The organism is Pseudomonas sp. B10(2017), from assembly GCF_002113295.1.
Lineage (GTDB): Bacteria > Pseudomonadota > Gammaproteobacteria > Pseudomonadales > Pseudomonadaceae > Aquipseudomonas > Aquipseudomonas pudica.
The window spans coordinates 1-56,264 of record NZ_NEJU01000005.1 but is presented as its reverse complement, the minus strand read 5'-3'; the positions used below and the strand labels follow the sequence as shown (position 1 = coordinate 56,264).

Sequence of the window (56,264 nt, the reverse complement as noted above, 5' to 3'; positions counted from 1 at the left end):
TGCTACCAGCAGGGCGGCCAGGGACAGGCTACGGGTGACGGCAGGAAAGCGCGGCAACATCCGGTAAATCCTTCGAAAGGTGGGTCAAGAGAATCGATTGTACACCTGCGCCGATGCAAGCGGGAGGCATTGGCGCCATGCAAGCGTTCCAGATGATGAAAGGTGCGGTGTTCAGCCGCCCTGCAGCTCCGGCCACACCGGGCGCATGCCGCGCCGCTGGGCATCGAGGATCGCGCGGCACAGGTCGCACAGGCGGCCGTCGCGGTAGATCGAGCGCGGTACCCCCGACCAGCGCGGTTGCGCAGGCAGCAGGCCACCGCACAGAGTGCGGTCGGCCGGTACGCCCAGCTCGAGCTGTCGGGCCACGAGGTGGACGCGGATTTCCTGGCAGGCGAACAGGTCGAGCTGCTCATCAGGCTCGATCAGTTGGTAGGCATAAAGGGACCAGGCAGGGCGCGGCATTGGTGGCACTCGAAACGGGGGGCGCAACATTAGCCGAAAGACGGCGCCGTTTAAAGCATCAGAGCAAGGGTTTTATCGCCGGCCAGGCATTTTCCAGCAGGCGCTGCTGGGCGGCCTGAGCCGGGTGAATGCCATCCGCCTGCATCAACTCAGGCACGCCCCCTACCCCCTCGAGGAAAAATGGCACCAGCGGAACCTGTTTTTCGGCAGCCAGCTGTTCATAGACCTGGGCGAAGGCGGTGGTGTAGCGCACGCCATAATTGGGCGGCAGGCGCATGCCCAGCAGCACCACCTTGGCACCGGCCTTGCGCGCACTCTCGATCATTGAGGCAAGATTTTGTTGCAATTGCGCTGGCGACTGCCCGCGCAAGCCATCATTGCCGCCCAGCTCCAGCACCACCAGGCTCGGCTTGTGCGCTGCAAGCAGCGCCGGCAGCCGCGCCTGGCCACCTGCACTGGTGTCGCCGCTGATCGACGCATTGACCACCTTGTCGTCGAAACCTTCTTCCAGCAGGCGGGTCTGCAACAGGGAAACCCAGCCCTGGCGGGTATCCAGGCCAAAACCGGCGCTGATACTATCGCCGACAATCAGCAGTGTTCCCGCCGCCGCGCTCTGGGCCAGGCAATACAGGGCCAGACCGGCACTCAACCACCACACTCGCATCGGATTCTCCATGGGCCCCAGCATTCTCGTTGCGCAGAACCTTAGCAAAGTGGTCCCCAGCGCGGAAGGTGACCTGACCATCCTGCACGCGCTGTCCCTCGACCTGGCCCAGGGCGACAGCCTGGCCATCGTCGGCGCCTCGGGCTCGGGCAAGTCTACCCTGCTCGGCCTGCTCGCCGGCCTCGACCAGCCCAGTGCCGGCAAGGTCATCCTCGCTGGCCACGACCTGGGGCCGCTGGATGAAGACCAACGCGCGCGGGTGCGCGCCGAGCATGTAGGCTTTGTGTTCCAGTCGTTCCAGCTGCTCGACAGCCTCAACGCCCTGGAAAACGTCATGCTGCCGCTGGAGCTGGACGGCCGTCGCGATGCCCGCGAACACGCGCGCACCCTCCTCGAACGGGTCGGCCTGGGCAAGCGCCTGAGCCACACCCCGCGCCAGCTTTCGGGTGGCGAACAGCAACGGGTGGCCATTGCCCGTGCCTTTGCCGCGCAACCGGCGGTGCTGTTCGCCGACGAACCCACCGGCAACCTAGACAGCCACACCGGCGAACGCATCAGCGACCTGCTGTTCGAACTGAACAAGGAACGCGGTACCACTCTGGTGCTGGTTACCCATGATGAACGCCTGGCCCGGCGCTGCCGCCGCCAGATCCGCCTGGATGCAGGCCGCCTGGTGGCGCCGGTGGAGGCCTGATGAACCACATGCCGCTGTCCCGCCTGTGCGGCCTGGCCCTGCGCCAGCTGCTGCGCGACATTCGCGCCAGCGAAGTGCGCGTGCTGTTCTTCGCCCTGCTGGTGGCGGTGGCGGCCAGCACTGCCATCGGCTATTTCGGTGCCCGCCTCAACGGCGCCATGCAACTGCGCGCCAGCGAGTTCCTGGGTGCCGACCTGGTGCTGCAGGGCAGTGCACCGGCCCGCGATCAGCAGATCGAGGCCGGCAAGGCGCTTGGCTTGCGCCACGCTCAGGTGGTCGAGTTCACCAGCGTGGTCGGCGGCGACAACGGCATCCAGCTGTCCAGCGTCAAGGCTGCCGATGGTGCCTATCCGTTGCGCGGGCAAGTGCGCAGTGCCGCGGAGCCCTATGCAGCAGAAACCCCGGGCGGTGGCCCGGCACCTGGCGAAGCATGGGTCGAGCCACGCTTGCTGGCGGCACTGGGGCTTAAGGTTGGCGACAGCATCGATGTGGGCATGAAGACGCTGCGCATGACCCGCGTACTCACCTACGAACCGGACCGCGCCAACAACTTCTACAGCCTTACCCCACGGGTAATGATGAACCTGGCCGATCTGCAGGCCACCGGCGTGATTCAACCGGGCAGCCGGGTCACCTACCGCGACCTGTGGCGCGGCGATGCCGAAGCGTTGGCGCAGTACCGCGGTGCGCTGAAAAAGGACCTGGCCGCCAACCAGCGCCTGCGCGACACCCGCGATGGCAACCAGCAGGTCGGCGGCGCCCTGGGCAAGGCCGAGCGCTACCTGAACATGGCCAGCCTGGTGGCGGTGCTGCTGGCAGGCGTCGCCGTTGCCCTGTCTGCCAGCCGCTATGCCGCACGCCGCCTGGACGCCAGCGCCCTGCTGCGCTGCCTGGGCCTTTCGCGCCGCCAGGCACTGGGCCTGTACTGCCTGCAATTGGCCATGCTTGGCCTGGTCGCCGCGCTGGTCGGCGCCCTGCTCGGCTGGCTGGCCCAGCTGGGCCTGTTCCGCCTGCTGCATGGCCTGCTGCCAAGCGTGGTGCCTGCAGGTGGCATCGTCCCGGCCCTGGCCGGCATCGCTACGGGGCTGGTGGCCCTGGCCGGCTTCGCCCTGCCGCCAATTGCCGCGCTGGGTCAGGTGCCGCCGTTGCGCGTGCTACGCCGCGACCTGCTGCCGATACCGCCCAGCAGCTGGCTGGTGTACGGCGCGGCCCTGTTCGCCCTGGGCCTGATCATGTGGCGCCTGAGCCTGGACCTGCTGCTCACCTTCGCACTGCTCGGAGGCGGCCTGGTCGCCGCACTGCTGCTCGGCGGCCTGCTGCTGCTCGGTTTGCGCAGCCTGCGCCAATTGCTGGCCGGGGCTCCACTGACCTGGCGCCTGGGGCTGGGCCAACTGCTGCGCCACCCCATGGCCGCTGCCGGCCAGGCCCTGGCCTTCGGCCTGATCCTGCTGGCCATGGCCCTGGTCGCGCTGCTGCGCGCGGAACTGCTCGACACCTGGCAAGCGCAGCTGCCCAAGGATGCACCCAACCATTTTGCCCTGAACATCCTGCCGGATGATCGCGAGCCCTTCGCCCAACACTTGCAGCAGGTCAATGCCACCTCGGCACCGCTGTACCCGGTGACACCCGGCCGCCTGGTGCGAATCAACGACCAACCGGTGCAGCAGGTGGTCAGCAAGGATTCGGCAGGCGAGCGCGCCGTGCAGCGCGACCTCAGCCTGACCTGGGCAGCCGAACTGCCCCAAGGCAACGCACTGACGGGTGGCAACTGGTGGCAGGCGTTGCCCGCCGAAGATGAAATCCCCGGTGTGTCGGTGGAGGCGGAACTGGCCAGCAGCCTGAAGCTGCAACCGGGCGACCTGCTGACCTTCGACATCGGCGGCCAGCAGCGCCAGGCCCGGGTCAGCAGCCTGCGCAGCGTGCACTGGGACAGCTTCCAGCCGAACTTCTACATGATCTTCCAGCCCGGCACGTTGCAGGGGCTGCCGACCACCTACCTGACCAGCTTCTATCTGGCACCGGGCCATGACCTGGATGTGGTGGCACTGTCACGGGCATTCCCGGCGGTGACCATCCTGCAGGTGGACGCCTTGCTCGATCAGCTGCGCAGCATCCTCGCCCAGGTGACCCTGGCGGTGGAATATGTGTTGCTGTTCGTGCTGGCAGCCGGGTTGGCGGTGCTGTTCGCTGGCTTGCAGGCGACGCTGGACGAGCGCATCCGCCAGGGCGCCTTGCTACGTGCGCTGGGCGCGGCGCGGCCATTGCTGGTCAAGGCGCGGCGGATCGAGTTCGGCTTGCTGGGTGCGGCCAGCGGCTTGCTGGCGGCGGTCGGGTGCGAGCTGATTACCCTGGTGCTGTACCGCTATGCCTTCGACCTGCAATGGTGCCCGCATGTGTGGTTGCTGCTGTTGCCGCTGGCAGGGGCGTTGCTGGTGGGCGGTGCGGGGGTGCTGGGGACGCGGCGGGCGTTGAATGCCAGCCCGTTGGCGGTTTTACGCGAGAGTTGAGGACAGCCTGTGCCGGCCTCTTCGCGGGTAAACCCGCTCCCACAGGTCCGACACAGGTTTCAAGTACCTTGGTGAACCTGTGGGAGCGGGTTTACCCGCGAAGAGGCTGGCACAGGCAACATCGACTCATTGCCCGTAGCTGACGCTGTTTACATACCAGGTCGCTTCACCGGTAGGTGTGTGCACCACCACCTCATCACCCTCCTCCTTTTTCAGCAAGGCACGAGCCATGGGCGAGTCGATCGAGATGTAGTCATTGCGCCCATAGATCTCGTCATACCCGACGATGCGAAACTTCATGGTTTCGCCCTCGTCGTTCTCGATCTCCACCCAGGCACCGAAGAACACCTTGCCCTCTTGCTGCGGCGAGTAGGCCACCACCTTCACATCTTCAAGACGCTTGCGCAGGTAACGCACCCGGCGGTCGATCTCACGCAGCAGCTTCTTGTTGTACTGGTAGTCGGCGTTCTCGCTGCGATCGCCCAGCGATGCCGCCCAGGTAACCTTCTGGGTAATCTCCGGGCGGTATACCCGCCACAGGTGGTCCAGTTCTTTCTTCAGCGCCTCATGGCCTTCCGCGGTGATGATGTTGGTACTCAACTGCACGCTCCTCAGCGGCGGGTAATCAGGCCTTGGCGCGCGATACGGGTGAGGTGGCCGATGATTTCGGCGGCCTCGTCCGGTGCCGGGGCCTGGATCACGGCCAGGTCGAAACGGTCATTGCCATACTGTGCGAGGTGGCAGCCGGTATCGGCGAACTGGATCAGAAATGCACGCGCCTGGCCCTTGCGCCGGGACAGGCCTTCAAGGTGACGTAAAAGAGTGGGTTGATGCTGGCCGCCGAGCAGGATGCGCGGTGTGCGGGATGCCTGGCTGGCAGGCAAGGGGCTCAAACAGACACTGGTACGTGGGCAACTCATGGAGCTTCTCTCCGCCTCGCGAATCCCGCTGGGCAGCGGTGGGAGGCGTCACCGAACCAGCGCTTTAGCGGTATTTCGGATGACCCGGAGGGGTTTTCCTGCGCCCCGCAAGTAGCTGTTTAAATCGGCGCAGGCGGTATGCTAGAGCTACAAGCGGCAAGATACAAGCCTCAAGCCGAAAGTGATCGGCCTGCGGCTTGTATCTTGGAATTTACGATGTATCAGCGGGCGATCAGGCGGTCCAGCGAGAAGCGGCCAGCGCCTTCGATCAGCACCGCGACGGTGCCAGCCAGCAGGGCCAGGCCGAACTCATAGCCGTTGTTGGACATGAACAGGCCGTTGCCGATGTGCACCGTGAGGATCGCCACCACCAGGGTCACCGCCAGCACCAGGGCCGCCGGGCGGGCCAGCAGGCCGATCACCAGGGCCAGGCCGCCGAAGAACTCGGCACTACCGGACAGCAAAGCCATCAGGTAACCCGGGGCCAGGCCGATGCTCTCCATCCACTGGCCGGTGCCTTCCAGGCCATAGCCACCGAACATGCCGAACAGTTTTTGCGCACCATGCGCAATGAAGATGATGCCGACCAGGATACGGATGACGCTCAGGCCAGCGCCGGCACGGGTGGAGAACAGAGCGTTGAGGGTGGCGTTGTTCATGTCGAAGACTCCTTGAAGCGAGAAAGTTGTGTTGGGATGGGCGCCATCATAATCGTTTATATAGATATGAAAGCCGCAAATAATCCAACATAACAATCGATAAAATCGATCTTTCAACGCTTCGCCACACGCTCCAGCGCGGCACGCTCCCGATTGAACGCTAAAAAGTACTTGTTGACGCTATTGACGAAGTTGACCGGCCCCATGCCCACCTGCTCCATGGCGATACGTTCAGTCTGGAAGAACCACTGGTCGCCATTCAGCCCGCGCCGCCGCGCTTCCGCGCGCATGGCCTGGACGCGCTCGGGGCCCAAGTTGTAGGCCGCCAGCACGAAGGCCATGCGCTCGCGTTCGTTGATCTTGGCGCTGGCAAAGAACTTGCGCCGGATCAGCGCCAGATAGCGGGCACTGGCCTGGACATTGCCATCCACCGTGGCGGTGTTGCTCACCCCCACGCGCTGCGCCGCCGAGGGGGTGATCTGCATCAGGCCATGGGCCCCTCCGGTGCCGCGCGCCGCCGGGTTGAGCGTCGACTCCTTGAAGGCCAGCGCGGCCAGGTTGAGCCAGTCGATCTGCTGCGCCTCACCGTGTTTCTGCAGCACCGCCCGCAGCGCGCTCAGGCGCTGGCGATTCTTGCTGGCCAATGGGTCGTGCACCCGGTACTGGCGCCGGTAGATGCGCTCGAACGCGGCGTCCTGGTTGTCCGGTGCGCGGTAGCCCTGCAGAAAGCGATCGACCGTGGCCTGCAACTGCGGCGCATCGGGTCTCACATACCAACGCATGGCTTGCGGCGCCCCCAGCTTTACGCGGCTGTCCAGGCGCAGGCGCGGCATCACCCGAGCCCAGCGCCGGGCGATCGGCTGCTCGACCACGGTCAGGTGATAGATGCCGGCCTGGACCATTTCCAGCACATCCTCCACCGCCAAGGTCGAGTCGACCCACTCCACCTTGATCGGCGCGCGCTTGCGCAGCGCCAGCTGCTGGTTGACCTGCTGGATCAATGGGCCGGCGGCACTGGCGCTGGTCAGGGCCACGGTACGCCCGGACAACTGCTCGACATGGCTGAAACTGCGCTCGCCCTTGCGCCCCACCAGCAGCAGCGGCACCTGGTCAAGCACCGGCGCGCTGCTGCTGACCCCGCGCACCACGGCGGGGTCGAGCAGTTCGCCCGGCGCGGCCAGGTCACCCTCGCCACGGGCCAAGGCGCCCAGTAACTGCTCCTTGGCCCGCGGGATCAGCTTGAGCTGGATCTCCTGACCGTCAGCGGCACGGGCATTTAGGTAATGTTCCAGGGCACGCAGGCGATAGTATTCGATGCCGACCGGCTCACCCTTGACCTCACCGGAGCTGTTGCGGCTCTGGTTGACCAGAACCCGCAGCACCTGGCTGGTGCGAATCTGTTGCAGGTCACGGACCTTGGCCGGCGCGATGTTCTGCTGAGGTCCCGGCACGCGCGCATGGGCGGGCCCGGTCAATGTCAGCCCAAGCGTCAGCAGGAAAATGAGCCAGCATCGCTGCATGCGAAAACGTGTCCGTTGTCGGTGGGCGGCATCCATGGAGTTGCACCGCCAAGAGAGAAATGACGGCAAAAGACCACGGCAACAGCATGAAGTTCTTGGTTTTTTTCAGAAAAACACGGTTTTTGCTATGCTGGCCGCCCCGCGGCACGAGGTAGCACCATGCAACTGATCGATATCGGCGTCAACCTGACCAACAGCAGTTTCCACGACCAGCAGGCGGCAATCGTCGAGCGCGCCCTTGAGGCTGGGGTCACGCAAATGGTGCTGACGGGCACCAGCCTGGCGGTCAGCGAACAGGCGCTGGAGCTTTGCCAGCAACTGGATGCGAGCGGCGCACACCTGTTCGCCACGGCAGGCGTACACCCTCATGATGCCAAAACCTGGGATGCCGGCAGCGAGCGCCAGTTGCGCCAGTTGCTGAATGAAGCACGCGTGCGCGCCGTGGGCGAATGCGGCCTGGACTTCAACCGTGACTTCTCCCCTCGCCCGCTGCAGGAAAAAGCATTGGAGGCACAGGTGGCACTGGCTGCCGAGCTGCGAATGCCGGTGTTCCTGCACGAACGCGACGCCAGCGATCGCCTGCTGGCGATACTCAAGGATTACCGCGACCACCTGACCGGCGCAGTGGTGCACTGCTTTACCGGCGAGCGCGACGCGCTGTTCGCGTACCTGGACATGGACTTGCACATCGGCATTACCGGCTGGATCTGCGACGAACGCCGTGGCACCCACCTGCACCCGCTGGTGGGCAACATTGCCGAGGGGCGGCTGATGCTGGAGAGCGATGCGCCTTACCTGCTGCCGCGCAGCCTGCGGCCCAAGCCGAAGAATGGGCGCAACGAACCAGCGTTCCTGCCAGAGGTACTGCGTGAAGTGGCCCTGCACCGGGGGGAGTCAGCCGAGCATACGGCGGCGCATACCACGGCAACGGCACGGGCGTTTTTCCAACTCCCCTGAACCCGACGCGCCCCTTTGCAGGAGCAGCCTTGTGCTGCGAAGAGGCCATGACAGCTACAACATTCGGTTGGCCTTGCCTGCCCCTTCGCAGCACAAGGCTGCTCCTACAGGGGCTGGTGCTTGGTGTTGATATGCATCAACAAACTCCATGGCGCACGTAGGCACAATGATGGCACCTTGCCAATATTGTTCCCGCTCAACTCAGAGAAGACCTGCCCATGGGTGCCTGGCTTAGCAATGTTTCCCTGAAGTACAAGTTCTGGGCCGTCAACGCGGTGGCCTTTGTCACAACCCTGCTGCTGGTGCTCTATGCCGTGCACCTGGAGCAGCGCGCCCGCGCCGAGGCCGCGCAGGCCCAGGCGGCCGCGCAGGCCCAACTGCTGGCTGCCTGGCCGGCCGGCCTGCCGCTGCCCCGCCCGGCCAACGTCATCAGCTGGTCAGCCGGGCAAACACCCACCTTCGCGGGTGAACCCCTCGAGGCCCTGCGCAATGCCCAAGGCTGGGTCGAACTGCCCGCCGACCGGCTCTTGGGCAACAACCCGCTACAGGGTGCGCAGGTGCTGCGCAACGGCGACCAGCAAATAGCCGTGCTGGCCCAGTCGCCAAGCCTGCGTCAGGTGTTCTTCGACCGCTTCAGCAACTACGCGGTATGCGTGCTGATCCTGATGCTGGCGATGCTCGGCGCCTCGCAGTTGCTGATCCGCTTCCTGCTCAGCCAGCTCAACACCCTCAAGGACGTGATGCTGCACGTGGAAAAAACCGGCGACCTGTCGGCCCGCGTGCCACTGGCCTGTGGCGACGAGGTCGGCCAGATGGCCGGGGCTTTCAATGCCATGCAGGCGACCTACCACCGCGTGGTCAGTACCGTCGCCCACACCGCCGCGCAACTGGACTCCGGTGCCGCGCGCCTGGCTGCGAGCATGAGCGACGTGCGCCACGGCATGCTCGGCCAGCAGAGCGAGACCGACCAGGCCGCTACCGCCATCAACGAAATGTCGGCTACGGTGCACCACATCGCCCAACACGCCGGCGCCACCCGTGATCTGTCACAAACCGCTGACACCCTGGCCGGTAGCGGCCAGGAGGTGGTCAGCCGGGTGCAGGATTCGATTTCCGGGCTGTCCAGCGGCGTTCAGCAAACTGCCGAGATGATTCGCCAGCTCGCTGAAGACAGCCAGAAGATCAATGGCGTTGTCAGCGTGATCCACAGCATCGCCGAACAGACCAACCTGCTGGCGCTCAATGCCGCCATCGAAGCAGCGCGCGCCGGCGACCTGGGCCGCGGCTTTGCTGTGGTGGCCGATGAAGTACGCAACCTGGCCAAGCGCGTGCAAAACTCCACCGACGAGATCACCACCATGGTCTCGGCCCTGCAGTCGGGCACCCGCGATGCAGTGGAGTTCATGCAGGAAAGCTCGTACAAGGCCGACGACTGTGTCAGGCAGGCCCAGGAGGCCGGCGAAGCACTGGCAGAGATTACCGGTGCCGTGGCGCAGATGCGCGAAAGCAACACCCAGATTGCCGTGGCCGCCGAGCAGCAAAGCCAGGTGGCCGAGGAAATGAACCGCGCCGTGGTGAGCATTCGCGATGTCACCGAACAGACCGTGCATCAGACCGTGGGCTCGGCGACCACCAGCAGCGAACTGGCAACCCTGGCAGGTGAACTGAACAAGGCCATTGGCCAGCTCAAGCTATAGTCACCATAGCCAGCCTCGATTGGCCCCCGCCTGGGGGGCGCACTAAGCTTTGGGCATGACCGAGAGGAAATGCCCATGAGCAAACGCCTGCCCAACCTGCCCGCCTGGCAATGGCGCGGCTACCACCACAACCACCGCCACCCGGCCAACCTGGTGTTGCACCTGATCGCCGTGCCGTTGTTCATCCTTGGCGCGTTGCTGATTCTGTCCGGCCTGTTCGGCCTGGATCTGGGCCAGATTGCCGTTGGCATCATTGCCTTGATCGCCGGCCTGGGCCTGCAGCGCCAGGGGCATCGCCTGGAAGCCGAGCAACCCGAGCCCTTCGCCAACCGCAAGGATGCCGTGCAACGCCTGCTGACCGAGCAGTTCATCACCTTTCCGCGTTTCTTGCTGAGCGGGGCCTGGTGGAAGGCCTGGCGGGAACGACACAAGCACCGCCATTGATGGTCCAATCACGCGCAATCTTTTGTAGGAGCGGGTGCAGGCCTGCAGGTATCTGCTAGGCAAACACGGTAACCGTCTGCCGGCTCAAGGCCAGCAGTTCGCCCTGCGCCGTCCTCAACTCAGCGGCGGCATGCCCATAACCATCCCGCGCATGTTCGGTTTCCACGCAATAACGGCACCAGTCCAGCGTCGATAGCTGCGCCGTGGGCTGCATGAATTCGATGGTCCAGGTCAACGTGCTGCCGGCAGCCGGCTGCTTGAGAAACGGCATCAGGCTCGGTGGCCAGGCATCGACCAACGCCAGCAGATGCGCCTCGTTGACCGGTTCTTCGGCCACTCCCCGCAAACGTACCCAGCCGCCCATCTGACGCGACTGGTTGCCACTGAACGGCAACCCACCCACCGCCCAGCGCAGGGCCACATGCTGCATGAACTCCGGGGTAACACCTTTGATATGGGGCAGCTCGGGGGCCGCGTCTTCGAGCGCTTTCATTTCCGTGGCCGGCAGCGCCGGCACATCGACCACTGATGGCCGCCCTGCGCCAAAATTGCCCTGCACCAAGGTCACCACCTGGCCGTCTTGAACGGCACGGCCCAGCAAGGTACTGACCGCCTTGCCTTCACGCAGCACCTCCACATCGAAGCGGATTGGTACATCCGCTGCGGCAGGCGCCACAAAGCTGATGGCCAACGAACGCACGGGGCGGTCATCGGAGATTTTCTGACGCATGGCTTCATACACCATGGCAGCCATCAGTCCGCCAAAGGCGGCGCGCCCCTGGGTCCAGCTTGGCGGGACCCTCACAGATTCGGGGTTGGCCCGCACGGCGTCGAGCAGTTGCTTGAAATTCATTGGCCGGCTCCTGCCTGTAGCGAAATGGTCTGTCCATCCTAGCCAGCAAACCTTTGCCGATCAGCCCGCATATCGGTCATTTTTCGGGCTTTCGCCGCGCCAGCGCCTGCTGCAGTGCATCCAGCGTCACATCCGAATGGCGTTCGGCCTCGTGCAATTCTTCCTCCCAGGCGGCCTTGCACAGTGCCAGGTCGGCATGGTCGCGTGCCTGCAGCAGCCATTGCAGACGATCATGCCAGTCACCCAGGTCGCCTTGGGCCTGCTTAAGCAAGCGCCGCAACTGCTTGCCCGCATGGTCGAGCTGCGGATAGGCCTCATCGCCATAGCGCGCACGCTTGATGAGCAGACGCAGGCGGTGGCGATCATGGGCCGGGTCCTGCAGCGCCTTGTGCAACTTGCGCCACTGTTTGACCAGGCGTTTGTCGATACGCTTTTCCAGCGCCTTGACCAGGCCTTCGCGGTCGGCTGCACGCAGGAACAGCGGAAACGCGTCGACAATCGCCAGCACCCGGGTCAGCTGCGGGCTGGCGGCAACACTGGCGAAGGTTCTGTCACGCCCTTCCAGGCGCCGCTGCCCGGCCTCGGCAAAACCACGCCCGATCAGTTCGGCCGCCAGCACTTCACGGTCACGCAACGGCGTGGTGAGGGTACCCAACGACTTGGCGGCGGCCTCCAGTTGCTCTACCCCCGGCAGCCCACGCAGCGGCCGCAGCAGGCTGCGCAGGCGCCGCAGGGTGGTGCGCAGGTCATGCAAGGCCTCGCTGTCGGTATCGGCAGCCAGGCGCTCGCGGCAAGCCAGCAGGCGCACCTGCAAGGCCACTATCTGGGCGACCACATGATCAAGCATGGCAGACATTGAAAGACGCTCCTTGATCAGCGCCCGGCGCGAGATTCACGAATGTAGAAGCGGGCCTTTTCGGCTTTTCTGGTACAGCTTTCATAACCTTCGAACTGCTGCTGGGTCTTGGCCCCGGTCAGTAGCGACAAGGCCTTGGAGTAACTCACGGCACCGGCAAAGCCTTCGGCCTTGGCCAGGTCCAGTTCCTTCCAGGCGGCATCCAGTTGGGTCGCGCAACTCTCGCGGTAGGCCGTCTTGCCCGCGCAGCCAGCGAGGGCCAAGGCAATCAGTGGAAGGCAGATCCAGGCTTTCATCGGTAATACCTCAATGGAAAAAAACAGTGGCTGTTCGACGCCCCGGCAGCTGAAAAGTGCCCCGCCCGGCCAGCTTGGCCCAGCCAGTTTTATTACAGTAGCTCAGCGCGATGCACATTGAAGCACAGGTGGCGATGGGTGCATTGTAGGACCATGGTTGCACTGGCCGGGGAATGTTCATGAGCAAACGCGTGGCACTGGTACTGGGATCGGGTGGAGCCCGGGGTTATGCACACATCGGCGTGATCGAGGAAATCGAGCGCCGCGGCTACGACATCGCCTGCATCGCCGGCTGCTCCATGGGCGCGGTGATCGGCGGCATCTATGCCGCCGGCAAGCTGGAAGACTACCGCAACTGGATCGAGAGCCTCGACTACCTGGATGTGTTGCGTCTGGTCGACGTCAGCTTTCGTCTTGGCGCAATTCGCGGCGACAAGGTGTTCGGGCAGATCCGCAAGATCGTCGGTGAGATCAACATCGAGCAATTGCGCATCCCGTACACGGCGGTTGCAGCCGACCTCACCAACCAGCAGGAAATCTGGTTCCAGGAGGGCTGCCTGCACCAGGCCATGCGCGCGTCGGCAGCCATCCCCAGCCTGTTCACCCCGGTGATGCAAGGCAACCGCATGCTGGTCGATGGCGGCATCCTCAACCCACTGCCGATCGTGCCGGTGGTGTCCAGCCACTGCGACCTGATCATCGCGGTCAATCTCAACGCCACCAACCAGAAGCAGTATCAGTTACCGGTGATCGAACGCCCGGCGGCATTCAAGATGCGTTTCGATGCGCTGCTCAGTTCGCTGGGCTCGCGCTTGCCGTTCCGGCGCAAGCCGGCCGAGGAGCTGATCCGCATCGAGCAGGAAATCGTCGCCGAAGGGCTGGCGCAGCCGAACCCGTGGCTGGCCGATGCCGCCGCCCCGGAAGGCCAGCAACCGGCGGCGGCTCCGGAGCGCGAAGGCGCGCCGAAGTCGGCGACCGGCTCGTTCATCATCGACAATGTGGGGCCCGCTTCACTGCTGGACCTGATCAACCAGAGCTTCGAGGTCATGCAGACCTCGCTGGCGCAGTACAAGATCGCCGGCTATCCGCCGGATGTACTGATCAACGTGCCCAAACGGGTGTGCCGGTTTTTCGAGTTCTACAAGGCGCCGGAGCTGATTGCCCTGGGGCGCGAGATTGCGCGGGATACGCTGGATAACCATGAAGGGGTGAAACGCTAGGCCTTGTGCTGCTGGTGCCGGCCTCTTCGCGGGTAAACCCGCTCCCACAGGTTCAGCACAGTACTTGAAACCTGTGTTGGACCTGTGGGAGCGGGTTTACCCGCGAAGAGGCCGGCACAGACAACAGAAACGAAACAGGCCGCTCAAGGCGGCCTGTTCGTTCATGCATCCATCACCTTAGTAACGGGTGATGTCCGCCTTGGCTTCCAGCTGTTTGCGGTATGCCGCGAAGTCTTGCTGGCCAGCACGCGACGCGAGGTAGCGGCGGATTTGCTGCTTCTCTTCGTCGGTGGCAGTAGCGCCTTCGTTGACACCCTTGAGCTGCAGTACCACCAGGCTACCGTCACGCAGCACGACGCTGCCATAAACCGGCTTGTCCTTGGCTTGCGGCTTGCCCAGGCGGAACAGCGCCTGCAGCTCGGCCGGGTCGATACCGTCCTCGCCACGGGTAACTGCTTCATAGGCCTTCCAGCCCTGCCCTTCATGCACGCCGCCCGCTGCAATGGAACCGTCACGCAGGCCGGCAATCAGCTTGTCCGCCTTGGCCTTGAGCTCGGCAGTTGCCTTTTCTTTGGCCAGGTGTTCACGGATGTTCCCGGCCACGGCTTCCAGCGGCAGTTGCTCAGGCTTGCGGTGCTCCTTGACGCGCAGCACCACGGTGGTTTCCGGGTCGAGCTCGATGGCGGTGCTGTTGGCACCCTCCTCCAGCACTTCTTCGGAGAATGCAGCCTGCACGACCGAACGGTTGGCAGTGATGCCTTCACCACCCTCGCGGCCGAAGGCTGCGGAGGTTTGCACCTTCAGGTTCAGGTCCTGCGCCGGCTGGGCCAGGTCGGAGGCCTCGTAGGCGGCATCCTGCAGCTGTTTGCTGGCATCGACGTAACGCTGCTCGACCAACGGAATCTTCAGGTCACGGGTCAGCTTGTCCTTCAGGCTGGCGAAGCTCGGCACCTCCGGCGCCTGTACGCCCAGCAGCTTGATCAGGTGGTAGCCGAACTCGGTGCGCACCGGCGCCGAGACCTGGCCATCCTGCAGCTTGTACAGCGCATCTTCGAACGCCGGGTCGTAAACGCCCGGGCCGGCGAAGCCAAGGTCACCGCCGCTATTGGCCGAACCCGGGTCCTGGGAGAACTCCTTGGCCAGCGCGGCAAAGTCTTCACCCTTGGCCAGACGCTGCTCGATCTCGTCGGCGCGGGCCTTGGCCTGGGCGTCGGTGACCTTGTCGTTGACCTCGATGAGGATGTGCGCGGCATGGCGCTGCTCGGCGAGGTTGGCGATTTCCTTCTCGTACTGTGCCTTGAGCTCTTCGTCGGTCACCTTGACCTGATCGAAGAACGCCGACTTCTTCAGCTCGATGTAGTCGATCACCACCTGGTCTGGCGACATGAACTCCTTGGCGTGCTGGTCGTAGTGCGCCTTGACCTCTTCATCGCTGACCTTGACCGCGGCCGGGTCGGCCTTGAAGGTCAGGGAGGCGAAGTCACGGGTCTGCTTCTCGAGGCGGGCGAAGGCATCGACCTGCTGGTCGGTGACGAAGCTGCTGCCGGCCAGGCCGGTGCGCAGCTGGCCGATGAGCATTTCCTCGGCGAGCATGTCGCGGAACTGCATGCGGCCATAGCCCATCTGGCGAATGACCTGGTCGAAACGATCAGCACTGAACTTGCCGTCCACCTGGAATTCCGGCGTCTGCAGGATCACCTGATCCAGCGCGGCCTCGGAGAAGGCGAATTTGGCATCTTCGGCGCCTTGCAACAGCAGCTTGCGGCTGATCAGGCCCTTCAGTGCCTCTTCGCGCAGCAATTTGTCGTCCAGCAGTGCCGGGTCGAAATCCTTGCCCAACTGTTGCATCAGCTGACGGCGCTGCATGTCGGCCGCCTGGCTCAGCTCGTTCTGGCTGATGGTCTGGCCGTTCACCTTGGCAGCGTCCTGGCTATGGGTGGCGGCCTGGAAAATGGCTTCGAAGCCGGTCAACGCCATCAACACGACGATTAGGCCGATGATGGTCTTGGCAATCCAACCTTGTGAATTGTCCCTGATATTTTGCAGCATGCGTCCCCCAGAAACGGCTGTACCACTGCGTCGACAACCGCGGAGCGTGGGTAGAAACCTGATAAAAGAAAGGCGCATCCGAGGATGCGCCTTTTCTTAGCAAACGTGTCAGGCGGGAACGTTTGCGCCCCGCCATCACCGTGCTCGGACCTGGCCAGGCCAGGTCCGGCTGAAAGAGACGACTTAGTTGACGGCGTCTTTCAGGCCTTTGCCAGCCTTGAAGCCTGGAACCTTGGCGGCAGCGATCTTGATCGCGTTACCGGTTTGCGGGTTGCGGCCGGTGCGCTCTGCACGCTCCTTGACCGAGAAGGTACCGAAGCCAACCAGTACCACATCGTCACCTTGCTTCAGGGCGCCGGTGACGGATTCGATGACTGCGTCCAGCGCACGGCCGGCTACAGCTTTCGGGATGTCAGCAGATGCGGCGATAGCGTCAATCAGTTCCGACTTGTTCACTCTAAGTCCCCTTATTTCTCTATTGAGTTTGTTTCTAAGTATGTAATGAAAAGCTTATGAAACGTGCGCTGGGTGGCCTGATGACAATAGCGTGCCGCTTTATAGCAAGGCCCCGAAAAAACTGTCAAGGAAAGCCCCCCAGCCAAAAACTACTAGTGCGTGCTAATTCTTTCCTTAGCATCGCCGTCGCGCTTTTCATCTTTCGCGACAATCTCCGGAGCCACATCTGGCAAGGGCTCCGGGGCGTATTGCAGCGCAATTTGCAGGACTTCGTCAATCCATTTGACCGGTTTGATCTGCAGATCCTGTTTGATATTTTCCGGAATCTCCTTCAGATCGCGAACATTCTCCTCGGGAATGATCACCGTCTTGATCCCGCCACGGTGTGCCGCCAGCAGTTTTTCCTTCAACCCGCCAATGGCCAGCACCTGGCCACGCAGGGTGATTTCGCCGGTCATGGCCACATCGGCACGTACCGGAATCTGCGTCAGTGCCGACACCAGCGCGGTGCACATGCCGATACCGGCACTTGGGCCGTCCTTCGGCGTGGCGCCTTCCGGCATGTGGATATGCACGTCGTGCTTCTCGTGGAAGTCGGCGGCGATACCCAGGCTGCGGGCACGGCTGCGCACCACGGTCTGCGCGGCGGTGATCGACTCGACCATGACATCGCCCAGCGAGCCGGTCTTGATCAGCTGACCCTTGCCGGGAATGACCACCGCTTCGATGGTCAGCAGTTCGCCGCCCACCTGGGTCCAGGCCAGGCCGGTTACCTGGCCGATCTGGTCCTGCTGCTCGGCCAGCCCGTAGCGGAACTTGCGCACGCCCAGCAGGTGCTCCAGCTGCTCGCTGGCCACCTTGACCTTGACCTGCTTCTGCCCGGTATGTTCCTTGACCACTTTACGGCAGACTTTGGCGATTTGCCGCTCCAGGCCACGGACACCGGCTTCACGGGTGTAGAAGCGGATGATGTCGCGGATCGCCGAGACGTCCACTTCCAGCTCGTCCTTCTTCAAACCGTTGGCCTTGACCTGCTTGGGCACCAGGTACTTGACCGCGATGTTGATCTTCTCGTCCTCGGTGTAGCCCGGCAGGCGGATGACTTCCATCCGGTCGAGCAGCGCCGGCGGGATGTTCATCGAGTTCGAGGTGCACAGGAACATCACGTCCGAGAGGTCGTAATCGACCTCCAGATAGTGGTCGTTGAAGTTGTGGTTCTGCTCCGGGTCGAGCACTTCGAGCAGCGCCGAGGCCGGGTCGCCACGCATATCGCTGCCCATCTTGTCGATTTCGTCCAGCAGGAACAGCGGGTTGCGCACCCCCACCTTGGTCATCTTCTGGATCAGGCGGCCAGGCATGGAACCGATGTAGGTACGGCGGTGACCACGGATCTCGGCCTCGTCACGCACACCACCCAAGGCCATGCGCACGAACTTGCGGTTGGTGGCAGCAGCGATCGACTCGGCCAGCGAGGTCTTGCCGACGCCAGGCGGGCCGACCAGGCACAGTACCGGGCCGCGGATCTTCTTGACGCGCTTTTGCACGGCAAGGTACTCGAGGATGCGTTCCTTGACCTCTTCCAGGCCGTAGTGGTCGGCATCGAGGATTTCCTCGGCCTTGGCCAGGTCCAGCCGCACCTTGCTCTGGGCCTTCCACGGCACCTGCACCAGCCAGTCGAGGTAGGACCGGACCACGGTGGCCTCGGCCGACATCGGCGACATCTGCTTGAGCTTGTTCAGCTCTGCCTGGGCCTTGGCCAGTGCGTCCTTGGGCAGGCCAGCGGCCTCGATGCGCTTTTTCAGCTCTTCGACTTCGTTGTGGCCTTCGTCGCCATCGCCGAGTTCTTTCTGAATGGCCTTCATCTGCTCATTCAGGTAGTACTCGCGCTGGCTGCGTTCCATCTGCTTCTTGACCCGACCACGAATGCGCTTTTCGACTTGCAGCAGGTCGATTTCGGCATCCAGCAGCGCCAGTACGTGCTCGACGCGGGTCGGCAGGTCGACGATTTCGAGAATTTCCTGTTTCTGCTCGATCTTCAGGGCCATGTGTGCGGCCATGGTATCGACCAGGCGCCCTGGCTCTTCGATGCTGTTCAGCGACGACAGCACTTCGGCAGGGACTTTCTTGCCCAGCTGCACGTACTGCTCGAACTGCGACAACAGCGTGCGCACGAACACTTCCGACTCGCGCTCGGCGGCGTCGACTTCGTCAATCAGGGAAACTTCGGCACGGATGTGCCCTTCTACTTCGCTGAAACGCTCCACGGCGCCGCGCTGCTCGCCCTCGACCAGCACCTTGACGGTGCCATCGGGCAGTTTCAGCAATTGCAGTACGGTGGCAACGGTACCGACGCGGTACAGGGCGTCTTCGCCCGGGTCATCGTCAGCCGGGTTTTTCTGGGCCAGCAGGAGGATCTGCTTTTCGCCCGTCATCGCCGCCTCAAGGGCTTCGATGGACTTTTCACGCCCCACGAACAGCGGGATGACCATGTGCGGGTAAACAACGACATCGCGCAATGGCAAAAGAGGCAAGTCGAGGGTGGTCTTCATGATTTCGCCTCTACAGCGGCCTTATGGCCGGAAACCGGTGGAAATGATGCTTGGACCTAATGTGGGGGCACGCTTGGGAAATTACAAGCGCTAGCGCAGGAAAAGCAGAAAGGGGCCCGTAGGCCCCTTCTTGCTTGCAACCGTCAACCGGCCCGTGCCTTGATCAGGCGTCCGGCGCGGCCTTGGCTTGCGGCTCGCTGTTCTCGTAGATCATCAGCGGCTGCGAGGTACCATCGATGACGCTCTCGTCGATCACCACCTTGCTGACATCCTTCTTCGAAGGAATCTCGTACATGGTATCGAGCAGCACGCCTTCGAGGATCGAACGCAGGCCACGGGCGCCGGTCTTGCGCTCCAGGGCCTTGCGCGCCACGGCCTTGAGCGCATCGCTGCGGAACTCGAGGTCGACGCTTTCCATCTCGAACAGCTTGGCATACTGCTTGGTCAGGGCGTTCTTCGGCTCGGTGAGGATCTGCATCAGCGCAGCCTCGTCCAACTCGTCGAGGGTTGCCAGTACCGGCAGACGGCCGACGAACTCCGGGATCAGGCCAAACTTGACCAGATCGTCCGGCTCGACCTCACGCAGGGACTCGCCAACCTTCTTGCCCTCTTCCTTGCTGCGTACTTCGGCGCCAAAACCGATGCCACCCTTGGTGGAGCGGTTCTGGATGACCTTTTCCAGGCCCGAGAAGGCGCCACCGCAGATGAACAGGATATTGCGGGTATCGACCTGCAGGAATTCCTGTTGCGGGTGCTTGCGGCCGCCTTGCGGCGGAACCGAGGCCACGGTGCCTTCGATCAGCTTCAGCAGTGCCTGCTGCACGCCCTCGCCCGAGACGTCACGGGTGATGGACGGGTTGTCCGACTTTCGCGAAATCTTGTCGATCTCGTCGATGTAGACAATGCCCATCTGGGCCTTTTCCACGTCGTAGTCGCACTTCTGCAACAGCTTCTGGATGATGTTCTCGACGTCCTCACCCACGTAACCGGCCTCGGTCAGGGTGGTGGCGTCAGCAATGGTGAACGGTACGTTCAACAGGCGTGCAAGGGTTTCGGCGAGCAGAGTCTTGCCCGAGCCGGTCGGCCCGATGAGCAGGATGTTGCTCTTGCCGAGTTCGACTTCGTCACCCTTCTTGTCACGCTGGTTCAGGCGCTTGTAGTGGTTGTATACCGCTACGGCAAGCACCTTCTTCGCGCGTTCCTGACCAATGACGTACTGGTCCAGGATACCGCTGATTTCTTTCGGCGAAGGCAATTTGTGCGCGCTGCTCTCGGCCTGGGCTTCCTGCACCTCCTCACGGATGATGTCGTTGCACAGGTCGACGCACTCGTCGCAGATAAATACCGAGGGCCCGGCAATCAGTTTGCGCACTTCGTGCTGGCTTTTGCCGCAGAAGGAGCAATAAAGCAATTTGCCGCTGTCCTCGCCGTTACGGGTGTCAGTCATTCGATCGATCCAATCCGGTAGGCTTGCAACACAAGATGAAGGCAATTGCGGGCTTTTTCAAGTCCGCAGGTAGGCGCTTTCCGCGCCTACCTGCTCTGGCACCCCGGTTCAGGAGGCCAGTTGCCGCTTGTCGTAGACCGAGTCGATCAGGCCGTACTCGGCCGCGCGCGAGGCGCTCATGAAGTTGTCACGTTCGGTGTCGCGCTTGATGGTCTCGAGATCCTGGCCGGTGTGGTAGGCCAGCAGCTCGTTCAGGCGGGCCTTGATATTGAGGATCTCCTGGGCGTGGATCTCGATATCGGTGGCCTGACCCTGGAAGCCGCCCAGCGGCTGGTGGATCATCACGCGAGAATTCGGCAGGCAGTGACGCTTGCCCTTGGCACCTGCAGCCAGCAGGAAGGCGCCCATGCTGCAGGCCTGGCCGATGCAGATGGTCGAGACGTCCGGCTTGATGAACTGCATGGTGTCGTAGATCGACATGCCGGCGGTGACAGAACCGCCCGGCGAGTTGATGTACAGATGGATATCCTTGTCCGGGTTTTCCGCTTCAAGGAACAGCAGTTGCGCGACGACGAGGTTGGCCATGTAGTCCTCTACCGGGCCAACCAGGAAGATCACACGCTCCTTCAACAGGCGCGAGTAGATGTCGTAAGCGCGTTCGCCACGGGCGGACTGCTCGATAACCATCGGGACCAGGCCGCCTGCGGCCTGGATGTCAGAGCTCTGCTGAATATAAGAATTGCGGGACATGTCCTGCGCTCACTCCCAAATAGTCATGGCTTGAATACGCACAAGCCAGCTCGAAGGCTGGCTTGTGGGGGTTTCCTACGAGAGAAGCCTGTTACTCAGCGGCGGCTGGAGCCTGTGCTGGTTTAACGGCATCTTCGTACGAGACCGACTTGTCGGTCACAGTCGCTTTCTGCAGAACAGTATCTACAACTTGTTCTTCCAGCACAACCGAACGGACTTCGTTCAGTTGCTGGTCGTTCTTGTAGTACCAGGCGATGACCTGCTCAGGCTCTTGGTAAGCCGAAGCCATTTCTTCGATCATTTCGCGAACCTTGCCTTCGTCCGGCTTCAGCTCGAACTGCTTGACCACTTCGGCCACGATCAGGCCCAGGACCACACGGCGCTTGGCTTGCTCTTCGAACAGCTCGGCTGGCAGCTGCTCAGGCTTGATGTTGCCGCCGAACTGCTGAACGGCCTGCACGCGCAGACGGTTGACTTCGTTTTCCAGCAGGGCTTTCGGCACTTCGATCGGGTTGGCGGCCAGCAGACCGTCCATGACCTGGTTCTTCACCTTGGCCTTGATGGCCTGGCGCAGTTCACGCTCCATGTTCTTGCGAACTTCGGTGCGGAAGCCTTCCAGGGTCGATTCCTTGATGCCGAACTGGGCGAAGAACTCTTCGTTCAGCTCTGGCAGCACTGGAGCGGCAACGCTGTTGACGGTGATGGTGAACTCGGCGGCTTTACCAGCCAGGTCCAGGTTCTGGTAGTCCTCAGGGAAGGTCACGTTGACAACGCGCTCTTCGCCAGCCTTGGCACCAACCAGGCCGTCTTCGAAGCCCGGGATCATGCGGCCGGAACCCAGCACCAGCTGGGTGCCCTTGGCCGAACCACCGGCGAACACTTCACCGTCGACCTTGCCGACGAAGTCGATGTTGACCTGGTCGTCCTTCTGCGCGGCGCGCTCGACGGCCTCGAAGCGGGTGTTCTGCTTGCGCAGCACTTCCAGCATGTTGTCCAGGTCGGCATCAGCCACTTCGGCGCTCAGGCGCTCGACGCTGATCGACTCGAGGCCGCCAACAGTGAACTCCGGGAACACTTCGAAGATGGCGACGAATTCCAGGTCCTTGCCCTTTTCGAAGGACTTTGGCTCTACCGCAGGAGCACCAGCCGGGTTCAGCTTCTGCTCGACGATGGCTTCGTAGAAGGAAGCCTGGACCAGGTCACCGAAAGCCTCTTGGCGAGCATCGGCTTCGAAACGCTGACGGATCACGCTCATCGGCACTTTGCCTGGGCGGAAGCCGGCAACCTTGGCGCGCTTGGCAGTCTGTTGCAGACGCTTGTTGACTTCGTTCTCGACGCGCTCGGCCGGAACGGCGATGGTCATGCGGCGCTCGAGAGCGGAAGTGTTTTCAACAGAAACTTGCATGGATATTCCTCGTTGCACAGACGTTAGCCGGCGTTTGCCCGACTCCAGAATCAAGGGCAAGCATTCTAGTGAGTCGCGCAGCAGAAGTCACCCCACTCGGGACGACGGGAAACCACGCCGGTCGATTAACTTTCACGGCCCGCACGACATGACGCCGAGCCTGCTTCAATGGGGGCCGCACGACGCCCGGGGCGACCTGCAGCCGAAATACCTTGTCAAACAACTACCACAAACGAATTCGATGCCTTTATTCAGGATCGATTTCGTTGAACTGGCAGTACTCCTCCCACTCCATCCCCAGCGCCTCGGCTACCTCGCGGTGCGTCTCCAGGCGCATGGCCTGCAGCTGCTCGGGGGTTTCGGCGATCAGCTGCAGGGCCAGCTCCCAAGGCTGGATACCCTGTTCCTCGGCCGCATCCTCGAAAGCCCACTCGATCTGCTGGGCCTGCTCGCGCGCATCCAGCTCACGGACCTCTTCGAGCAGCTGCGGGTTGGCCTCGGCAAAGCGCTGTAGCGCCAGGGCCTGACGGGCTTCTTTTGCGATCATCGGGCTGTTCCTCTGCCGGCCAGATGGGCCGGTGTTTCAAACGGCTGAAATCTAACAGCTTTTATTGGGGTGTCACCAAAGGATTGCAAGTGGCGAGATGCGATTTGACAGGGAGGTGGTTCGCCATGACATTTTCAGCGAGTTCGCCATGACGCTTTCAGCGCCTGCGAGAACACCCAAGACATGCACACCACAGCCACCCCGAAAAACAAAAAAGGCGCCTGATCTCACGATCAAGGCGCCTTCGAAGAATATGGGGTGGACGATGGGAATCGAACCCACGACAACTGGAATCACAATCCAGCGCTCTACCAACTGAGCTACGCCCACCATATTGCAGTCTTGCGATGTTGCGGTACAGCCTTACAGAAGCATGGTGCGGACGAAGAGACTCGAACTCTTACAGCTTGCGCCGCTGGAACCTAAATCCAGTGTGTCTACCAATTTCACCACGTCCGCGTAACGCTTAAAACAAAGGCGCCAGATGCTATCGAGGCGCCTTTGAAGAATATGGGGTGGACGATGGGAATCGAACCCACGACAACTGGAATCACAATCCAGCGCTCTACCAACTGAGCTACGCCCACCATATTGCATTACAGCCTACTTGCTTGCCAAAGCTGCCTAATGGCGCACCCGGCAGGACTCGAACCTGCGACCATCCGCTTAGAAGGCGGATGCTCTATCCAGCTGAGCTACGGGCGCTTAAGCTTGAAGCCTAACCGAACGAGACCTTAACAGATAACTGCTAAACCACTCATTCTGCCCGACTTAGCCAACCAGTGCTAGGCTGTGCCCGACAAGTGCGGCGAATCTTATAGGCGGGCCTGAAAGTCGTCAACACCTTTCTCAAAAAAATTTAAATTATTTAAGGGCTTAGGGGATTTGCCCGACCACCCGCCTTTGCCCTTGGCCCATGTCGTGCGAGAATGCGCCCTCTTTAATTGTTTCCTTCTCGATGGTTAATCACGCGTCTATGACTGCACACCTAATCGATGGCAAGGCGATCGCCGCCAGCCTGCGCCAGCAGATCGCTCAACGTGTCGTGGAGCGTCGCCAGCAAGGCCTGCGTACGCCGGGCCTGGCGGTGATCCTGGTCGGCACCGACCCCGCCTCCCAAGTCTATGTCTCGCACAAGCGCAAGGACTGCGAAGAGGTCGGCTTCATTTCGCAGGCGTTCGACCTGCCCAGCGAAACCACGCAGCAGGCCCTGACCGAGCTGATCGACCGCCTCAATGACGACCCGGCCGTCGACGGTATCCTGCTGCAGTTGCCGCTGCCGGCGCACCTGGACGCCTCGCTGCTGCTCGAGCGCATCCGCCCGGACAAGGACGTGGACGGCTTCCACCCGTACAACATCGGCCGCCTGGCCCAGCGCATCCCGCTGCTGCGCCCGTGCACGCCGAAGGGCATCATGACCCTGCTGGAAAGCACCGGCCAGGACCTGTACGGCATGAACGCGGTCATCGTCGGCGCGTCCAACATCGTTGGCCGCCCAATGGCCATGGAGCTGCTGCTGGCCGGCTGCACCGTGACCGTCTGCCACCGCTTCACCAAGGACCTCGCCGGCCATGTCGGCCGCGCCGACCTGGTGGTAGTGGCCGCAGGCAAGCCGGGCCTGGTCAAGGGTGAGTGGATCAAGGAAGGTGCCATCGTCATTGACGTGGGCATCAACCGCCAGGAAGACGGCAAGCTGGTCGGCGACGTGGTCTACGAGACCGCCCTGCCGCGCGCCGGCTGGATCACGCCGGTGCCGGGCGGCGTCGGGCCGATGACCCGCGCATGCCTGCTGGAGAACACGCTGTATGCGGCGGAAGAGCTGCACAAGTAATACCGCGTGATATGAAAACGGCACCTCTGGCAGGTGCCGTTTTTTTTGGCTGAAGTTTCTTGATGGCTGCACCGTCTTCTTCGCGGGTTTACCCGCGAAGAAGCCGGCGCGGAGCTCAGCCGATCACTTCCTGGCCGCCTCCCACGACTTCAGCAGTTCGTTGTAGCTGACCGTCTCGCCCTTGGGCTTTTCGTTGGCGAGTTTCGGTTTCGGCGCCCCTGGCTGGTCGAACCAGTACTGGGCGTCCTTCTCCGGGTTCAGCTTCGGTGCGCAGGTGGCCTGGGCGTTGGACCGCTGCAAGCGCTCCATCATCCGGTCCTGGTCGCGAGCCAGGCCGTCCAGCGCTTCCTGCGGGGTCTTTTCTCCACTGGCCACTTCGGCGATGTGGCTCCACCACAACTGTGCCAACCGCGGGTAATCCGGAACGTTGGTGCCGGTCGGCGTCCACTGCACCCGCGCCGGGCTGCGATAGAACTCCACCAACCCGCCCAGCTTGGGCGCCAGCTCGGTCATGGCCTGGGAGTTGATGTCCGATTCGCGAATCGGCGTGAGGCCGACGATGGTCTTTTTCAGCGACACGGTCTTGGATGTGACGAACTGAGCATACAGCCACGCAGCCAGGCGTTGCTTCTCGGGGGTGGACTTGAAGAAGGTCCACGAACCGGTGTCCTGGTAGCCCAGCTTCATACCCTCCTCCCAGTACGGCCCCTTCGGCGAAGGCGCCATGCGCCACTTCGGCGTGCCGTCGGCATTCACCACCGGTAAACCGGGCTTGGTCATGTCGGCGGTAAACGCGGTGTACCAGAAGATCTGCTGGGCGATATTGCCCTGGGCCGGCACCGGGCCGGCTTCGGAAAATGTCATGCCCTGGGCTTCCTTGGGCGCATAGGCACGCATCCAGTCCACGTACTTCTGCGTGGCATACACGGCGGCCGGACCGTTGGTGTCGCCACCACGGGTCACGCTGGACCCCACCGGGTGGCAGTCCTCCACGCGAATGCCCCATTCGTCCACTGGCAACCCATTGGGCAAACCTTTGTCGCCGCCACCCGCCATGGAGAACCAGGCATCGGTGAAGCGCCAGCCCAGCGACGGGTCTTTCTTGCCGTAGTCCATATGGCCATAGACGCGTTTGCCGTCGATTTCCTTGACGTCTTCGGTGAAGAATTTGGCAATGTCCTCGTAGGCCGACCAATTCACCGGTACGCCAAGCTCGTAGCCGTACTTTTCCTTGAACCTGGCCTTCAGTTCGGGCCGCTCGAACCAGTCGGCACGGAACCAGTAGAGGTTGGCGAACTGCTGGTCAGGCAGTTGGTAGACCTTGCCATCCGGGGCAGTGGTGAAGGAAATGCCGATGAAGTCCTTCAGGTCCAGGGTCGGCGAGGTGTAGTCCTTGCCTTCGTTGGCCATCAGGTCGGTGATCGATTCCACCTTGCCGTAGCGAAAGTGCGTACCGATCAGGTCGGAGTCGTTGACCCAGCCGTCATAGATGTTCTTGTCCGACTGCATCTGTGTCTGCAGCTTTTCCACCACATCGCCTTCCTGCAGCAGGTCGTGGGTCAGCTGGATACCGGTGATTTCGCTGAAGGCCTTGGCCAGCACCTTGGATTCGTATTCATGGGTGGTGATGGTTTCCGACACCACGTTGATCTTCATGCCACGGAACGGCTCGGCAGCCTTGATGAACCACTTCAACTCGGCCAGCTGCTGTTCAGGGGTAAGGGTTGACGGCTTGAACTCACTGCCGAGCCACTTCCTTGCCGCATCCTCGTACTGGTCGGCCCAGGCTGTGCCCTGCACGCTGGCCAGCACCAGCAACGCGGCCAGGGTCAAATGTCGCCTGTTGTACTTGTTGTCGAACATTGTGATCTCCCGTTTCAGTTATCCCACAGGGCCGCTCGCTCAGCCCCAGCGCAGCACCACCACCAGCCACGCCAGCGACAGCAGCGAGGCCACCCACAAAGGCCACTCGCTGACGCCAACCACCAGCAAATGCAGGTAGGCGCTGGCCAGCAGGCCGATGAACAAGCGGTCGCCACGGCTGGTGACCAGCGGCAGGAAGCCGCGTCGCTCCACGCAGGGGCGGCGCAGTTCGAGCAGAGTCATGCCCAGCAGCAGCACGCCAACGGCGGCGAAGAACAACGCCGTCGGCAAGGTCCAGGCCATCCACTCCATGCCATGCCCTCCTCAAACCCGGCCCAGGGCGAAGCCCTTGGCCACATGGTTGCGCACGAACCAGATCACCAGCATGCCCGGCAAGATGGTCAGTACCCCTGCAGCCGCCAACACGCCCCAATCGATGCCCGAGGCCGACACGGTACGGGTCATCACCGCGGCGATCGGTTTGGCATTCACCGAAGTCAGGGTGCGCGCCAGCAGCAGTTCGACCCAGGAGAACATGAAACAGAAAAATGCCGTCACGCCGATGCCGGAGCCAATCAGCGGGATGAAGATCTTCACGAAGAAGCGCGGGAAGCTGTAGCCGTCGATGTAGGCTGTTTCGTCGATTTCCTTCGGCACACCAGACATGAACCCCTCGAGGATCCACACCGCCAGCGGCACGTTGAACAGGCAGTGCGCCAGGGCTACGGCAATATGGGTATCGAACAGGCCGATCGACGAATACAGCTGGAAGAACGGCAGCAGGAACACCGCAGGTGGCGCCATGCGGTTGGTCAGCAGCCAGAAGAACAGGTGCCGGTCACCGAGGAAGCGGTAGCGCGAGAAGGCATATGCCGCAGGCAGCGCCACCAGCAGCGAAATCAACGTGTTCAGGCACACGTAATACAGCGAATTGATGTAGCCGCTGTACCAGCTGGCATCGGTGAAGATCACCCGGTAGTTGTCGAGGGTGAACGCCTGTGGCCACAGGGTCAGGCCGCCGAGGATCTCGGTGTTGCTCTTGAACGACATGTTCAGCAGCCAGTAGATCGGCACCAGCAGGAAGAAGAAGTACAGCAGCAGGGCCAGCGATTTGCGCGTGCTCATGGCCTAGTCCTTGTCGGCATGGGTCATGGCTGTATAGAACAGCCACGAAACCAGCAGGATGATCAGGAAGTACACCAGCGAGAACGCCGCCGCCGGGCCCAGGTCGAACTGCCCCACGGCCATGCGCGTGAGCGTCTGGCTGAGGAAGGTGGTGGCGTTGCCGGGCCCGCCACCGGTCAGCACGAAGGGCTCGGTGTAGATCATGAAGCTGTCCATGAAGCGCAGCATCACCGCAATCAGCAGTACGTTCTTCAGCTTGGGCAACTGGATATGACGGAACACCGCCCAGCCCGAGGCGCGATCGATGCGCGCAGCCTGGTAGTACACATCGGGAATGGCGCGCAGCCCCGAATAACAGAGCAACGCCACCAGCGATGTCCAGTGCCATACGTCCATCACCAGCACGGTCAGCCAAGCATCGAACGGGTCGCCGGCGTAGTTGTAGCTGATGCCGAGCTTGGCCAGGGTGGCGCCGAGCAGGCCGATGTCGGCGCGGCCGAAAATCTGCCAGATTGTGCCGACCACGTTCCAGGGGATCAGCAGCGGGATGGCCATGACGATCAGGCACACCGAGGCCATGCGCCCCTTGGTCGGCATGGTCAGGGCAATGGCGATGCCCAGCGGGATCTCGATCAGCAGCACGCAGGCGGAATAGATGAACTGGCGCAGCAGCGCATCATGCAGCGCCGGGTCGCGCAGCACCTGGCGGTACCAGTCGGCGCCGACGAAGTAGCGGTTGGACTGGTCGAAAATGTCCTGCACCGAATAGTTGACCACCGTCATCATCGGCACCACCGCACTGAATGCCACCAGCAGGAACACCGGCAGCACCAGCCACCAGGCCTTGTTGTTCGGCACCTTGTTCATGGCCCGGCCTCCAGCAGCACATCGTCGAGGTACAGCATCAGCCACTGCGCCGGCAGGCTGACCCAGGCCTGGGCCACCGGCAGCGGGCGGTCCTCGCCCAGGCGCGCCTTGAGCGCGACACCGCCCAGTTCGAGGGTGACGATGCGGTAGGTGCCCAGGTCCTCGACATCCAGCACCTGCGCCGGGTAGGCGTCATCGAACGGGCTGTCCCACAGCTGCACGAATTCCGGGCGGATGCCTACCTGAAGGCGACCACCGCCAGTGGCCGCCAGGCGCTCTCGCAGGTGCTCCCGCAGTTGCCCGGGCAGCACCAGGTGAATATCGCCGAATACCACCCCGTCCGCGTCGGCGCGTACGTCGATCAGGTTCATCCCCGGGCTACCGATGAAGTAACCGACGAAGGTATGCCGCGGCCGCTCGAACAGTTCGCGCGGGGTACCGAACTGGACGATGCGCCCGCCGTGCATCACCGCGATCTTGTCGGCGAACGTCGAGGCCTCCAGCTGGTCGTGGGTGACGTAGATCATGGTGATGTTGAACTGCTCGTGGATCTGCTTGAGCTTGCGCCGCAGCTTCCACTTCAGGTGCGGGTCGATCACCGTCAGCGGCTCGTCGAACAGGATCGCTGACACGTCATCACGCACCAGGCCACGGCCCATGGAGACCTTCTGCTTTTCGTCGGCACTGAGGTTGCGCGCCTTCTTGCGCAGCACGGCCGAAAGGTCGAGCACCTCGGCAATCTCCTCCACCCGGGCCTGCACCCGGGCATCGTCCAGCCCCTGGTTGCGCAAGGGAAACGCCAGGTTGTCGAACACCGTCATGGTGTCGTAAACCACCGGGAACTGGAACACCTGGGCGATATTGCGCGCCTGCGGTGAAAGCTGGTTGACCGGCTTGCCGTCGAACAGCACCTCGCCGTGGGACGGTGTCAGCAGCCCGGAAATGATGTTGAGCAAGGTCGACTTGCCGCAGCCCGACGGCCCGAGCAAGGCGTAGGCCCCGCCCTGCTCCCACACATGCTCCAGCGCGTGCAGGGCATACTCCGCCTCGCTGGCGGGCTGGCGGCTGTAGCTGTGCGCCAGTTGGCGCAGGCGGATCTCGGCCATCATCCTCTCCTTGCCTGGCGCAGCCCCGGGGCCTGCACCAGCGCCCCGGCGCTGTCGAACACGAACAACTTGTGGGTGGGGATGAACACGCGGATCGGTGTGTCCACCTGGTATTCGTGCACCCCTGGCAGGTGCAGGATCATGCGCCAGTGTTCGTTGCGCACATGCAGGAAGGTCTCTGAACCACTGATCTCGGCCAGCTCCACCAGCACAGACAATTCCAGGTCGTCGTCGTGTGCCGGCACCAGGCTGATGTGGCTGGGCCGCACGCCAAAGCGGTAGTCACCTTCGGCAAGCGGCTGCAAGTCGGCATTACGGGCAAAGTGCACGGCCTGGGCCAGGCTCACATCGTTGCCGCTGATACGGCCAGGCACCAGGTTGATCGGTGGCTCGGAAAACAGCTCGGCGGCCAGCACGCTGCCCGGGCGCTGGTAGACCTCGGCGGTAGGCCCGCTCTGGACGATACGGCCCTCATGCACCAGGGTGGTGGTGCCGCCCAGAGCCAGAGCCTCGTTGGGCTCGGTGGTGGCATACACGGCAATGCAGTGGCGCGCCGCGAACAGTTCGCGCAGCTCCTGGCGCAGGCCCTCGCGCAGCTTGTAGTCGAGGTTGACCAGTGGCTCGTCGAACAGGATCAGCGAGGCATCCTTGACCAGCGCCCGGGCCATTGCCGTGCGTTGTTGCTGGCCACCGGACAGCTCCAGCGGCAGGCGCTGCAAATAGGCTTCGATGCGCAGCATTTCGGCGGTTTCCTGCACTCGTCGGCGAATCTGGGGCTCGTCCATGCGTGCCTGACGCAGCGGCGACGCAATGTTCTCGTACACGCTGAGGTTCGGGTAGTTGATGAACTGCTGATACACCATCGAAACATTGCGCTGGCGCACCGGCACGCCAGTCACGTCCTGGCCATCCATCAGCACCCGCCCACGGTCCGGGCGATCGAGCCCGGCCATCAGGCGCATCAGGCTGGTCTTGCCAGCCAGGGTGCGGCCCAGCAGCACGTTGAACGAGCCGGGTTCGAAACGCAGCGAGGCATCGACGATCCAGGCCTGGTTGTCGACACTGCGACTGACCTGTTCCAGCACCAGGGACATGGCGTGGCCTTCTTGTGGTTTTTGTGTGCTGGGCACAGCCAGTTTCGTGCCAGTTGCGCCGCGACCGTCTGGCCCGGGGCCTGGCCGGCAACACTGGCCAATCGCAGGTTCACAAGTGAACACAAGCACTGAACAACTGAACACTTGCCGGTTTGACATTGAACAACCGTGCACGACACTGAACAGCGGTCGGCCCCATGACAACAATCACACAGGACAGGCCCATGGCCGCATCCGCTTCGCCCCATGCCCAACTGATCCAGGCCTCCTGGGCCCGCTGCCGCGACCACGGCCTGCAACCCCAGCATGCCCCGGACTTCGACTGCCTGACCCGCACCGAGCTGAACGCCCTGCTGGAGCAGCGCCAGGCCCTGCTGCGCCTGACCCGCGAAGCGGTGCTGCCGCAATATGCGCACCTGCTGGGCAATGCCAGCTACCTGGTGATGCTGGCCGATGCCAGCGGCTGCCTGCTCGACAGCTGGGGCTCGCGGCGCTTCATCGAACCGCGCCAGCAGCATGGCTTCATCGCTGGTGCCCATTGGCACGAGCGCGGTGTCGGCACCAATGCGCTGGGCACCGCGTTGGTTTGCGCCGAGGCGATCCACGTGGGCCAGGACGAGCACTTCCTGCGCCAGAACCGCTACATGTCCAGCGCCGCCGCGCCGCTGTTCGACGCCGAGCGGCAGCTGGTCGGGGTGCTAGATGTAGCCAGCGACGGCTACCTGCCCGCCAGCCAGACCCTGGGCCTGGTACGCATGATGGGCCAGAGCCTGGAGAACCGCCTGATCCTCGCCGAGCACGCCGACCGGCACGCTCAGCTGATCTTCAACAGCGCCTCCGACAACCTCGACAGCCCCTGGGCCGGCCTGCTGGTGTTCGATGAGCACGGGCAGGTGCTGGCCGCCAATCACCGGGCAGACACCCTGCTCGGGTGCAACCCGCTGCTGCAGAACATCGCGCAACTGTTCCAGTTGCCCGTGCAACAACTGCTCAACCATCCCCGGCAACAACCCTTTGCCCTGCAAGCCACTGGGCGCAACCGCTTTCATTGCCAGTGGCAGCCGCCGCGCGAGGCCCCCGGCCGCCCCGCCGCCTGCAGCGCCGATCCACGCCTGGAAAAGGCCCTGGCACAGGCCGGCCTGCTGCTGGAAAAGGACATCCCGGTGCTGGTGCAGGGGGAGACCGGCGTAGGCAAGGAGGTATTCGTCGATACCCTGCACCGGGCCAGCAGCCGGGCCAGCCAGCCGCTGATCGCGGTCAACTGCGCGGCGATCCCGGCCGAGTTGGTGGAGTCGGAACTGTTCGGCTACGACAAGGGCGCATTCACCGGCGCCCACCAGAAGGGCAACCCAGGGCTGATTCGCAAGGCCCACCACGGCATCCTGTTCCTCGACGAAATCGGCGATATGCCACTGCCCACCCAAGCCCGCCTGCTGCGCGTGCTGCAGACGCGCAGTATTCAGCCGTTGGGCAGCGGCGAACCGGTGGCGGTGGATATTCGCGTGGTGTCGGCGAGCAACCGCGACCTGGCCGAAGAAGTGCGCGCCGGGCGCTTTCGCCAGGACCTGTATTACCGCATCGCCGGGCTGGCAGTGGTGTTACCGCCTCTGCGCGAGCGCAGTGACCGCCGGCAACTTATCGAGCAGGTGCATGCACGCTACCGCGACCCCGGGCAGCCTGCGCGGCTGCCTGCGGCCATTATCGAACTGCTCGATCAGCACCCCTGGCCGGGGAACATGCGTGAACTGGTGAGTGTGCTGCAGGTGGCGCTGGCCTTGGCGGGTAATGGACCGGTTGGCGTCGAGCACCTGCCTGCAGGATTTCTGGCCGAGTTGCAGGCCCCCGTGCTGCTTGCCACTGAGGAAGCGGACCTGCACGCGCTGGTGGAGCAAGCCAACGGCAACCTGTCGGCGGTGGCGCGCGGGCTTGGGATCAGCCGCACCACGCTGTACAAGCGGTTGCGTGAGCGATGATTGCCTTTGCCTGTGCTGGCCTCATCGCCGGCAAGCCAGCTCCCACAAGGGAATGTGCCACGCTCTCGAGCATTGTTCCCTGTGCGACAGCGCAGCCCAAAGGACTGGGCAATCTCCCACAGGTACAGCGCCGCTCTCAAGGCCTGTGATATCCCTGTGGGAGCCGGCTTGCCGGCGATAGGGCCGGCCCAGGCAGCCACAGCCGATTCGGCTGCCAGCGCAGCGAAATCAGCCAAAGCCGCTGCCGCCACAACCCATTACAGCCAGCTTTACCTCCCCACCCGCCGCACAATGAAACCAGAACCCACTCTGGAAGCGTCGACCGCAGGGAGACCCCTCATGACCCGCTATATCGATGTGCAAGACCTGGCCCGCCTGGTCAACCGCAAAGGCCTGCCCACGTGCCTGCTGGAAATGGCCGAGTACATCCGCCAGGACTACCTGCGCTGGCCCGCCTTCGAAAAATGCGCTCGGGTGGCCAACCATTCGGCGGACGGCGTGATCGAGCTGATGCCAATCTCGGACGCCAGCCGCTACGCCTTCAAGTACGTCAACGGCCATCCGAAGAACACTCGCCATGGCCTGCCCACGGTAATGGCCTTCGGCGCCCTGGCGAGCGTCGATAACGGTGCACCGTTGCTGCTCAGTGAAATGACCCTGACCACCGCCATCCGCACTGCGGCCACTTCGGCCCTTGCCGCCCGCTACCTGGCGCGCGAAGACAGCCGCAGCATGGCGTTGATCGGCAATGGCTCGCAGAGCGAGTTCCAAGCCATCGCCTTCAATGCCCTGCTGGGCATCGATGAAATCCGCCTGTACGACATCGACCCGGCCGCCTCGGCCAAGCTGGTCGCCAACCTGACCAACCGCCCCGGCCTCAAGCTGAGCATCGCCAGCTCCGTGGCCGAAGCGGTGCGCGGGGCAGATATCGTCACGACGGTGACCGCCGACAAGGCCTGCGCCACCATTCTCACCCCGGAGATGATCGAGCCGGGCATGCACCTGAATGCAGTGGGGGGTGACTGCCCGGGCAAGACCGAGCTGCACCGGGCGATTGTCGAGCGGGCCCGGGTGATCGTCGAGTACGAACCGCAGAGCCGGGTGGAAGGCGAGATCCAGCAGATGCCGGCGGACTCGCCTGTGACCGAGTTCTGGCGTGTGGTTGCCGGGGAAGCCAAGGGGCGTGAGCGCGCCGAACAGGTGACGCTGTTCGACTCGGTGGGGTTTGCTCTGGAGGATTACTCGGCCTTGCGCTATGTGCTGGATACGGCGCAGGCAATGGGTATCGGCACGGACATCGGGCTGGTGCCGGTGCTGGAGGATCCGAAGGATTTGTATGGGCTGTTGCAGCCGCGGGTGGTGGAGTTGCGGGCGGTGCCCAAGGCTGGTTCTGTCTGCGCCTGATGGATCCTGGGGCTGCTGCGCAGCCCATCGCGACACAAGGCCGCTCCTGCACAAGGACCGCGTATCCCTTGTGAGAGCGGCCTTGTGTCGCGATGGGCCGCGCAGCGGCCCCCTTTACCGCCTAACCTGTCCCATGCCCTCTTCCGAACGAAGCCCAAGCGCATGGACACCAAGGACGCCAACGCCCACCCCCTGGACCGCATCGACGAAGCGATCATCGACATCCTGCGCCATGACGGCCGCATCACCTTCGAAAAACTTTCCAGCCTCGTCCACCTCACCCCGCGCCCCTGCCTGGAGCGTGTGCGCAAGCTGGAGCGCCGTGGCGTGATCCGCGGCTACGGGGCGATCATCGACCTGCAGAAGGTCGCGCCCGGGGTGTCGCTGCTGGTACTGGTCGCCCTGTCCAACCAAAGCGGGCGTGCCGCGCAGAAGGCCTTCGAAGCCACCCTGCGCAACTGCCCGGAAGTGCACGAATGCCAGCTGATCAGCGGCCACTTCGACTACAGCCTGCGCCTGCGCTGCCGCGACATGGAACACTACCGGCTGCTCAGCGAAAGCTGGATGAACGACGACACTCTGCACATCGACAAACTGGTCGCGCATCCGGTGCTGGCCGAGGTCAAGCCGATGGCTCGCTGACGCGCGCTCAACAGTCGCGCGATGCGCCGGGCGCGGATTTTTCCAGGTCACCCGCATAATGCAAATAACCATTGCGAATCATGGGGTTATCGAAAACATCGGAGTCGGCATGGCGCTTGGCAAGCTGATTGCAGCGGTGCTCGAGGCACTGGTCAAAGCCTGATCTGATTCATGTGCGCAAGCGGTTCGCCGCTGCGATTGGCCTGCGAACGGCCACAGTGCGGCCGGATCCAGGCAGACGCACCGAATTAGAGCGAGGCAGGCTGGATTGCCCCACAACTGGTCAGACCGGTAAGGCCAAAAATCCTTGCAATGTCGGATTTTTCGCGCTTTCATGGCTTCGCGCTGAACAAACCGGTAAGACCACAATAATTAAGTCCTGCGCTCTTTTGCCCCGTGCGGCTACCGAAGCAAGGACACCGATCAGAGATCCCTCCCATGCTCAAATGGTGCTCGCGTTCGATCTTCCTTCAAGTCGTGCTGGGCCTTGCCCTCGGCATCGCCTGCGGTCTCAGCTTCCCCGACCTCTCCCTGCAACTCAAACCCCTTGGCGACGGCTTCATCAAGCTGATCAAGATGCTCATCGGCCTGATCGTGTTCTGCGTGGTGGTCAGCGGTATCTCGGGCGCCGGCGACCTGAAAAAGGTCGGGCGTATCGGCCTGAAGTCGGTGATCTACTTCGAAGTGCTGACCACCCTGGCGCTGGTGATCGGCCTGGTGTTCGCCTTCACCAGCGGCATCGGCAGCGGGGCCAACATCCACCTGGACCAACTGTCCAGCGCCGACGCCAGCAGCCTGGCCGAGCGCGGCCAGCACATCCACGGTGCCACGGCGTTCTTCATGGACCTGATCCCCACCTCGGTGATCGGCGCCTTTGCCGACAACAACATCCTCCAGGTACTGCTGTTCTCGGTACTGTTCGGCAGCGCGCTGAACCTGGTGGGCGACTCGGCAGCCGGCATCTCGCGGCTGATCAACGAACTGAGCCATGTGATCTTCCGCATCATGGGCATGATCGTGCGCCTGGCACCGATCGGCGTGTTCGGCGCCATCGCCTTCACCACCAGCAAGTACGGCCTGGAATCGCTGCAACACCTGGGCGGGCTGGTGGCGCTGTTCTACCTGACCTGTGCCGGCTTCGTACTGATCGTGCTGGGCACGGTCATGCGCCTGTCGGGCCTGAAGCTGCTGCCACTGATCAAATACCTGCGTGAAGAGCTGACCATCGTGCTGGGCACCGCCTCGTCCGACGCCGTACTGCCACAGATCATGCGCAAGCTCGAGCACCTGGGCATCGGCAGTTCCACCGTCGGCCTGGTGATCCCCACCGGTTATTCGTTCAACCTCGATGGTTTCTCCATCTACCTGACCCTGGCCATCGTGTTCATCGCCAACGCCACCGGCACGCCACTGGCAATGACCGACCTGCTGACCATCCTGCTGGTGTCGCTGGTGACTTCCAAGGGCGCTCACGGCATCCCAGGCTCGGCGCTGGTGATCCTCGCCGCTACCCTGACTGCCGTGCCGGCGATCCCGGTGGTCGGCCTGGTACTGGTGCTGGCGGTGGACTGGTTCATGGGCATCGGCCGGGCGCTGACCAACCTGATCGGCAACTGCGTGGCCACCGTGGCCATTGCCCGCTGGGAGAAGGACATCGACCTGGAACGCGCGCACAACGTGCTCGATGGCAAACCCGGCTTCGCCCCCACGCCACGCAAGCAGCCCAACCCCCATCAACAGGAATTCTGAGCGAACGCGGCCGGCACTGATGCCGGCCCTTCCAGGAGCGAACCGTGATCAGCTCATCTACCGTCGTCAACTCAGTGGTGGAAAAACTGCGCCAGGCCCTCGCCCGGGGCCAATGGCGTACCGGCGACATGCTGCCAGGCCAGCGCGAGCTGGCCGAACAACTGGGTATCAGCCGTCCCAGCCTGCGCGAAGCGGTGACCGTGCTGGAAACCCTGGGCCTGGTGCGCTCGCTGCCGGGCAAGGGCGTACTGGTGCTGGATGCCGATGCCGCCGCCCAGGAACCGGGCCAGGACACCAGCGCCGCAGCCAGCCTGGCCGACGTGCTGGAGCTGCGCTACACACTTGAGCCTTTCATCGTCGGCCTGGTGGCGCAGTCGGCCAACAGCCAGGACATCGGCCAGCTGCGCCTGACCCTGATGGACATGCGTGAAGCGCTGGAGGCAGATGACAGCGAAGCCGGCGTCAGGGCCTACATCGCCTTCCATGAAGCGCTGTTCGCCCTGACCACCAACCCGATCTTCCAGAGCGTGGTGCAACAGACCGGCAATGCCCTCAAGCAGAGCGCCGACATGCTGCGCAATTCGCCAGAGCACCTGGCCGCGCGGCTGAAGGAAAACGAAGCGGTGGTGCGCGCCATACGTGAGCGCAGCAGCGCCCAGGCCAGTGCCCAGATGCGCCAGCACATCCTGGCCGAAGGGTTGCGCATGGGCATCCCGTTGAATATCCCGGACGAACACCAGCATCCATGACCCCAGGAGAGCGACCATGAACGCCGCCCGTCACTTGCCGGCCCTGCTAGCGGCCGGCGAAACCCGCCTGTCGGCCGAGCAGATCTACCCGCGGCTGTTCGATGCCATTCTCGAACAGCGCCTGCCACCTGGCAGCCTGTTGCCCGAACAGGCGCTGGGCCATGCCTTTGGCGTCAGCCGTACAGTGATCCGCCGTGTGCTCGGGCGCCTGTCCGACCAGCAGGTGGTGGTGCAGCGCCCCAGCCACACTGCGCATCTGGCCGCGCCCGACCCGGAGCAGGCACGCCAGGTGCTCAGCGCCCGGCGCCTGGCCGAAACCACGCTGATCACCCTGGCCGCGCAACGCGCCCGGCCGGCGCAGGTTCGCCAGCTGCGGCAACTGGTGGAGCGCGAGCGCCAGCACCATGAAAGTGGCGAGCGTTGTGCGGCGATCCGCCTGGGCGGCGAGTTTCACCTGAAGCTGGCGCAGGTGGCCGCCAATGCGCCACTGGCTAGGTTCCTCAACGGCCTGGTGCCGATGACCTCGCTGATCATCGCCCGCTACGAGTCGCCATGTTGCGACCACTGCGCGTGGCAGGAACACGCGGCGATCATCGATGCCGTGGAGCGCGGCGATGCAGAGGCGGCGCTGGAGCTGATGCACAAGCATCTCGACCGCCTGGAAGAAAAGCTCGACCTGGAATAATCGGGGACGCTGCGCGTCCCATCGCCGGCAAGCCAGCTCCCACAGGTTTCGCGCTGTTCCCGAGGTCATCGCGGTCCCTGTGGGAGCTGGCTTGTCGTGGCGACGAACCGCGTCGATGGGCTGCACGGCAGCTCTTCACTCCCCACCCTATACTCCGAGAACCACCCCAGCCTCGACCAGGGAGGCGGTCGCGTGAGCACTCGAGTCCTCCTGCTGCTGTGCCTGCTGCTGGCCCTGGCGGGCTGCGCAGGCAAGCCCGCACCTATCCCCCAGGCACCGGTAGTGCTCACCTCCGCCGCCTGGCAACGCATCGATCAGGACCTGATCGAAGCCTCGGTTGGCGCCACCGGCTCGGCCAACGACTATGCCCGGCGCTCCATGCGAGTATGGAAGGAACAGGTACAGCAGCGCACCGAAAGCGACTTCATCCCCTGGTTTACCGGCTACTGGACCCAGCAGTGGCTGACCCTCAAGGTAGCCTGGTACAAGATCGACAGCGGTGAAGGACGGGAACCGGCGGAAAAGCGCCTGGCGCTGTACCTGCAGGAGCAGTACCACAAGCGGGTTATCGAACCGGTGGCCGAGCAGATCAACCCCGAAGGCATTCGCGACCGCGCCAGCGAGCTGTACCTGCAACTGCTCGGCCAGCAGCTGCCGGCTATCATCAGCCGCTACAACGCCCCCCCCGAGCAGTTCAGCCAGCGCCTCAACCGCATTCCCGCCATCGCCCTGGGGCCGCCGGATGCACGCAATGCCAGCCTGTACCAATTGCTGCGGGCCAAGTCGCTGGCGCAGCAACCGGCCTGGCAAGCCATGCGCCAGCACTTGCACCAACAGGCCAGCAAAGGCCCCGGGAAGACCGATGTCGGGCTGAATTCGGTGGCCAACCAGGCCAGTGAAAAGCTTGGCGCTACCCTGGCTCCGCGCGGCATCGCCAGTGCCGTGGCGTCGGCGGTAGGCAAGGTGGCGGGGGCGATGATTTCGATTGCGGCGGCCGGTTACGGGATGATGACCCATGACCGTGAACACCCGCAGATGGTCGAGCAGTTGCGGGTGATCCTCAACGTGGCGCTGAACCAGGAATGGCAGGAGCTGATGGAGAACCGCCAGAGCGGGGCCATGGCAGGGGTGTACTACCTGTCGGGGCAGGTCGAGGACAGCTTGCTGGCCAGTGCGCCGAGGACGGAGGAACAACCGGTCGAGCAGCAGGTGAAGCAGCAGCAGGAGCCTTTGATCATTCGGCTGCCACCTTAGTGGTTGACTGTTCCGTCCTCTTCGCAGCACAAGGCTGCTCCTACAGCGACCGCACCGGCCTGAAGGTTGTGCGGTCGCTGTAGGACAGCCTTGTGCTGCGACGGAACAGGTTGAATCAGGCTGCTGCCATTGCCGAACTGGGCAAGCCAAAGACCCGGTCGAACGCCCAGTTGTAGGCAAAGGTGTAGCACGGCACCAGCACGATGAACGCCATGTCCACCAGCAACGCCTCCAGCAATGTCATGTCCAGCCACCAGGCAATCAGCGGGATCAGGTACACCACCAGGGTCAGCTGGAAGCCGATGGCATGCGCCACCCGCCGTGCCACACTGCGCCCGCGTTTGGCCTGGCGGCTCTCCCACCACTCGAACAAGGTGTTGTAGATCAGGTTCCAGAGCATGGCGATGGTAGTGATCATCACAGCCAGAGGCCCGGTATGCGACGCCTGGGTGTCCGACAGGTAGGCCAGCCCGAGGGTCGACATGCACAGCCCGATCAGTTCATAGAAAGTCACGTAGACCAGTTTGCGTTTGATTCCCTGCACCCGGGTTGCCTCCAATGACAAAAGCGATGGGGCGCGATCATGCTTCATCGTGCTTGACAGCAAAAGTCAGCAGCTGTCAGATCTACTGACAGGAGGCTGCCATGAACTTTTCCAGTGACAATATCCAGCTGTTTCTCGCCGTACTCGACCGTGGTTCGTTCTCCGCGGCCGCGCGCGCCCTGCAGCGGGTGCCTTCGGCCGTGAGCATGGCCATCGGCAACCTCGAGGCCGAACTAGGCTACACCCTGTTCGAGCGCGGCCCCCGCGAAGTCCGCCCGACCGCCCAGGCCATGGCGCTGGAACCCCATGCCCGGCTGATCGCCGAGCAGCTGGGGTTGCTGCAGGTGCATGCCCTGGAGCTGTCGCAGGGGCTGGAGAGCAGCCTGACCCTGGCCGTGGTGCCGGACATCGACCACAGCCCGCTGCTGGCGGCCATCGCCTGCCTGGGTGAGCGGCACCCGCTGCTTGACATCGCCCTGCTCAGCGCTCCGCAGGAAGAGGCCATGCACCTGCTCGACAGCGGCCGCGTCGACCTATGCGTGGCCTTTGCCGGGCTGCAGGTCGATGCCCGTCGCGGCTTCCAGCACATCGGCATGGAGTCGCTGGTAGCCACCCTGTCCCCCACCCATCCGGCCTTGCGCGGGGGGCGAATCCACTACCTCGAAGACCTGACCCGGGTACGCCAGATCCTGGTACGCAGCCGTGACCTGCCGCTGGCCGACCCACGCCCGCTGATAGGCGCAACGCACTGGTCAACCGACAGTTTCGACCTCGCCCTGCAGATGGTGGAGGCCGGCCTGGGCTGGGGCGACCTGCCGCTATCGCGGGTCGCGCCACTGCTGGCCAGCGGGCGCCTGGTGCGCCTGGATTTTCGCAACACCTGCAACGAGCTGCAGTTGCCGGTACACATCTTCTGGCGCAGGCAGCAACCGTTGCAGCAGGCTGCACGCCTGTTGATCGAGAATTTGTGTAGCCGGTGAATGCCGTCCGTCGAAACGACCGTAAGAAATTTCTGTAAGCACTTCAGTCTTTTACCCCTTGAGCCGATATCCCGGTCGATAGGTTCCGCAATGCGTCATGAGCGCGCTGCGCCCTCCCCTCATTGGCCCAAGGTCTCGAAACATGAACCTGAAATTTCGCCACAAGATCCTGCTCAGCGCCTGCGGCGTCGTGGTCCTGGCATTTGCCCTGTTCACGCTCTACAACGACTACCTGCAACGCAACACCATTCGCCAGAACATAGAAGCTTCGGTGCAGCAGTCCGGTGCACTGACCGCCAGCAGCGTGCAGAACTGGATGAGCGGACGCATCCTGGTACTGGAAAACCTGGCTCAGGACATCGCCCAGCAAGGCGCCGGTGACACCCTGCCCGGGCTGATCGAGCAGCCGTCCTACACGCGCAATTTCCTGTTCACCTACCTGGGCCAGGCCAACGGTGTGTTCACCCAGCGCCCCGATACGCAGATGCCCGCCGGTTACGACCCACGTCAGCGCCCGTGGTACGGCGCCGCGGCCAGCGCCGGGCAGACCGTGCTGACTGCCCCGTACCAGGGCGCTGTCGGCGGCCTGATGGTAACCATCGCCACGCCGGTGAAAAGCAAGGGCAATGGCGAGTTGATCGGTGTGGTCGGCGGTGACGTCACCCTCGATACCCTGGTCGAGATCATCAACTCGGTCGATTTCGGCGGCATCGGCCACGCCTTCCTGGCCGACAGCAATGGCCAGGTGATCGTCAGCCCCGACAAAGACCAGGTGATGAAGAACCTCAAGGACATCTACCCCGGCAGCAACCTGCAAGTCGCCGCCGGCATGCAGGATGTCACCCTCAATGGCCAGGACCGCATCATCTCCTTCGCCCCGGTAGCCGGCCTGCCCTCGGCACAGTGGTACATCGGCCTGTCGATCGACAAGGACAAGGCCTACGCCGCGCTCAGCCAGTTCCGCACCTCGGCGATCATCGCCATGCTGATCGCCGTGGCTGCCATCGCCGGCCTGCTCGGCCTGCTGATCCCGGTGCTGATGAGCCCGCTGACCACCATGGGCCGCGCCATGCGCGACATCGCCGAGGGCGAAGGTGACCTTACCCGCCGCCTGACTGTGCAGAACAAGGACGAGTTCGGCGAGCTGGCCACTTCGTTCAACCGCTTCGTCGAGCGTATTCATGCCTCGATCAGCGAAGTGTCCTCGGCAACCCGCCTGGTGCACGACCTGTCGGAAAAGGTGATGAACGCCTCCAATGCGTCGATCATCGGCTCCGAAGAGCAAAGCATGCGCACCAATAGCGTGGCCGCAGCGATCAACGAGCTGGGGGCTGCCACCCAGGAAATCGCCCGTAACGCCGCCGATGCCTCGCAGCATGCCAGCGGTGCCAGCGAGCAGGCCCACGGTGGCCGTGAAGTGGTCGAAGAAGCGATCAGCGCCATGACCGCCCTGTCGCAGCGCATCAGCGAGTCCTGTGCGCAAATCGAAACGCTCAACGCCAGCACTGACGAAATCGGCAAGATCCTCGACGTGATCAAGGGCATCTCGCAGCAGACCAACCTGCTGGCGCTGAACGCCGCCATCGAAGCGGCCCGTGCAGGTGAGGCCGGCCGTGGCTTTGCCGTGGTGGCCGACGAGGTACGCAACCTGGCGCACCGCACCCAGGAATCTGCGGAAGAAATCCACCGCATGATCACCAGCCTGCAGGTAGGCTCGCGCGAAGCGGTGCACACCATGAACACCAGCCAGGTTTCCAGCGAGCAGACCGTGCAGGTGGCCAACCAGGCCGGCGAGCGCCTGGCCAGCGTGACCCAGCGCATTGGCGAGATCGATGGCATGAACCAGTCGGTGGCTACCGCTACTGAAGAGCAGACCGCCGTGGTCGAGAGCCTCAACCTGGACATCACCCAGATCAACGCCCTGAACCAGCAAGGGGTGGAGAACCTCAACGAGACCCTGCGCCATTGCGACCAACTGGCCCAGCAGGCCGGGCGCCTGAAGCAGCTGGTAGGCAGCTTCAGGATCTGATGGCCCAGGGGGGCGCTCTGCGCCCCAATCGCGACGCAAGGCCGCTCCCACAGGTGCCATGCGATCCTTGTGGGAGCGGCCTTGTGTCGCGATCGGGCTGCGCAGCAGCCCCCTACGCCACCGCCGCTTTAACCACTTTGCTCCGCCGCACCCAGGCCAACAGCACCGCCGCCATCAGAACGAAGCCCAGGTAGCCGAACACCGGGTACACCTCACCCACCAGGCTGATGAACCCCACCAGGCTGCAACCGAACGCCACCACCCCGGTCACCACCGAGCCCCAGCGAAACTTCGCCGTACCCGACGGCATCAGCCGCGCGAGGAAGGAAAACAAGGTACCCACGGCGGTGTTGACGATCATGCCGAAGATGATCAGGCACATCACCAGCCCCAGCAGTGGCGATACTTCGTTGGCGATCGACAGCATCGGCATCGGCAGGTCAGCCACGCTGTCCAGGCGCGACAACAGCCCGGCACTCATCACCAGCATCAGCCCGCCCAATGCTGCACCACCAAGCAGCCCACCCCATACTGCCGTTCTCTCGCCCTTGGCCGAGCCGCCCAGGATGGCCAGGATCGGCGCGCCGGCAACGATGTTGTACGACACGTACAGCAACGCCCCCAGCAGCCAGTGACGAGTGCCCGCTTGTTGCTGGCTGGCCAGGTGGTCAAGCTGGGCGAAGCTCTGCTCCCGGCTGAACACGGCGTACAACGCGATCGCCGATGCCACCAGGATCAGCAACGGGGTGATGGCGCCAATGACGAGGATCACCTTGCGCACGTCCAGGCACACGATGCCCACCACCACCAGTGTCACCAGCACGCTGCCGGTCAGCGCCGGGATACCGAACTGCTGCTCCAGCAGGGCACCACCACCGGCCAGCATGACCACGGTGACGGCAAACATGAAAAAGGTGATCAGCCAGTCGACGAACAGGCCCAGGTGACGGCCGCAGATGGCCTGGATCACATCCTTGTGCGAGGTGGCCTGCTGGCGATTGCCCAGCCCCGCCAGGGCCATGCCGAGGAGGGTGAACAAGGCTGCACTGACCAGTGCACCGGCCAACCCCCATACGCCAAAATCGACAAAGAACAACAACAGTTCCCGCCCCGAAGCGAACCCCGCCCCCACGATCACGCCGACAAATGCGCCTGCAATCTTCAGCTGCTCTTGCATGTGAACCTCTGGATTTATTGTTGTTGTCTCAGTGCCACCACATCGCTTTTGTGGGAGCGGCCTTGTGTCGCGAAAGGGCCGCAGAGCGGCCCCCGGCGATCTGTGCAGCAATGCAGAAATCCTGGGGCCGCTCCGCGCCCCTTTCGCGACACAAGGCCGCTCCCACATGGGCGATTTGTTCGGTCAAAAATCTCCGACAAACGCCTGCACTTCGATCTCCACATCCACCCCCAGCGCCAATGCCGAGGCCACGGTCGAACGCACCGGCAGCGCTGCGCCGAAGAACTCCTTGTACACCTCGTTGAAGCCGGCGAAGTGGCTCATGTCCGACAGCCACACCGTGGCCTTGACCACCTGGTCGAAACCCGCGCCGCAGGCCGCCAGGCTTTCGCCGATGCGCTCGCAGGCGGCGCGGGTCTGGGTCTGGATGTCACCGCGCACCACTTCACCGCCGGCACTCATCGGCACCTGGCCGGACAGGAACAGAAAGCCGCCGGCTTTAACCGCACGGGAGAACGGGAACGGCAGGCTGCTGGGGAAACGCTGGATATCATTGCTCATGGGATGCTCCTTTCAGGATTGCTGGAAACGTGCCGGGGACAGGCGCTCGGGCACCACCCCCTGGCTGACAAGGCCAGGACACAGAGGCTGGCCCAGCAGCAGGTCGGCAGCCAGGCGCGAAGCGCCCGCAGCCGACTGGATGCCATAGCCACCTTGTGCCGCCAGCCAGAAGAACGCTGGCGCATGCACATCGAAACCGATCACCAGGTCGCCGTCGGCGACGAACGAGCGCAGCCCGGCCCAGGTGTGGCTCGGCCGGCGGATCGCCAGGGTGGTCATGGCTTCGATGTTGTAGATGCCCAAAGCCACGTCGAGCTCCTCGGGCGCGGCGTCCTGGGGTTCGACCGGGTCGGCATTGGCCGGCGAACCCAGCAGCTGGCCGGCGTCGGGCTTGAAGTAGAAGCTTTCGTCTACGCCGATTACCGCCGGCCAGCGGGCGAAGTCCTGGTCCTCCGGGCCGGGGAAAGTGAAGGCACTACGCCGACAGGGTTGCAGGCCGATACGCGCCACTCCACATTGCTCGGCCACATGGTCGGCCCAGGCACCAGCGGCATTGACCAGCTGGCGCGCCTGCACGCGGCTGCCATCGCCCAGTTCCACCTGCCACAGGTCATCCAGGTACCAGGCCTGAATCAGCTCGGCGTTGCAGCGCATTTCGCCGCCAGCGGCGCGATAGCCGCGCAAGAAACCCTGGTGCAAGGCATGCACGTCCAGGTCCATGGCACCCGCTTCAAGCACCGCGCCGGCCAGGTTCTCGCCACGCAGGCTCGGTACCAGGGCCAGGGCCGCGTCGCGGTCGAGCAGGCTGACCTCGGTGCCGTTGGCCAGGTTCTGCGCGTGGGTCTGCTCGAGCAGCGCGCGCTGCTCCAGGTTGGCGACGTACAGGCAGCCGCGCGGTTCCAGCAATGGGTGCTCGCAGAACCCTTGCGGTGGTGCTTCGTAGAAGCCTCGGCTGGCACGGGTCAGCGCCTGGATCTGCGGGGTGCCGTAGGCCTCCATGAACATGGCTGCCGAACGCCCGGTGGAATGGTAGCCAGGCTGTGCCTCGCGCTCGAGCAACAACACCTTCTGCCGGCCGGCCAGGCGATAACCCAAGGAAGCACCGGCAATACCGGCGCCGATGATCAGGGTGTCGTAGATCAGGGTCATGCACGCTCCTGTCAGGCAATTATCATTTATGAGAATTCTAATATATGAGAATTTACGAATACGCAAGGGTCCAAGGTAAGATGCCCGACCAACGCTGCATGCCGAGACCCCCGAATGCCCGCTGCCCTCCCCCTGCTGGACCGTGCCGTAGTCGGCCAGCGCCTGCGCCAGGTGCGCAAGGCCCGCCAGATGACCCTCAAGCAATTGTCCGAAGCCAGTGGCGTACCGGTGTCCACCTTGTCGAAGATGGAACTGGCGCAGGTCTCGGTCAGCTACGAAAAGCTCGCCGCCGCCGCCCGGGCGCTGAATGTCGACATTGCCCAGCTTTTGCGCGCCAGCGGAACGGTCACGGCGCCTGTGCCGGTGACCGTGGTGGTCGACTCATTGCCGGCGGCGGCGGGTTACTCGACCGGCACCTATGACTACCACCCGATCGCCGGCGATTTCCCCGAACGGCGCATGACACCCGCCTACGCCCGCATCATCGCCCGTGAACGCGGCCAGTTCGACGATTTTATCCGCCACCCCGGGCAAGAGTTCGCGTTGGTGCTGAGCGGTCGGGTTCGTATCGAGTTCGAAACCGGCGAAGCGGTGAGCATCGGGCCGCAGGAAACGGCGTATTTCGACAGCCAGGTGGGGCATATCTACCTGTCGGAGAGTGACGATGGGGCAGATGCGCATGTGATGGTGGTGATGACTGATCGCTGACCCGGTGCTGCCTGCCAGGGCCCTCTCGCCGGCAAGCACTGCACAGGCCCTGAGGTTGATGCGGTCGGTGTGGGAGCCGGCTTGCCGGCGATAGGGCCCCGGCAGGCAGCACTCGGTTATAACCTAATAACGAACAAGTCTATTTGGCTATAAAAAAATCTATATGCTGGCTGCATCCGATAACGGGCAAAGTTGGGCAGTCGAGTAGCGTATGGATGTAGGTTCTTTCGGTTTCACCATTGCGGGCCTGGTCGTGGGTTTCATCGTCGGCATGACCGGCGTCGGCGGCGGCTCGCTGATGACCCCGATCCTGTTGTGGTTTGGCATCAGCCCGGCGACCGCCGTCGGCACCGACCTGCTCTATGCCGCCATCACCAAGGCCAGTGGCGTCTGGGTGCATGCGCGCAACAAGAACGTCGACTGGAAGATCACCGGCCTGCTAAGCCTGGGCAGCGTGCCCGCAGCGGCGCTGACCCTGTGGTTCCTCAGCACCTTGCACACCGACACTTCGGCGCTCAACGCCGTCATCAAGCAAGGCCTGGCGGTGGTGCTGATCCTGACCGCGCTGGCCATCCTGTTCAAATCGCGCCTGCAGGCCTTTGCCAGCCGCCATGCCGGTGACCACTACCACCTCAGCGACCGCAGCCTGAACATCCTTACGGTGCTCACCGGCGTGGTGCTTGGGGTGATGGTCACCCTCACTTCCATCGGTGCTGGCGCACTGGGTACCGTGGCGCTGTTCCTGCTGTACCCGTTCCTGGTCACCCGCCGCCTTGTCGGTACCGAAATCGCCCACGCCGTGCCACTGACTCTGGTGGCGGGCCTGGGCCATGCGGGCATGGGCAACATGGACTGGTCGCTGCTGGGCTACCTGCTGCTTGGCTCGCTGCCAGGCATCTACCTGGGCAGCCACCTCACCGGGCGGATTTCCGACCGCGTGCTGCGTCCGTGCCTGGCGGCGATGCTGCTGCTGATCGGCTACAAACTGGCGTTCTGACCTTCAGCCCAGGCGCAGGCGCCACTGCCCGGTAAAGCTCAGCTCCAGGCGCGACAGCGGCAACACGTCGACCCGCTGGCTGGCACCCATCGGGCAGCCAAGTACCTGCACCAGCACGGCGCGCATGACCATCGGGTGGGTAACCGCCAGCCATTCGCCCGGCCTGTCGAAGGCCGCCAGCCAGGCAGCGATGCGCTGGCAAAGCACAGCGAACGACTCGCCCCCATGGACTTCACTGGCCGGGTCCTGAAGCCATTCGGCCAACGCCAGCGGTTGCTCGGCCTGCAGTTGCTTCAGCGTCAGCCCCTGCCAACGCCCCAGGTCGCAATCGGCCAAGGCCGGCTCGACCTGCACAGGCCTGGAAAACCACGCCGCCGTCTCGCAGGCTCGACGCTCTGGTGCAGCCAGCACCGGCACATCGGAAAGGTCAGCGAAAGGCGGCTGACCCAACGGCAGGATGCCGTCCTCGGCGCGGTGCAGGCGCCCGGTCTTCTGGGCCTGGGTCAGGGCATGGCACATCAGGGTCAGGCGGACGGCTTTCACCGGGTTTCTCTCGCGGCAGGTTGGGTCGCAAGGTTTAGCATGCCGTGGCGCTTTCTGCCGCAACAATATTGCACCGGCTGCGCCGACGATGGTGCCTGATCAGATCATCACCCGCATCAGTCCCCAAACCGGCACCGCTGCCACCAACCCCACCGCCAGCCGCGGCCAGTACGGCAGCAGCAATACCAGCAGCATCCCCGCCAGCGACATCGCGGCAAACCAGGCCACCGGCCCCATGGCCCAGCCCCAGGCTTGGATACACAGCACCAGACTGCCCAACAATGCCAGCCACCCGGCCGTGCGCAAGCCGACACGCAGCACCTGCGGGCAGGTGCGGTTCCATACCTGCTTGTAATGCCGCTCCAGCCCCTGGCACAGCCCCAGCATGCCAGCGTAGGCGAACAACACGCCGCCCATGACCCACATCATCATGCCCCGGCCTCCATACACCGCCCTGACCTGGCCTTCTGTGTCCCCCACTGAGCCTGCCATAAGCGCCAGACCAGCAGCCCGAGCAATACACCCAACACCAGAGCACAGGCCGCCACCCCCAGGCGCATGGCGTCGCCCAAGCCACCCAACGCACCCAGGCCAATGCACAGCAACGCGGTCAGCAGCAGTTGCTCGATCCAGGCTCTGCGTACCGGCCTGATACCGGCATGTAACAGCGCCAGCAGCCATACACCAAAGAACGCACGAACCTCCCAGCTCTCCCGCTGCGCCAGTTCCACCGGCAGCACGCGGCTGGCCCATAGCAACCCCACGCACGCCAACAACAGGCCACTGACGAAGCCCACGTTGCACACCTCCGCCACCCGGTACCAACGCCGCACCGCAGCCTCGGCGCTTGTGTACTTGCGCCCACGCTTCACGCAGAACAGCACCAGCCCGCTGGCGATCATCAGGCAACTGACCAGACCACAGACGAAATACAGCCAGCGCATCGGGTAGCCGCCAAACTGGGCGAAATGCAGGCCGGCCATGACCCGCTGGGTCAATGGCGCCGCGCGCCATTCGACGACGTCGCCGAGCAACTGCCCGCTGACACCATCGAAGACCATGGCCTGCCCCTTGGCCAAGGCAATGCGATTGCCCAGTCCGGGGCGTATTTCGATACGCGCCGCCGCCGTATTGGGATTGCGGATGTTCAGGCCACCAATCGGCCCCAGGCGCGCCTCGGCCTGGGCCAGCAATGGCGCCACATCGACCAGCGCGGCGGGTTGCCTGGCCAGGCCGCCAGGCTGCTCCAGACGGGCATTGCCCTGGGCCTGGAAGTAGGCACGGTTGCCGCCGGCGAACAGCGCATCGACCCCGGCCGGGATATAGATGAGCATGAAGATCACCAGGCCGGTGTAGGTGATCATCAGGTGGAACGGCAGCAACAGCACCGCGCTGGCGTTGTGGAAATCCAGCCACGAGCGCTGGCCCTTGTTCGGCCGAAAGGTGAAGAACTCCTTGAAGATCTTCTTGTGGATGACGATACCGGTGACCAGCGCCGCGAGCATCACCAGCGCCAGTGCGCCGACAACGAAGATGCCCCAGTTGCGTGGCAGATCTAGGGTGAAGTGGAAGCGGAAAAAGAAGTTGCCACCAACGCTGTCACGCACCTCGATGGCCTCGCCAGTGCGCGGGTCGAGTTGAACGACGGGGCCATGGCGACGCTCGCCCGTGGACACGCGCAACCCGGGCGAGCGCTCGCTCGGCAGGCTGATGCCCCAATTGCCAGCCTGCGGCTCGTGGGCCTGCAGGTAGGCAATGGCGCGCCGCGCGGCGTCGGCCTGGGGCACCTCGGTGGCCGGGATTTCCGGTTGCATCCAGTGGTCAAGTTCCTTGTCGAACACCGCCAGGGTGCCGGTGACGAAGATGGCGAACAGCAGCCAGCCGAAAATCAGCCCGGCCCAGGTGTGCAGCCAGGCCATCGATTGGGTGAAGCTGTTCTTCATGCCAGCCACCCCAGTGCTTGCGGCCAGAAGCCGATCAGGGCAAGCGGTACGGCCACAGCCAGCGGAGCCCAGGCACGCAGGGCATCACTGCAGGCGAAGGCCCAGAGGATTGCGGCGGTATAGAAAATGAAGGCCGGCAGGGTCGCGACGATGACCGCATCGGCGGCAGCCAGCGGCAGGATGCGGGCCAGGCAGGCGCTGGCGGCGTAGCTGAGGGCATAGCCGCCGAACAGTGCGGCACAGCTGCGGGAGAGGATCTGCAGCCAGGCGGGGGCTTTGATCATCGTGGGCTCCTTGGCGTTGCTCGGTAGCATCCGGGGCTGCTTTGCAGCCCATTCGCCGGCAAGCCAGCTCCCAGTTCGAAGACTGTGTGGTACCAGTGGGAGCTGGCTTGCCGGCGAATGGGCCGCAAAGCGGCCCCTTGGATCAGAAGTTGATGTTCAGCGCAGCGAACACCGCCCTGCCCGGCTGGTTATAGGTATTGGCGCCCGACGTGCTGGCGTTGCCGCCACGCAGGATCTGCTTGTCGAACACGTTGTTCACCCCCAACCGCACGTCGTAGTTGGCGTTGAACTTGTAACCGGCGCTCACGTCCACCAGGCCGTAGGCTTCCACGTCCTGTTGCGCGGTCTTGTCGTAGCCTTGCTGGGTGCGTTCGTTGAAGGTCGGCGACTTCTGCTTGCCGAAGTAGGTACCCGCCACCTGGAACGACAGCTTCTCGGTGACGCGCCAGTCGAGGGTGGTGTTGACGGTGTATTCCGGGATCACCGACAGCGGCTCGCCGGTCTCGCGGTTGTCGTTGTCGAGCATCCAGGTCAGGTTGGTGTTCCAGTCCAGGGCCGGGGTCAGCTCGATGAACAGGTTGCCTTCGAGACCTTCCACCCGCGCCTTGCCGGCGTTGTCCCACTGGGTCACGCGGCTGCCGGTGCCGATGGTGTACAAGACGTCGGTATCACCGACGATCTTGTTCTTGTAGTCGTTGCGAAAGTACGTGGCACTGCTGCGCCAGGTACCCCGGTCGTACATCAGGCCGATTTCCTTGTTGACGCTGATCTCGGGCTTGAGGTCGGCGTTGCCCTGCAGGTAGCAGCCACCGTTATTGGTCTGCTGCACGCTGCAACCGTTGCCGCGGCTGTACAGCAGGTAGTTGGGGTTGGACTGGTACAGGTTCGGGGTCTTGTAGGCGCGCGCGATACCGCCTTTGACCGACAGTGCTTCGGTCAGCTTGTGCGACAGGTTCAGGCTGGGGCTGAAGTTGTCGCCGAAGGTTTCGTGGTGGTCGAAACGCAGGCCCGGGGTAATGGTGGTGTCGCCGACAATGATGTTGTCCTCGACGAACAGCGCATAGCTGCGGGCGGTCATCTTCGAGCTGCTGCGGTCGAAACCGACCAATCCGTCGTTAACGGTAGGGTCCGAGCTTTGCGGGCGCAGCGAGCCCTGGTCATTGAGCGCTTCGTACAGGTACTCGCCGCCCAGGGTCAGCACATGTTCGGTACTGCCCATGGCGAATGGCAGGTTCACTTCGCTGCTCAGGCGCGTATTGCGCAGGCGCGACATGGCGGCGCCTTCGGCATTGGGGGCACCTTCGGTGCGGCCTGCCAGGCCCTCGTTGAGGCGCCAGTTGCGCACGTACTCGTAGGCCAGCACGGTCTTGCTGGTACCCCAGGTGAAATCGCCCAGGTGGGTCAGGTCGTAGGTACTGCGCTGCATCACATTGGTTTCGTGGCCGTACAGGCTGGACACGAACTCGACATCACCACCGCCGTTGCTGTTCATGGTGTCGCCGGCAAAGATATTGCCCTGGCGGCTGTAGCCGGCACTGGCCTCGAGGCGGTGCTCGTCGTTCAGCTTCCAGCTCAGCAGGCCATTGAGGTCCTTGTTGCGTACGCCTTCGCGGCCCGCCACCAGCGCACTGGTGGCATGCCCGGCGTTGATGTCCAGGTCGTCGGCATCGGTCTTGGCCAGGCCGCCGTACAGGCGGAAGCCGAGGTTGTCGGTCAGGCCGCCGCCCAGGTTGAAGTTGGCTCGGCGGCTGGCGCCCTCGGCGCTGTCTTCCGGCAGCTGGGTGTACAGGCTGACGCTGCCCTTGAACTCGTCGGCGGGGCGCTTGGTGATGATATTGACCACCCCGCCCATTGCGCCGGAGCCGTAACGTGCGGCCGCCGGGCCACGGAGGATCTCGATGCGCTCGACCGCTTCTGCTGGTACCCAGTTGGTTTCACCGCGGGTATCGCGGTCGCCGTTCCAGCCATAGCGCACGGCATTGCGGGCGCTGGATGGCTTGCCGTCGATGAGGATCAGGGTGTTTTCCGGGCCCATGCCGCGCAGGTCGATCTGCCGGTTGTTGCCACGCGCGCCGCTGGCGCTGTTGCCGGTCAGGTTCACCCCGGGCTCGCGGCGGATGATGTCGGACAGGTCATTCGCTGGCGGATGGCGCTTGATATCTTCGGCGGTGATGATCGACGTACCCAAGGCCTGGCGTGCCTCGCGTTCGGCGGTGACCAGGGTGTCCTGGATTACCAGCGCGTTATCCGCGACCGGCATCTCCAGCACCTCACCCGTACGCTGTTCTTCGGCTTGGGCCGCGCTGGCCACCATGGCCGGTGACGCCAGCGCGACGAACGCCAGGGCCAGGCTGTTGGGTGAAGTCTTGCACTGCATGGGTACATCTCCTGCGATTCATGAGCGAAACGGCACATCCCTGTCGGAAACCGGGAGCCCTCGCCCACCGGCCTCGCAAACACAGTCTGGTGGCCAACAGGGATGGTAAATATAGGGATTCGCAAATGAGTTTAAATCTTATTTACGAAGTTTACATGTTTGTAACAGAACTTTGCGGACACGATGGCGTGCCGGCGCAGCCCGGCTATTCGCGCTGTTGCATGCATACACCTGTCCGATTTGCATCCTGCGCGACGCCTCCTACAGTTTCGAACGTAGCCCCTCTGCCGAGCCTCCTGATGCGCAGCCACGGAGAAAGCCACACCACGAACGCCACCCGGTCACTGTCGAAGATCCCTCGCAGTGTCTGGGCGCTGGGCTTCGTGTCGATGTTCATGGACATTTCCTCGGAAATGATTCACGCATTGCTGCCGCTGTACATGGTCACCGTGCTCGGCACTTCGGTAGTGGCGGTGGGCTTTATCGAAGGTATCGCCGAAGCGACCGCCTCGATCACCAAGGTGTTTTCCGGTGCCCTCAGCGACCGGCTGGGCAAGCGCAAGCTGCTCACGGTGCTGGGCTATGGCCTGGGGGCGTTGACCAAGCCGGTATTCCCCATGGCCTCCGGGCTGGAGTGGCTGACCGCGGCCCGCTTCGTAGATCGGGTCGGCAAAGGCATTCGTGGGGCGCCGCGCGATGCGCTGGTGGCCGACGTTACGCCCGCTGAACTGCGTGGTGCAGCCTTCGGCCTGCGCCAGGCGCTGGATACCGTGGGCGCGTTCCTTGGGCCGTTGCTGGCGATCATGCTGATGTGGCTGACCGCGAGCCATTTCCAGACGGTGTTCTGGGTGGCGGTGCTCCCGGCGTTCGTGGCGTTGTACATCCTCATTGCCTTCGTGCGCGAACCTGAAACGCCGGCCTCCAGCCGGACGGTGCGTTCACCGCTGGCACTGCACGAGCTGGCCCGCCTGGGCCCGGCCTATTGGCGGCTGATCGGCCTGGCCACGCTGTTCACCCTCGCCCGCTTCAGCGAGGCGTTTCTGCTGCTGCGCGCCCAGGACATGGGCCTGGCGCCGCTGTGGGCGCCGGTAGTGCTTGTGCTAATGGCCTTGACCTATTCGCTGGCGGCCTACCCCGCAGGGGTGCTGTCGGACCGCGTAGGCCGCCGCGGCGTGCTGATGACCGGGCTGGGACTGCTGGTCGCCGCCGACCTGCTGCTGGCCCTGCTGCCGGGTTGGACCGGGCTGGCCATGGGGGTGGCTGCATGGGGCCTGCACCTGGGCTTCAGCCAAGGCATCTTTGCTGCCATGATCGCCGACAGCGCCCCCGCCGAACTGCGCGGTACAGCCTTCGGCCTGTTCAACCTGCTGACCGGCGTGGCGCTGCTGGTGGCCAGCGTGATGGCCGGACTGCTGTGGGACGGGGTCGGCTTCAAGGCGACATTCCTGCTTGGCGCAGCGTGTGCCGGCAGCACCCTGGTCGGGGTCGCGTTACTCAGGTCAGGCCCCTGCAAGCCGAACTAGGCCAGCACTGGCTGCTGCTCCAGTAGCGACCAGCCGCCATGCCCGTCCACTTCCAGCCGATGGGTATGGAAACCTGCCAGCGTACTGCGGTGCCCGACACTGACCAGCAACGCCCCCGGCATTTCCGTGCGCAACAGTGAATACAGAGCATGCTCGAGCCCTTCATCCATGGCCGAAGTGGACTCGTCGAGAAACACCACCTGCGGCCGGTTGAACAGCACCCGGGCAAATGCCAGGCGCTGTTGCTCACCAACCGAGAGAATGTGTGACCAGTCACAGCTGACGTCCAGTCGCTCGGCCAGGTGGGCCAGGTTGACCTGGTGCAAGGCCTGCTGCATCCGCGTTTCATCCTCAGGCCTGCTGGCCGCCGGGTAGGCAATGACGGCGCGCAGATCGCCCAGCGGCAGGTACGGCCGCTGCGACAGGAACAGCGCCTGGTGGCCAAGCGGGCGCCTGACCTCACCCTCGGCATACGGCCAGAGGCCTGCCAGCGCACGCAGCAGCGTGGTTTTGCCACTGCCCGACGGCCCCTTGATCAACAGCGCCTGGCCGGCGTGCAGGTCAAGGTCCAGGTCGGCGATAAGGGCATGCCCGTCCGGGCGCAGCACCTGCAGGCGGCTGATCGACAAAGCATGCTCCTGGTCCTCGGTGATGACGCGCGGCAAAGCGCTTGCCTGCTCGTTGGCATCGAGGAAGCCGGTCAGACGGTCGAGGGTGGCCCGGTACTGGGCAAAGGCATCATACGACTCGCGGAAGAACGACAAAGAATCCTGCACCTGGCCAAAGGCCTGGGAGGTTTGCATGACGTCGCCCAGCTTGATCGCCCCGCTGAAGAAGCGCGGTGCTTGCAGAATGAACGGGAACACCACTGCTACCTGGCTCACGCCCAGGTTGAAACCACTGAATTTCAAGTTCCGGAACACCAGCGCCCAGGCATTCACGATCAAGGCACCAAAGCGGCCCAGCAAGGTGCCCCGCTCGACCTGCGCGCCCTGGTAGAAAGCGATGTTCTCGGCGTTCTCGCGCAGGCGCATCAGCGCGTAACGGAAGTTGGCGGTGAGCTTTTCGTTGAGGAAGTTCAGGCGGATCAGCGGCCGCCCGAGGCGGAAGGCAATCCAGGTGGCGACGATGACATACAGGTAGACGGCAAACACCATCGCCCGGGGAATCTCCACACCAGCGACGGCCAGCGGCGCCGACAGCCCCCAGAGGATGCCGGTGAACGCCACCAGCGAAACCAGCGCACTGACCGCGCCCAGGGCGAGGGTCACCGAGTTGCTGACAAAGGCGTTGACGTCCAGTTCGATTCGCTGGTCGGGGTTGTCCACCGGCTCGGCGAGGAACTGGCCACGGTAATAAGCATCACCGTGCATCCAGTCGTAGGTCAGGCGTTCGGTCAGCCAGACCCGCCACTGGATGCTGAACGCCTGGCTTACATAGAAGGTGAACAGCGAACGCAGCACATGGATGGTGGCCAATACCGCGAAGACGCCGAGCAGGTACCAGAAGGCAGTCTGGTCAAGGCCCTGCAAGGCGCTGTAGAAGCCGTTGTACCAGAATGAGAACAGCACATTCAGGCGCACCGAGAATAGCGTCAGTACCAGCAGCAGGGCGAACACCAGCAACGGCCGCCAACTGCGCCTGAAACTGAAATAGGGCCCGGCAAGCTCCCAGAACTGACTGCCCCAGCGCGTACAACGTACGGCCAGTGTAGCGGCCGCTGTGAAGCAGACAAAAGTGATGAACGAGGCGAATGCCAGCCAGCTCAGGCTCTCTTGCAGGGCCTGGTGCCAGTTCATTTCCATGGTGGGTATCCGTGCTGAGTATTTCCGCGAGCGTAGCATTGACCTGTGATTCGTCAGGCATAAATGACGCACATTTCATGATTGCTTTTGCGAGCTACGCGGCCCCCTGTGGGAGCGGCTTTAGCCGCGAAGCAAGCGACGCGGTGGATGGCACCGGCTTTGCCGTTGTTCGCGGGTGAACCCGCTCCGACAGAGGGGGTGTGCAGGCCTGGGATTGGTAGACCAGAAAGACAAAACCCCTACCTGCATATGCAGATAGGGGTTTTGCGAAATGAATCTTGACGATGACCTACTCTCACATGGGGAAACCCCACACTACCATCGGCGATGCATCGTTTCACTGCTGAGTT

52 protein-coding genes, 4 tRNA genes and 1 pseudogene (1 of these 57 running past the window's edge) are annotated in these 56,264 nt (G+C 63.6%); 20 read left to right on the top strand and 37 right to left on the bottom strand.

Going from position 1 to position 56,264, the window contains the following annotated elements; all coding sequences use genetic code 11:
* The 3 genes from CAF92_RS08400 to CAF92_RS08390 all read right to left on the bottom strand — a co-directional run.
* Positions 1-60: the 5' end (the start) of a L,D-transpeptidase family protein gene (locus CAF92_RS08400; RefSeq protein ID WP_046615742.1), read on the bottom strand. The gene continues 918 nt to the left of window position 1, outside the view; the window shows 60 of its 978 coding nt (coding positions 1-60); the start codon lies at positions 58-60; its stop codon lies off the left edge, out of view.
* 111 nt (positions 61-171) lie between these two features.
* Positions 172-462 (bottom strand): hypothetical protein, encoded by a 291-nt coding sequence (locus CAF92_RS08395; RefSeq protein WP_013971899.1) that lies wholly within the window; start codon positions 460-462, stop codon positions 172-174.
* 58 nt (positions 463-520) lie between these two features.
* Positions 521-1,126, bottom strand: a complete 606-nt coding sequence (locus CAF92_RS08390; protein WP_046615743.1) for an arylesterase — start codon at positions 1,124-1,126, stop codon at positions 521-523.
* Between the two features lie 10 nt (positions 1,127-1,136).
* Between CAF92_RS08390 and CAF92_RS08385 the strand changes: the two genes are divergently transcribed.
* Together CAF92_RS08385 and CAF92_RS08380 are read left to right on the top strand one after the other, a co-directional pair.
* Complete coding sequence (locus CAF92_RS08385) at positions 1,137-1,820, top strand: ABC transporter ATP-binding protein (RefSeq protein ID WP_016714756.1); 684 nt, start codon at positions 1,137-1,139, stop codon at positions 1,818-1,820.
* The gene (locus tag CAF92_RS08380; RefSeq protein WP_085600194.1) at positions 1,820-4,327 is read left to right on the top strand and encodes an ABC transporter permease; all 2,508 of its coding nucleotides are present in this window, start codon (positions 1,820-1,822) and stop codon (positions 4,325-4,327) included. The genes CAF92_RS08385 and CAF92_RS08380 overlap by 1 nt, the downstream gene beginning before the upstream one ends.
* 126 nt (positions 4,328-4,453) lie before the next feature.
* On the opposite strand, the gene greB is transcribed toward CAF92_RS08380, so the two are convergent.
* The 4 genes from greB to CAF92_RS08360 form a co-directional block, all read right to left on the bottom strand.
* The gene (gene greB, locus CAF92_RS08375; protein ID WP_046617232.1) at positions 4,454-4,927 is read right to left on the bottom strand and encodes a transcription elongation factor GreB; all 474 of its coding nucleotides are present in this window, start codon (positions 4,925-4,927) and stop codon (positions 4,454-4,456) included.
* Between the two features lie 11 nt (positions 4,928-4,938).
* On the bottom strand, positions 4,939-5,247 hold the full coding sequence (locus CAF92_RS08370) for a hypothetical protein (RefSeq protein ID WP_025338428.1): 309 nt from the start codon (positions 5,245-5,247) through the stop codon (positions 4,939-4,941).
* Between the two features lie 221 nt (positions 5,248-5,468).
* Positions 5,469-5,906, bottom strand: a complete 438-nt coding sequence (locus tag CAF92_RS08365) for a DoxX family protein (RefSeq protein ID WP_046617231.1) — start codon at positions 5,904-5,906, stop codon at positions 5,469-5,471.
* A 113-nt stretch (positions 5,907-6,019) separates the two neighbouring features.
* A complete protein-coding gene (locus tag CAF92_RS08360) occupies positions 6,020-7,426 on the bottom strand; it encodes a transglycosylase SLT domain-containing protein (protein WP_046617230.1) in 1,407 nt (468 codons plus the stop codon).
* Between the two features lie 159 nt (positions 7,427-7,585).
* On the opposite strand from CAF92_RS08360, the gene CAF92_RS08355 reads away from it, so the two are divergent.
* The 3 genes from CAF92_RS08355 to CAF92_RS08345 all read left to right on the top strand — a co-directional run bounded on the left by CAF92_RS08355 (position 7,586) and on the right by CAF92_RS08345 (position 10,524).
* Positions 7,586-8,383, top strand: coding sequence for a TatD family hydrolase (locus CAF92_RS08355; RefSeq protein ID WP_085600192.1), 798 nt, complete (start codon positions 7,586-7,588; stop codon positions 8,381-8,383).
* Positions 8,384-8,601: 218 nt separating this feature from the next.
* The gene (locus CAF92_RS08350; protein ID WP_085600190.1) at positions 8,602-10,080 is read left to right on the top strand and encodes a methyl-accepting chemotaxis protein; all 1,479 of its coding nucleotides are present in this window, start codon (positions 8,602-8,604) and stop codon (positions 10,078-10,080) included.
* Between the two features lie 75 nt (positions 10,081-10,155).
* Positions 10,156-10,524, top strand: a complete 369-nt coding sequence (locus CAF92_RS08345; protein ID WP_085600188.1) for an Mpo1-like protein — start codon at positions 10,156-10,158, stop codon at positions 10,522-10,524.
* A gap of 55 nt (positions 10,525-10,579) precedes the next feature.
* Here the strand turns inward: CAF92_RS08345 and CAF92_RS08340 are convergent, their stop codons facing one another.
* The 3 genes from CAF92_RS08340 to CAF92_RS08330 form a co-directional block, all read right to left on the bottom strand.
* Positions 10,580-11,377: an acyl-CoA thioesterase II gene (locus tag CAF92_RS08340; protein WP_085600186.1), complete on the bottom strand. Its 798-nt coding sequence runs from the start codon at positions 11,375-11,377 to the stop codon at positions 10,580-10,582.
* 76 nt (positions 11,378-11,453) lie between these two features.
* Positions 11,454-12,233, bottom strand: coding sequence for a CHAD domain-containing protein (locus CAF92_RS08335; RefSeq protein WP_085600184.1), 780 nt, complete (start codon positions 12,231-12,233; stop codon positions 11,454-11,456).
* 17 nt (positions 12,234-12,250) lie between these two features.
* Positions 12,251-12,529, bottom strand: coding sequence for a hypothetical protein (locus CAF92_RS08330; RefSeq protein WP_003259403.1), 279 nt, complete (start codon positions 12,527-12,529; stop codon positions 12,251-12,253).
* 179 nt (positions 12,530-12,708) lie between these two features.
* Between CAF92_RS08330 and CAF92_RS08325 the strand changes: the two genes are divergently transcribed.
* Positions 12,709-13,749: a patatin-like phospholipase family protein gene (locus CAF92_RS08325; protein ID WP_085600505.1), complete on the top strand. Its 1,041-nt coding sequence runs from the start codon at positions 12,709-12,711 to the stop codon at positions 13,747-13,749.
* Positions 13,750-13,926: 177 nt separating this feature from the next.
* Here the strand turns inward: CAF92_RS08325 and CAF92_RS08320 are convergent, their stop codons facing one another.
* The 11 genes from CAF92_RS08320 to CAF92_RS08270 all read right to left on the bottom strand — a co-directional run bounded on the left by CAF92_RS08320 (position 13,927) and on the right by CAF92_RS08270 (position 23,657).
* On the bottom strand, positions 13,927-15,798 hold the full coding sequence (locus CAF92_RS08320; protein WP_046616833.1) for a SurA N-terminal domain-containing protein: 1,872 nt from the start codon (positions 15,796-15,798) through the stop codon (positions 13,927-13,929).
* A gap of 183 nt (positions 15,799-15,981) precedes the next feature.
* A complete protein-coding gene (locus CAF92_RS08315) occupies positions 15,982-16,254 on the bottom strand; it encodes an HU family DNA-binding protein (protein ID WP_003259401.1) in 273 nt (90 codons plus the stop codon).
* A gap of 152 nt (positions 16,255-16,406) precedes the next feature.
* The gene (gene lon, locus CAF92_RS08310) at positions 16,407-18,803 is read right to left on the bottom strand and encodes an endopeptidase La (protein ID WP_015269697.1); all 2,397 of its coding nucleotides are present in this window, start codon (positions 18,801-18,803) and stop codon (positions 16,407-16,409) included.
* A 163-nt stretch (positions 18,804-18,966) separates the two neighbouring features.
* Positions 18,967-20,250, bottom strand: coding sequence for an ATP-dependent Clp protease ATP-binding subunit ClpX (clpX, locus tag CAF92_RS08305; protein WP_025338419.1), 1,284 nt, complete (start codon positions 20,248-20,250; stop codon positions 18,967-18,969).
* A gap of 108 nt (positions 20,251-20,358) precedes the next feature.
* Positions 20,359-21,000 (bottom strand): ATP-dependent Clp endopeptidase proteolytic subunit ClpP, encoded by a 642-nt coding sequence (gene clpP / locus CAF92_RS08300; RefSeq protein ID WP_003259400.1) that lies wholly within the window; start codon positions 20,998-21,000, stop codon positions 20,359-20,361.
* Positions 21,001-21,091: 91 nt separating this feature from the next.
* Positions 21,092-22,405, bottom strand: a complete 1,314-nt coding sequence (gene tig, locus CAF92_RS08295) for a trigger factor (protein WP_085600182.1) — start codon at positions 22,403-22,405, stop codon at positions 21,092-21,094.
* Positions 22,406-22,652: 247 nt separating this feature from the next.
* Positions 22,653-22,952: a DUF6388 family protein gene (locus tag CAF92_RS08290; RefSeq protein ID WP_046616831.1), complete on the bottom strand. Its 300-nt coding sequence runs from the start codon at positions 22,950-22,952 to the stop codon at positions 22,653-22,655.
* 254 nt (positions 22,953-23,206) lie between these two features.
* Positions 23,207-23,282: transfer RNA gene (locus CAF92_RS08285), tRNA-His, on the bottom strand.
* A gap of 44 nt (positions 23,283-23,326) precedes the next feature.
* Positions 23,327-23,411, bottom strand: a tRNA-Leu gene (locus tag CAF92_RS08280).
* A 52-nt stretch (positions 23,412-23,463) separates the two neighbouring features.
* A tRNA-His gene (locus CAF92_RS08275) sits at positions 23,464-23,539 on the bottom strand.
* A gap of 41 nt (positions 23,540-23,580) precedes the next feature.
* Positions 23,581-23,657, bottom strand: a tRNA-Arg gene (locus CAF92_RS08270).
* Between the two features lie 271 nt (positions 23,658-23,928).
* Between CAF92_RS08270 and folD the strand changes: the two genes are divergently transcribed.
* Positions 23,929-24,783, top strand: coding sequence for a bifunctional methylenetetrahydrofolate dehydrogenase/methenyltetrahydrofolate cyclohydrolase FolD (folD, locus tag CAF92_RS08265; protein ID WP_013971879.1), 855 nt, complete (start codon positions 23,929-23,931; stop codon positions 24,781-24,783).
* Positions 24,784-24,906: 123 nt separating this feature from the next.
* Here folD and CAF92_RS08260 read toward each other — a convergent pair whose 3' ends face one another.
* Genes CAF92_RS08260 through CAF92_RS08235 form a run of 6 tightly spaced genes read right to left on the bottom strand, consistent with a single transcriptional unit; the run spans position 24,907 to position 30,838 of the window.
* Positions 24,907-26,646, bottom strand: a complete 1,740-nt coding sequence (locus CAF92_RS08260) for an ABC transporter substrate-binding protein (RefSeq protein WP_046616830.1) — start codon at positions 26,644-26,646, stop codon at positions 24,907-24,909.
* A 39-nt stretch (positions 26,647-26,685) separates the two neighbouring features.
* Positions 26,686-26,958, bottom strand: coding sequence for a DUF2160 domain-containing protein (locus CAF92_RS08255; protein WP_013971877.1), 273 nt, complete (start codon positions 26,956-26,958; stop codon positions 26,686-26,688).
* A gap of 12 nt (positions 26,959-26,970) precedes the next feature.
* Entirely contained in the window at positions 26,971-27,771 is an 801-nt protein-coding gene (locus CAF92_RS08250; protein WP_013971876.1) for a carbohydrate ABC transporter permease, read from the bottom strand.
* 3 nt (positions 27,772-27,774) lie between these two features.
* Positions 27,775-28,638, bottom strand: coding sequence for a carbohydrate ABC transporter permease (locus CAF92_RS08245; RefSeq protein WP_046616829.1), 864 nt, complete (start codon positions 28,636-28,638; stop codon positions 27,775-27,777).
* Positions 28,635-29,744, bottom strand: coding sequence for an ABC transporter ATP-binding protein (locus tag CAF92_RS08240; protein WP_046616828.1), 1,110 nt, complete (start codon positions 29,742-29,744; stop codon positions 28,635-28,637). Before CAF92_RS08240 ends, CAF92_RS08245 begins: the two co-directional genes overlap by 4 nt.
* Positions 29,744-30,838: an ABC transporter ATP-binding protein gene (locus CAF92_RS08235; protein ID WP_046616827.1), complete on the bottom strand. Its 1,095-nt coding sequence runs from the start codon at positions 30,836-30,838 to the stop codon at positions 29,744-29,746. Before CAF92_RS08235 ends, CAF92_RS08240 begins: the two co-directional genes overlap by 1 nt.
* 224 nt (positions 30,839-31,062) lie before the next feature.
* Between CAF92_RS08235 and CAF92_RS08230 the strand changes: the two genes are divergently transcribed.
* The 7 genes from CAF92_RS08230 to CAF92_RS08200 all read left to right on the top strand — a co-directional run bounded on the left by CAF92_RS08230 (position 31,063) and on the right by CAF92_RS08200 (position 39,294).
* Entirely contained in the window at positions 31,063-32,811 is a 1,749-nt protein-coding gene (locus tag CAF92_RS08230; RefSeq protein ID WP_085600180.1) for a sigma-54-dependent Fis family transcriptional regulator, read from the top strand.
* Between the two features lie 339 nt (positions 32,812-33,150).
* Positions 33,151-34,215: an ornithine cyclodeaminase gene (locus CAF92_RS08225; protein WP_085600178.1), complete on the top strand. Its 1,065-nt coding sequence runs from the start codon at positions 33,151-33,153 to the stop codon at positions 34,213-34,215.
* Between the two features lie 162 nt (positions 34,216-34,377).
* On the top strand, positions 34,378-34,857 hold the full coding sequence (locus CAF92_RS08220) for an Lrp/AsnC family transcriptional regulator (protein ID WP_025338409.1): 480 nt from the start codon (positions 34,378-34,380) through the stop codon (positions 34,855-34,857).
* Positions 34,858-35,295: 438 nt separating this feature from the next.
* Complete coding sequence (locus tag CAF92_RS08215) at positions 35,296-36,606, top strand: C4-dicarboxylate transporter DctA (RefSeq protein ID WP_003260726.1); 1,311 nt, start codon at positions 35,296-35,298, stop codon at positions 36,604-36,606.
* A 44-nt stretch (positions 36,607-36,650) separates the two neighbouring features.
* A complete protein-coding gene (locus CAF92_RS08210; protein ID WP_085600176.1) occupies positions 36,651-37,355 on the top strand; it encodes a FadR/GntR family transcriptional regulator in 705 nt (234 codons plus the stop codon).
* 16 nt (positions 37,356-37,371) lie between these two features.
* Complete coding sequence (locus tag CAF92_RS08205) at positions 37,372-38,040, top strand: GntR family transcriptional regulator (RefSeq protein WP_046616823.1); 669 nt, start codon at positions 37,372-37,374, stop codon at positions 38,038-38,040.
* Positions 38,041-38,232: 192 nt separating this feature from the next.
* Positions 38,233-39,294: a hypothetical protein gene (locus tag CAF92_RS08200; protein WP_085600174.1), complete on the top strand. Its 1,062-nt coding sequence runs from the start codon at positions 38,233-38,235 to the stop codon at positions 39,292-39,294.
* A gap of 115 nt (positions 39,295-39,409) precedes the next feature.
* Here the strand turns inward: CAF92_RS08200 and CAF92_RS08195 are convergent, their stop codons facing one another.
* On the bottom strand, positions 39,410-39,838 hold the full coding sequence (locus tag CAF92_RS08195) for a PACE efflux transporter (protein WP_046616821.1): 429 nt from the start codon (positions 39,836-39,838) through the stop codon (positions 39,410-39,412).
* A gap of 101 nt (positions 39,839-39,939) precedes the next feature.
* Between CAF92_RS08195 and CAF92_RS08190 the strand changes: the two genes are divergently transcribed.
* The 3 genes and pseudogenes from CAF92_RS08190 to CAF92_RS27815 all read left to right on the top strand — a co-directional run bounded on the left by CAF92_RS08190 (position 39,940) and on the right by CAF92_RS27815 (position 42,847).
* Positions 39,940-40,818, top strand: coding sequence for a LysR family transcriptional regulator (locus tag CAF92_RS08190; protein WP_085600172.1), 879 nt, complete (start codon positions 39,940-39,942; stop codon positions 40,816-40,818).
* Between the two features lie 97 nt (positions 40,819-40,915).
* Positions 40,916-41,992, top strand: a pseudogene (gene mcpA / locus CAF92_RS27820) (methyl-accepting chemotaxis protein McpA); the annotation flags it as partial.
* A 69-nt stretch (positions 41,993-42,061) separates the two neighbouring features.
* A complete protein-coding gene (locus CAF92_RS27815) occupies positions 42,062-42,847 on the top strand; it encodes a methyl-accepting chemotaxis protein (RefSeq protein ID WP_371916240.1) in 786 nt (261 codons plus the stop codon).
* Between the two features lie 112 nt (positions 42,848-42,959).
* Here CAF92_RS27815 and CAF92_RS08180 read toward each other — a convergent pair whose 3' ends face one another.
* The 3 genes from CAF92_RS08180 to CAF92_RS08170 all read right to left on the bottom strand — a co-directional run bounded on the left by CAF92_RS08180 (position 42,960) and on the right by CAF92_RS08170 (position 45,734).
* The gene (locus CAF92_RS08180) at positions 42,960-44,024 is read right to left on the bottom strand and encodes a hypothetical protein (RefSeq protein ID WP_085600168.1); all 1,065 of its coding nucleotides are present in this window, start codon (positions 44,022-44,024) and stop codon (positions 42,960-42,962) included.
* A gap of 183 nt (positions 44,025-44,207) precedes the next feature.
* The gene (locus CAF92_RS08175) at positions 44,208-44,585 is read right to left on the bottom strand and encodes a RidA family protein (protein ID WP_085600165.1); all 378 of its coding nucleotides are present in this window, start codon (positions 44,583-44,585) and stop codon (positions 44,208-44,210) included.
* Positions 44,586-44,597: 12 nt separating this feature from the next.
* A complete protein-coding gene (locus CAF92_RS08170; RefSeq protein WP_046616816.1) occupies positions 44,598-45,734 on the bottom strand; it encodes an FAD-binding oxidoreductase in 1,137 nt (378 codons plus the stop codon).
* A 114-nt stretch (positions 45,735-45,848) separates the two neighbouring features.
* On the opposite strand from CAF92_RS08170, the gene CAF92_RS08165 reads away from it, so the two are divergent.
* Both CAF92_RS08165 and CAF92_RS08160 read left to right on the top strand, forming a co-directional pair.
* The gene (locus CAF92_RS08165; RefSeq protein ID WP_085600163.1) at positions 45,849-46,442 is read left to right on the top strand and encodes a helix-turn-helix domain-containing protein; all 594 of its coding nucleotides are present in this window, start codon (positions 45,849-45,851) and stop codon (positions 46,440-46,442) included.
* Between the two features lie 211 nt (positions 46,443-46,653).
* Positions 46,654-47,439, top strand: coding sequence for a sulfite exporter TauE/SafE family protein (locus CAF92_RS08160; protein WP_046616814.1), 786 nt, complete (start codon positions 46,654-46,656; stop codon positions 47,437-47,439).
* A gap of 3 nt (positions 47,440-47,442) precedes the next feature.
* Here CAF92_RS08160 and CAF92_RS08155 read toward each other — a convergent pair whose 3' ends face one another.
* The 5 genes from CAF92_RS08155 to CAF92_RS08135 form a co-directional block, all read right to left on the bottom strand.
* A complete protein-coding gene (locus CAF92_RS08155; protein ID WP_085600161.1) occupies positions 47,443-47,982 on the bottom strand; it encodes a histidine phosphatase family protein in 540 nt (179 codons plus the stop codon).
* 99 nt (positions 47,983-48,081) lie between these two features.
* Positions 48,082-48,414, bottom strand: coding sequence for a DUF3325 domain-containing protein (locus CAF92_RS08150; protein WP_046616812.1), 333 nt, complete (start codon positions 48,412-48,414; stop codon positions 48,082-48,084).
* Positions 48,411-49,925 carry a PepSY domain-containing protein gene (locus tag CAF92_RS08145; RefSeq protein WP_085600159.1) on the bottom strand — a complete coding sequence of 505 codons (1,515 nt, stop codon included), beginning with the start codon at positions 49,923-49,925 and terminating at the stop codon, positions 48,411-48,413. The genes CAF92_RS08150 and CAF92_RS08145 overlap by 4 nt, the downstream gene beginning before the upstream one ends.
* Positions 49,922-50,209 carry an iron transporter gene (locus tag CAF92_RS08140; RefSeq protein WP_085600157.1) on the bottom strand — a complete coding sequence of 96 codons (288 nt, stop codon included), beginning with the start codon at positions 50,207-50,209 and terminating at the stop codon, positions 49,922-49,924. Before CAF92_RS08140 ends, CAF92_RS08145 begins: the two co-directional genes overlap by 4 nt.
* Before the next feature lie 142 nt (positions 50,210-50,351).
* A complete protein-coding gene (locus tag CAF92_RS08135) occupies positions 50,352-52,586 on the bottom strand; it encodes a TonB-dependent siderophore receptor (protein WP_085600155.1) in 2,235 nt (744 codons plus the stop codon).
* Positions 52,587-52,885: 299 nt separating this feature from the next.
* Here CAF92_RS08135 and CAF92_RS08130 point away from each other — a divergent pair, with 299 nt between their 5' ends.
* Positions 52,886-54,109 carry an MFS transporter gene (locus CAF92_RS08130; RefSeq protein ID WP_085600153.1) on the top strand — a complete coding sequence of 408 codons (1,224 nt, stop codon included), beginning with the start codon at positions 52,886-52,888 and terminating at the stop codon, positions 54,107-54,109.
* Here CAF92_RS08130 and CAF92_RS08125 read toward each other — a convergent pair.
* Complete coding sequence (locus tag CAF92_RS08125; RefSeq protein ID WP_085600151.1) at positions 54,106-55,914, bottom strand: ABC transporter ATP-binding protein/permease; 1,809 nt, start codon at positions 55,912-55,914, stop codon at positions 54,106-54,108. The two genes, CAF92_RS08130 and CAF92_RS08125, sit on opposite strands and share 4 nt — an antisense overlap.
* Positions 55,915-56,264 lie beyond the last annotated feature (350 nt).

Coding starts and splice junctions, on each gene's coding strand:
- CAF92_RS08395 (WP_013971899.1), bottom strand. CDS start 462: ATGCCGCGCCCTGCCTGGTCCCTTTATGCCTACCAACTGATCGAGCCT.
- CAF92_RS08390 (WP_046615743.1), bottom strand. CDS start 1,126: ATGCGAGTGTGGTGGTTGAGTGCCGGTCTGGCCCTGTATTGCCTGGCC.
- CAF92_RS08385 (WP_016714756.1), top strand. CDS start 1,137: ATGGGCCCCAGCATTCTCGTTGCGCAGAACCTTAGCAAAGTGGTCCCC.
- CAF92_RS08380 (WP_085600194.1), top strand. CDS start 1,820: ATGAACCACATGCCGCTGTCCCGCCTGTGCGGCCTGGCCCTGCGCCAG.
- CAF92_RS08370 (WP_025338428.1), bottom strand. CDS start 5,247: ATGAGTTGCCCACGTACCAGTGTCTGTTTGAGCCCCTTGCCTGCCAGC.
- CAF92_RS08365 (WP_046617231.1), bottom strand. CDS start 5,906: ATGAACAACGCCACCCTCAACGCTCTGTTCTCCACCCGTGCCGGCGCT.
- CAF92_RS08360 (WP_046617230.1), bottom strand. CDS start 7,426: ATGCAGCGATGCTGGCTCATTTTCCTGCTGACGCTTGGGCTGACATTG.
- CAF92_RS08355 (WP_085600192.1), top strand. CDS start 7,586: ATGCAACTGATCGATATCGGCGTCAACCTGACCAACAGCAGTTTCCAC.
- CAF92_RS08350 (WP_085600190.1), top strand. CDS start 8,602: ATGGGTGCCTGGCTTAGCAATGTTTCCCTGAAGTACAAGTTCTGGGCC.
- CAF92_RS08345 (WP_085600188.1), top strand. CDS start 10,156: ATGAGCAAACGCCTGCCCAACCTGCCCGCCTGGCAATGGCGCGGCTAC.
- CAF92_RS08340 (WP_085600186.1), bottom strand. CDS start 11,377: ATGAATTTCAAGCAACTGCTCGACGCCGTGCGGGCCAACCCCGAATCT.
- CAF92_RS08335 (WP_085600184.1), bottom strand. CDS start 12,233: ATGTCTGCCATGCTTGATCATGTGGTCGCCCAGATAGTGGCCTTGCAG.
- CAF92_RS08330 (WP_003259403.1), bottom strand. CDS start 12,529: ATGAAAGCCTGGATCTGCCTTCCACTGATTGCCTTGGCCCTCGCTGGC.
- CAF92_RS08325 (WP_085600505.1), top strand. CDS start 12,709: ATGAGCAAACGCGTGGCACTGGTACTGGGATCGGGTGGAGCCCGGGGT.
- CAF92_RS08320 (WP_046616833.1), bottom strand. CDS start 15,798: ATGCTGCAAAATATCAGGGACAATTCACAAGGTTGGATTGCCAAGACC.
- lon (WP_015269697.1), bottom strand. CDS start 18,803: ATGAAGACCACCCTCGACTTGCCTCTTTTGCCATTGCGCGATGTCGTT.
- clpX (WP_025338419.1), bottom strand. CDS start 20,250: ATGACTGACACCCGTAACGGCGAGGACAGCGGCAAATTGCTTTATTGC.
- clpP (WP_003259400.1), bottom strand. CDS start 21,000: ATGTCCCGCAATTCTTATATTCAGCAGAGCTCTGACATCCAGGCCGCA.
- tig (WP_085600182.1), bottom strand. CDS start 22,405: ATGCAAGTTTCTGTTGAAAACACTTCCGCTCTCGAGCGCCGCATGACC.
- CAF92_RS08290 (WP_046616831.1), bottom strand. CDS start 22,952: ATGATCGCAAAAGAAGCCCGTCAGGCCCTGGCGCTACAGCGCTTTGCC.
- folD (WP_013971879.1), top strand. CDS start 23,929: ATGACTGCACACCTAATCGATGGCAAGGCGATCGCCGCCAGCCTGCGC.
- CAF92_RS08260 (WP_046616830.1), bottom strand. CDS start 26,646: ATGTTCGACAACAAGTACAACAGGCGACATTTGACCCTGGCCGCGTTG.
- CAF92_RS08255 (WP_013971877.1), bottom strand. CDS start 26,958: ATGGAGTGGATGGCCTGGACCTTGCCGACGGCGTTGTTCTTCGCCGCC.
- CAF92_RS08250 (WP_013971876.1), bottom strand. CDS start 27,771: ATGAGCACGCGCAAATCGCTGGCCCTGCTGCTGTACTTCTTCTTCCTG.
- CAF92_RS08245 (WP_046616829.1), bottom strand. CDS start 28,638: ATGAACAAGGTGCCGAACAACAAGGCCTGGTGGCTGGTGCTGCCGGTG.
- CAF92_RS08240 (WP_046616828.1), bottom strand. CDS start 29,744: ATGGCCGAGATCCGCCTGCGCCAACTGGCGCACAGCTACAGCCGCCAG.
- CAF92_RS08235 (WP_046616827.1), bottom strand. CDS start 30,838: ATGTCCCTGGTGCTGGAACAGGTCAGTCGCAGTGTCGACAACCAGGCC.
- CAF92_RS08230 (WP_085600180.1), top strand. CDS start 31,063: ATGGCCGCATCCGCTTCGCCCCATGCCCAACTGATCCAGGCCTCCTGG.
- CAF92_RS08225 (WP_085600178.1), top strand. CDS start 33,151: ATGACCCGCTATATCGATGTGCAAGACCTGGCCCGCCTGGTCAACCGC.
- CAF92_RS08220 (WP_025338409.1), top strand. CDS start 34,378: ATGGACACCAAGGACGCCAACGCCCACCCCCTGGACCGCATCGACGAA.
- CAF92_RS08215 (WP_003260726.1), top strand. CDS start 35,296: ATGCTCAAATGGTGCTCGCGTTCGATCTTCCTTCAAGTCGTGCTGGGC.
- CAF92_RS08205 (WP_046616823.1), top strand. CDS start 37,372: ATGAACGCCGCCCGTCACTTGCCGGCCCTGCTAGCGGCCGGCGAAACC.
- CAF92_RS08190 (WP_085600172.1), top strand. CDS start 39,940: ATGAACTTTTCCAGTGACAATATCCAGCTGTTTCTCGCCGTACTCGAC.
- CAF92_RS27815 (WP_371916240.1), top strand. CDS start 42,062: ATGAACGCCTCCAATGCGTCGATCATCGGCTCCGAAGAGCAAAGCATG.
- CAF92_RS08180 (WP_085600168.1), bottom strand. CDS start 44,024: ATGCAAGAGCAGCTGAAGATTGCAGGCGCATTTGTCGGCGTGATCGTG.
- CAF92_RS08175 (WP_085600165.1), bottom strand. CDS start 44,585: ATGAGCAATGATATCCAGCGTTTCCCCAGCAGCCTGCCGTTCCCGTTC.
- CAF92_RS08170 (WP_046616816.1), bottom strand. CDS start 45,734: ATGACCCTGATCTACGACACCCTGATCATCGGCGCCGGTATTGCCGGT.
- CAF92_RS08165 (WP_085600163.1), top strand. CDS start 45,849: ATGCCCGCTGCCCTCCCCCTGCTGGACCGTGCCGTAGTCGGCCAGCGC.
- CAF92_RS08160 (WP_046616814.1), top strand. CDS start 46,654: ATGGATGTAGGTTCTTTCGGTTTCACCATTGCGGGCCTGGTCGTGGGT.
- CAF92_RS08150 (WP_046616812.1), bottom strand. CDS start 48,414: ATGATGATGTGGGTCATGGGCGGCGTGTTGTTCGCCTACGCTGGCATG.
- CAF92_RS08145 (WP_085600159.1), bottom strand. CDS start 49,925: ATGAAGAACAGCTTCACCCAATCGATGGCCTGGCTGCACACCTGGGCC.
- CAF92_RS08140 (WP_085600157.1), bottom strand. CDS start 50,209: ATGATCAAAGCCCCCGCCTGGCTGCAGATCCTCTCCCGCAGCTGTGCC.
- CAF92_RS08135 (WP_085600155.1), bottom strand. CDS start 52,586: ATGCAGTGCAAGACTTCACCCAACAGCCTGGCCCTGGCGTTCGTCGCG.
- CAF92_RS08130 (WP_085600153.1), top strand. CDS start 52,886: ATGCGCAGCCACGGAGAAAGCCACACCACGAACGCCACCCGGTCACTG.
- CAF92_RS08125 (WP_085600151.1), bottom strand. CDS start 55,914: ATGGAAATGAACTGGCACCAGGCCCTGCAAGAGAGCCTGAGCTGGCTG.